Origin of the sequence: Rhodococcus sp. IEGM 1381 (genome assembly GCF_030056795.1) — a bacterium.
Taxonomy (GTDB): Bacteria; Actinomycetota; Actinomycetes; order Mycobacteriales; family Mycobacteriaceae; genus Rhodococcoides.
This window is the reverse complement of record NZ_JASHKQ010000004.1, coordinates 57,672-115,342: the sequence shown is the minus strand read 5'-3', so window position 1 is coordinate 115,342 and position 57,671 is coordinate 57,672. Positions and strand designations below refer to the sequence as shown.

Below are 57,671 nucleotides of genomic sequence, written 5' to 3'. Positions count from 1 at the left end.
CGTCCTGTGGAACCACGTAGTCGCGACCCCGGAGCAGAGCGAGCGCCCGCGACGCCGCGATGATTCCGAGCGTTGCGCGCGGCGAGGCACCGTAAGCAATCCAGCTGGCCACGTCGTCCAGACCGAACTGCTCGGGCGTACGCGTGGCGGCAATGACCCGAACGACGTAGTCGACGAGCGCATGGTGCACGAACACCGAGCTGGCCAGATTCTGCAGCCGAACCAACTCGACCGGGTCGAGGATCTGCTTGGGCTCGGGTGCCTTGATGCCCATGCGATAAACGATCTCGCGTTCTTCCTCGACAGTCGGGTAGTCGACGACGATCTTGAACAGGAATCGGTCGCGCTGAGCCTCGGGAAGGGGGTACACGCCCTCGTTCTCGATGGGGTTCTGCGTTGCCATCACCAGGAACGGATCGGGCATCGGGAAGGTCCTGCCACCGATGGTGACATGACGCTCGGCCATGACCTCGAGCAACGCGGACTGCACCTTCGCCGGCGCGCGGTTGATCTCGTCGGCCAAGACGAAGTTGGCCACGACAGGCCCGAGTTCGGTGTCGAACTCCTCACGGCCCTGACGATAGATCCGAGTGCCGACGAGGTCGGTGGGAACCAGGTCGGGAGTGAACTGAACTCGAGAGAACGAGCCGCCCACCACCCGCGCGAAAGTCTCGACAGCGAGGGTCTTGGCGACGCCCGGAACTCCTTCGAGCAATACATGTCCGCGGGCGAGCAACCCGACCAGGATCCGCTCTACCAGTCGATCCTGACCGACGATCACCCGCTTGACCTCGTACACGGCCTTCTCGAGCAGCTGGACGTCCTCGGCCAGGCCTGGACTGTCGACCCGCGTCGGCTCCCCACCCGGTGGATTCGCAGTCGGAGACTCGACTTGCGTCGACCCCTCGTCACTCGAAATCCGGCCGTCACGTGATGTCACCAAGAATTCACCGCTTTCAGTCGATCATCGTCGGGCTCGTTTCGTACCGCCGCGATCAACTATTCCAGGTGATCGGCGCGCGCGCCGAAAGGCACCCCCGGCACGAGGCCGGAGTGGAGCCTGCGGAACGACTCGAGAGTCCGGAGTGGAGCCTGCGGAACGACTCGAGAGTCCGGAGCGGAGCCTGCGGAACGACTCGAGAGTCCGGAGAGGCACCGGATCGAGCTCAGGACACCATTCGCACTGCGTAGGGAGTCATGCCGCTGTAGCGCACGTCGGAGACCTTGACCACCGAACCGGACTGCGGAGCTTCGAGCATCTTGCCGTCGCCGAGGTACAGCGCGACGTGCTGGCTGGCGTTGGGTCCGTAGAAGATCATGTCGCCGCGCTTCATGTCCGAAGACGGCACCTGCTTACCCGCTGTGTACTGATAGCCGGTGTAGTGCGGCAGCGAAATTCCCAGGCCCGCGAAGGCGTAGATCATCAGACCCGAGCAGTCGAAGCCGACCTTGTTGTAATCGCCGTAGCTGTCTGCGACTCCCCCGTCCCTGATGCCCTTGGTTGGGCCGTTCTCGTCGCCTCCGCCCCATGAGTACGGCACTCCCAGTTGGCTCATCCCACGGTCGATCGCCAACTCGACGGCCGCGCTTCCGGTGACCGACGGCGTCGTGGACGTCTTCGGTTTGGTGGGCGTCTTCGGTGTGGTGGATGTCTTCGGTGTGGTGGATGTCTTCGGTGTGGTGGGCGTGGTTGTGGTCGAGCTGTCCGAGTCGGTCGTCGCGCTCGAATCTTCCTCCACGTCCACGTGCGAACGTTGGCCTTCGGCAATGGCTGCCGCACGCTGTTGGGCGGCAAGATTGGCCGATACCCGGGCAGCTGCCTGAACTGCGGCTTCGCGTGCCGCCGCGGCGGCGGCAGCGACAGCCGCATCCTCGGCTGCCTTCCGTGTTTCCCAGTCGCCGTACGCCGCTCGTTGATCCTGCAGACCAGCAACATTGCTGCGCGCCGAGTCGAGCTCGGTCTGGGCAGCGTCACGCTGCGACTCGATCGCTGCTTTCTGATCGGCCTCGGCCTGCAGAGCAGCTTGCGCCTCGGCGATGGCTTGCTCGGCCTCGGCCTTCTTGGACTCGGCTTCCGACGCCGCAGCATCTGCCTGCTGCTTCGAGTCCCGCGCCGCCGAATCGCGATTCGCCTGTTCGGTCCGGGCCCGCTGGAGCCCGTCGAGCACCGCGTTCTGGCTGTTGGAGAGCACCTTCAAAACCTGGGCACGATCCAACACGTCGTCCGGTCCGCTCGAACCGAGGAACGAGGCCATCGACGCAACACCGGAGCCCTGGGTGTAGCTGGACTTCGCGAATTCGTCGAATTTGCGCTGGGCTGCCTGAATTTGGGTGCCGGCGTCGGCAAGTGCCTGTTGTGCTGCACCGACGACTGCGGCAGCGACGTCCGCGGCGTCGCGCGCATTCTGCAGATCCACCAGGGCCTTGTTGACGCCCTCGCGCTTCGAGGCAACCTCGTCGTCGAGTCGAGCGAGCTGCTGGTTGGCCGACGCGATCGCGTCGATCAGCTGTCCTACCTGCCCGAGACTCGAATCGACGGCGCTGCCCGCGGCGGCGAGGTCACTGTCCGATGGGTTGGGCGGTGGCGGTGGTACCGCGGCGGCAACTCCGGGAAGAGTTGCCATCAACGCGAGAACCAGCCCAGCGCCGACCAGCACGAATCGGGTACGGACGAGCGCACTGCGGTGAATGCCGCGGACTTGACGTCGGCTCACAAATGTCTCCCTCGGGTCCGGCATTCACTCGGGTTCGCGTCGAACCGTCGTGCCGTCGAGGTGCTCTCCGTCCTCCACCCCGATCGCAGGTGACGGTGAGCGCTCTCGCCGGGCGGGAAAGAAACACGCAGCGATACGACAAGTGCGAACCACGTCAGTCACACCCGAAGCAGTGGCCTCCCGAGTTCCCCACGGATGACAACCGCCTTCTGCGACACTCCTTCCCCAGCAGTGCCAATGGCACCGTACGACACTTCGCACCCTAAAGAAACTCCAGTCACAAATGACACATTTGTAATTTCACCAGGCACAACGCCGTGAACTCGGGGTTTACCGGAAACAATTTTTCCGACTTTTTCCTGCGGCGCAGCCGTTGTGATCACGGCCGGATCCAGGGTCTGGGCGTCAGTCACCCGAACGACGCGTCGACGCGTCGACGCGTCGGTTCAATTCTCGCTGGAGTCGAGATTCGCGCTCTCGGGTGCCGTCGCCCGAGCCCGGAATCTGCGGGCCTTGACAACTGCAGTCAGGGTGGCGACAACAGCTACGACGACGACGAGTCCACCGGTGAACAGACCCCACGGCGTCTGATCCTCGACGAGCGTGTTCACGAAATTGTCGGCCGCGACGATGTGGTTGCCGGTGTAGGTGCGGTCTTGACCGGCTTCGAGGGTCACCCGGCTGATGGAGTCGCTGAACGTGCCCACCTGCCCGGGGCTCAGGACCAGTACGGTGCCCCCCTCGCGTGCACCGACTGCGGTGGCAAGGTCGCGTAGCTGCGAGTCGTGGCGCGGTTCGTTCGGCACGATCACAATGCTCAGATCGATGCCGTGGTCTTCTGCGCGAGCCACAGCTGAGGACAACCCGGCTTCCTCGTCGGCGGGCGCACTCACGCCGGACTCGCGGACCGTGGCGACGATGCTGTCGACGTCCAGACCTGCCGGAATATCGGTGGCAAGTGGGGAAACGGCGTGAATCGGTTCAGGCATCTCTCGTCCAGTCGGTAGGAACCAGTCGCGTGAAACCCTACGTCACGGTGCTCTCGATACCGGGGAGGCCTGCGCGTCCGAGGCAGCAACTGAGGCCGCCCTTCATTGCGTCGCACGAAACAGTACGTGAGGATTGTGACGCGGGGCGTTCTGTCGGTATCCACCTCGAAACGGGCCCGCAAGTTTTCACAGGACAAGCGTACTGTTAGACTTCCATCGAGACACTGCCCGAGCGTCCGCAGGCAACACGCACGCCGGATGCCATGCCGAGACACACGGACAGCGCCTCGCTTCAACCGTCGACACAGCCCCGTCGGCGGTGTGCCTCATAGACGAGTGGAGCTGAAGTGACCGCAAGTAATGATTCATTCGGTGCAAAGGGCACCCTCGAAGTCGGAGAGAACTCGTACGAGATCTTCCGACTGTCGGCCTTGCCCGGTGCCGAGAAGTTGCCCTATGCGCTGAAGGTCCTCGCGGAGAACCTCCTTCGCACCGAGGACGGTGCCAACATCACCGCCGACCACATTCGTTCGATTGCCTCGTGGGATCCATCCGCGGAGCCGAGCTTCGAAATCCAGTTCACCCCTGCGCGCGTCATCATGCAGGACTTCACCGGCGTTCCGTGCATCGTCGACCTCGCCACGATGCGGGAAGCCGTCACCACCCTGGGCGGCGACCCCAACAAGGTCAACCCCCTCTCCCCCGCCGACATGGTCATCGACCACTCGGTCATCCTCGACGTCTTCGGCCGCGCCGATGCTCTCGAGCGCAACGTCGACCTCGAGTACGAGCGCAACGGCGAGCGTTACCAGTTCCTGCGTTGGGGGCAGGGCGCGTTCGACGACTTCAAGGTCGTCCCCCCGGGCATGGGCATCGTGCACCAGGTCAACATCGAGTACCTGGCACCGACCATCATGACCCGCAAGGGCCAGGCCTACCCCGACACCTGCGTCGGCACCGACTCGCACACCACGATGGTCAACGGCCTCGGTGTGTTGGGCTGGGGCGTCGGCGGCATCGAAGCCGAGGCGGCGATGCTCGGCCAGCCCGTCTCGATGCTCATCCCCCGCGTCGTCGGCTTCAAACTCTCCGGTGAGATCCAGCCCGGCGTCACCGCCACCGACGTGGTGCTCACTGCGACCGAGATGCTGCGCAAGCACGGCGTCGTCGGCAAGTTCGTCGAGTTCTACGGCGAGGGTGTGGCCGAGGTTCCGCTCGCGAACCGCGCCACCCTGGGCAACATGAGCCCCGAGTTCGGTTCCACCGCAGCAATTTTCCCGATCGACGAAGAGACGATCAACTACCTGCGCCTCACCGGCCGCAGCGACGAGCAGCTCGCGCTCGTCGAGGCGTATGCCAAGGAACAGGGCATGTGGCACGACCCGAAGAACGAGGCCGTGTACTCCGAGTACATCGAGCTCGACCTCAACACGGTCGTTCCCTCCATCGCAGGCCCGAAGCGTCCGCAGGACCGAATCCTGTTGTCCGAGTCCAAGGTTGCGTTTCGCAAGGACATTCACAACTACGTCGAGGAGAACCACCCGAAGCACGAGGGTGACAGCAAGCTCGACGAGGCCCTCGACGAGTCGTTCCCGGCAAGCGACTCCGCTTCGCTGAGCTTCGCCGAAGAAGATTCCGTCGACGTTCGTTCTGCCGCATACGGATCCGAGGGACGTCCGAGCAAGCCGGTCCGCGTCACCACCGACGAGGCAGGCGAATTCGTGCTCGATCACGGTGCCGTCGTGGTTGCGGGAATCACCTCCTGCACCAACACCTCGAACCCGTCGGTCATGCTCGGCGCAGCACTGCTCGCTCGCAACGCCGTGGAGAAGGGCCTGTCCACCAAGCCCTGGGTCAAGACCAACATGGCACCGGGTTCGCAGGTCGTCACCGACTACTACGAGAAGGCCGGCCTGTGGCCGTACCTCGAGAAGCTCGGCTACTACCTCGGCGGTTACGGCTGCACCACGTGCATCGGCAACACCGGTCCGCTGCTCGAGCCGATCTCCAAGGCGATCAACGACAACGACCTCTCGGTCACCGCAGTGCTGTCGGGCAACCGCAACTTCGAGGGCCGCATCTCCCCCGACGTGAAGATGAACTACCTGGCATCACCGCCGCTGGTCATCGCCTACGGCCTCGCAGGCACGATGGACTTCGACTTCGAGACCGACCCGCTCGGCAAGGACCACGAGGGCAACCCGGTGTTTCTCAAGGACATCTGGCCGTCCGCCGAGGAGATCGAATCGACCATCCAGTCCTCGATCAGCCGGGACATGTTCAGCAAGTCCTACGAGACCATCTTCGCCGGTGACAGCCGCTGGCAGAACCTGTCGACCCCCGAGGGCGACACGTTCGAGTGGGATCCCAAGTCCACCTACGTGCGCAAGCCTCCGTACTTCGACGGCATGACGATGGACCCGGCTCCCGTCGAGGACATCACGGGTGCACGAGTGTTGGCTCTGCTCGGCGATTCGGTCACCACCGACCACATCAGCCCGGCAGGCCCCATCAAGGCAGGCACGCCTGCCGCGCAGTACCTGGATTCGCACGGTGTCGAGCGCAAGGACTACAACTCGCTCGGTTCGCGTCGCGGAAACCACGAGGTCATGATTCGTGGAACGTTCGCGAACATTCGCCTGAAGAACCAGCTTCTCGACGACGTTTCGGGCGGCTACACCCGTGACTTCACGCAGGACGGCGGACCGCAGTCCTTCATCTACGACGCGTCGCAGAACTACCAGAAGGCCGGCATCCCGCTGGTCGTGCTGGGCGGCACGGAGTACGGCAGCGGCTCCTCCCGCGACTGGGCGGCCAAGGGCACCTCGCTCCTCGGCGTCAAGGCCGTCATCACCGAGTCGTTCGAGCGCATCCACCGCTCCAATCTCATCGGCATGGGCGTCGTTCCTCTGCAGTTCCCGGCCGGTGAGAGCGCATCGTCGCTCAAGCTGGACGGCACCGAGACCTTCGACATCGTCGGAGTCGCGAAGCTGAACGAGGGCACCACCCCGAAGACGATGACCGTCATCGCCACCAAGGAAGACGGCTCGAAGGTCGAATTCGAGGCCGTGGTTCGCATCGACACCCCGGGTGAAGCGGACTACTACCGCAACGGCGGCATCCTGCAGTACGTGCTGCGCAACATGATCAGAGGCTGAGTGCGCGTCGTCTGACGTATGCCTCGAACGGCGATGGGCCCGGAACCGACAGCGTGTTTCCGGGCCCATCGCCGTATCGGTCGGGGCCCGCATCGAAAGTAGGAAACCCACACGTGCCCAAGGTCAGCGACGACCACTTGGCCGCCCGTCGAAGCGAAATTCTCGACGGCGCGCGTAAGTGCTTCGGCGAGTTCGGTTACGAGGGCGCGACGGTACGGCGTCTCGAAGAGGCCACCGGCCTGTCGCGCGGAGCCATTTTTCATCACTTCAAGGACAAGGACGGCCTCTTCCTGGCGCTGGCGCAGGAGGATGCCCGGCGAATGGCAGAAGTCGCGGCGACGCAGGGCCTGGTTCAGGTGATGCGAGACATGCTGGCCCAGCCGGAGCAGTTCGAGTGGCTCGGAACGCGGCTCGAGATCACCCGACGACTGCGAACGGACGCCGACTTCCGGACCAGCTGGGCCGAACGCTCGGCAGAATTGACCGACGCGACACTCGGACGACTCGAGCGTCAGAAGACCGCAGGAAGACTGCGCGACGACGTACCCAACGACGTCCTCGCCGACTACCTCGATCTCGTCTTGGACGGCCTGGTGGCCCGCATCGCGTCCGGCCACGGGAGGTCCAACCTCGCAGCGATCCTGGATCTGGTCGAGGAATCCGTCCGGCGGCAGGACTGACGCCGAGTCAGGCGAGCTGGATGAGTTCGAGGTATTCCTGCGACCAGTGGTCCTCGGTACCGTCGGGGAGCAGAATCACCCGTTCGGGTGAGAGCGCTTCGGCGGCACCGGGATCGTGGGTCACCAGAACGACGGCACCCTTGTAGCTGCGAAGCGCGTCGAGGACCTGCTCACGGGAGATCGGGTCGAGGTTGTTGGTCGGTTCGTCGAGCAGCAGCACGTTCGCCGCCGAGGACACCAACCCGGCGAGCGCCAGTCGGGTCTTCTCACCGCCGGATAGTGTGCCTGCAGGCTGGTCGAGTTGGGGGCCGGTGAACATGAAGGCACCGAGTAGCGACCGCAGTTCCTGCTCACCGGTATCGGGTGCCGCGTGCCGAATGTTCTCCCAGACCGACGCGTGATCGTCGAGGGTGTCGTGTTCCTGCGCGAAGTATCCGACGCGCATGCCGTGGCCGGGTTCGATCTCTCCGGTGTCGGCCTTTTCGGTGCCTGCGAGGATGCGCAGCAGTGTTGTCTTGCCTGCACCGTTGAGCCCGAGCACCACAACCCGGCTACCTCGGTCGATGGCGAGGTCGACGCCGGCGAAGATCTCCAGCGAGCCGTACATCTTGGTCAGGTTCTTCGCCATCAGAGGTGTCTTGCCGCACGGCGCAGGCTCGGGGAAACGAATGTGGGCGACCTTGTCGGACACGCGTTCGGCATCGAGGTTGGCGAGCAACTTGTCGGCTCGCTTCGCCATGTTCTGTGCCGCAACGGCTTTCGTTGCCTTGGCACCCATCTTGGCAGCCTGCACGCGCAGTGCTCCCGCCTTCTTCTCCGCGTTGGCGCGCTCACGGCGCCGCCTCTGCTCGTCCGTGGCGCGGGCGTCGAGGTACTTCTTCCAGTTCATGTTGTAGATGTCGGCCTCGCCGCGCACGGCGTCGAGGAACCACACCCTGTTCACCACATCACCGAGCAGTTCGACATCGTGACTGATCACGATGAGTCCGCCCTCGTGGCTCTGCAGAAATCCGCGCAACCAGGTGATGGAATCGGCGTCGAGGTGGTTGGTGGGCTCGTCGAGTAGCAATGTGGTGTTCGAGCGTCCGCCACTGCCGTCGGACGCGGCGAACAGAATCCGAGCCAGTTCGACGCGTCGGCGCTGACCACCGGAGAGGGTGCGAAGCGGCTGGCCGAGAATCCGGTCGGCCAAACCGAGGCTGTTGCAGATGCGCGCTGCTTCGCTCTCGGCTTCGTAGCCGCCGAGGGAGGAGAAACGTTCTTCGAGTTCGCCGTACTTGCGGACGGCCTTGTCGAGCAACGCTTCGTCTGCGACCTCGGCCATCAGCGCCTGCTGCTTCTCCATCTTGTGCAGAAGGGTGTCCAGGCCCCGGGCGGAGAGCACCCTATCCCTGGCCAGCACGTCGAGATCGCCTTCCTTGGGATCCTGCGGAAGGTAGCCGAGGTCGCCGGTACGCACGACCTCACCGGCATACGGCTCACCTTCGCCCGCGAGGATGCGCAGAGTGGTGGTCTTGCCCGCACCGTTGCGGCCCACCAATCCGATGCGGTCGCCTGCCTGCACGCGGAGCGCGGGCCCCTCGGTGGACAGAAGGGTCCGCACACCGGCACGAACTTCCAGGTCGGTGGCGGTGATCACGCGTGAGCTCCTAGCGATTGCCGAACAAGATCGTTGCCCGTCGAACGACGAGCGAACACAGGTGTACCGAACGACGGCACAGCAAACCCCCATTTTAGCTCAGCATTCACGTGCCCTCACCCAGGAACGACGGTGACACCGGTAACGTCTGTTCGATGACCGACGCCCCCGAAACAGTCAGCCCACGCAGCGCGCCGTTCCCCGACCTCACCGGGCGCACCGCACTCGTCACCGGTGCCAGTCGGGGCATCGGCAAGGCGATCGCCGCGGAACTGCTCGCCCGCGGCGCGAACGTGGCCATCACCGCACGTAAGCGCGAACCTCTCGTGGCTGCAGCCGCAGAACTGGGTGACTCCGTGCTCGCGATCGACGGTAACGCGGGCGATCCGGAGCATCGACGCAGCGCGGTGGCTAGCACTGTGGAGACCTTCGGTTCGCTGGACATCCTGGTCAACAACACCGGCATCAATCCCGTCTACGGCTCGCTGATGGATGCCGACCTGGCGGGCGTCAGCAAGATCTTCGACACCAACGTCGTCGGTACTCTCGGTTTCGTTCAGCAGGCGTTCCATGCCTGGATGGGAGAGCACGGCGGCGCGATCGTCAACATCGCCAGCGTGGCAGGCATTCGCTCCACCGGCGTGATCGCCGCATACGGCGCATCGAAGGCCGCCCTGATCCGCCTCACCGAGGAACTCGCCTGGCAGCTCGGTCCGACAATCCGCGTCAATGCCGTGGCACCCGGTGTGGTGAAGACCAAGTTCGCAGAGGCTCTCGTCGCCAACGGGGAGGACGCGGCAGCGGCCGGCTACCCGATGAAGCGCCTGGGAAACCCAGAGGACGTCGCGGCTCTGGTCGCCTTCCTGGTGTCGGACGCCTCCTCCTGGATCACCGGTGAGACCGTGCGGGTGGACGGTGGCTTGCTCGCCACCGGCGGAATGTGAACGATCTCTCGGCCGACGTCGCGGTCGTCGGACTCGGACCCTCGGGACGAGCCGTCGCCCATCGATGCGCCGAGGCCGGACTCGACGTCGTTGCGATCGATCCTCACCCGGGTCGGACGTGGACACCGACATACTCTGCCTGGGCCGATGAGCTGCCGTCGTGGTTGCCCCAGGCCGCAGTGGCGTCGACTGCTCAGAAGCCTGCGGTGTGGACCGATCACCATCGGATCATCGACCGAACGTATTGCGTTCTCGACACTCCCGCACTCCAGGCGACCTTGTCTCTCGACCGCCTCCGAGTGCTGGCCGGGACAGCCGTCGATGTCACCGGATCTCGCGTGACGACGGCCGACGGGACCATCGTCGACGCGCGTCACGTCGTCGATGCCCGAGGGACACTCGATTCGCGAGACCTCGCGCAGCAAACTGCATTCGGCATCGTCATCGAACGTGACCGCGCCGAACCGATCCTCGAGGGCTCCGACGCATGGTTCATGGACTGGCGCACCGACAACGGCGCTCGGCCGGGTGAGGTACCGAGCTTTCTGTACGCCGTCGCGCTCGACGACGATCGAATGCTGCTCGAGGAGACGTGCTTGGTCGGCCGACCAGCCCTCGACCTCGCGGTCCTTCGTACTCGCCTGCACCACCGTCTGGTCAACCGCAATCTCGAACCCACCGGCACGGAGGATGTCGAGCGAGTGCGCTTCTCGGTCGAACCGCCACCACGGTCGCAGTTGCACACCGGGCGAGGCGGTCCGGTGCTGTTCGGATCTCGCTCGAACCTGATGCATCCCGCCACGGGCTACAGCGTGGCGGCGTCGCTGGCATCGGCGGACGTCCTGGTCGACCGGTTCCGTGACGGCGGCCGACCCCTGCGCAGCCGCGCACTTCACATCTGGACCGTTCAGAAACTCCGCAATCTGGGGCTACGCACCGCCCTGAGTCTCGAACCGGAAATGGTCCCCCAGTTCTTCTCGAGCTTTTTCTCCCTGCCGGTCGAATTGCAGCGCTCGTATCTCTCCGGTCATGACGACGCAATCGGCACGATGACCGCAATGCTGAAAATGTTTCCGACGCTCCCCGCGTCGGCCAGGGTCGCGATCGCGCGCACCGTAGTGCGCACGCCGGGCCGCAGCTGACTTTCTTCGCCAACGGTCGACACGCGGGCACCCGGTCCGCGATCATTGACACATGCGCAGCATTTGGAAGGGCTCGATCGCCTTCGGACTGGTCAACGTTCCGGTGAAGGTCTACTCGGCTACCGAGCAGCACGACATTCGGTTCCATCAAGTGCACGCGAAGGACGGCGGACGAATCAAGTACGACCGCATCTGCCAGGAATGCGGCAAGTCGGTGCAGTTCGCCGACATCGACAAGGCCTACGACTCACCCGACGGCGAACGCGTGATCCTCACCGACGACGACTTCGACAAGCTCCCGGCGGCGGAGAAGCACGAGATTCCGGTTCTCGAATTCGTGCCGACCGAGCAGATCGATCCGATTCTGTACGACAAGAGCTACTTCCTCGAGCCGGACTCCGCGTCACCGAAGGCGTACGTGCTGCTGCGAGAGACGTTGGAAGAAACCGAACGCACTGCGCTCGTCCATTTCACGCTGCGGCAGAAGACCCGGCTGGCTGCACTGCGCGTGCGCGACGACGTGTTGGTGATCCAAACGCTGCTGTGGCCGGACGAGGTCAGGGCCGCCGAGTTTCCCTCCCTCGAAGACGCGCCGTCCGCGCGTCCGCAGGAGGTGAAGATGGCCACGTCCCTGGTGGAAAGCATGTCCTCGGAGTTCGACCCCACCGAGTACACCGACGACTACCAGATCGAACTGCGCAAGCTGATCGACGAGACCCTTGCCAACGGGGGCGAGAAAGTGGTCCACACCGAGGCCGACAAGGACGACGACGGCGAGGATGCCGAGGTCGTCGATCTGGTGGCCGCGCTTCAGCGGAGCGTCGAGGCGGCAGGTAAGAACGCGAAGTCGGGGTCCGCCGCGTCAGCGCCTGCCAAGAAAGCGCCCGCGAAGAAGAGCGCTGAGAAGAAGGCACCGGCCAAGAAAACTGCAGCGAAAAAGTCGGCACCCGCGAAGGCAGATACCAAGGACGCCGAAGCCAAAGGTGCCTGAAGGAGCCGACCAGTTCTACGTCAGACGGTGAAGCCGAGGGCCCTGAGCTGCTCGCGGCCGTCGTCGGTGATTTTGTCCGGTCCCCACGGCGGCATCCACACCCAATTGATCTTCAGGTCGGCGGCCAGTCCGCTGCGCACGAGAGCGCCGCGGGCCTGATCCTCGATGACATCGGTCAGCGGGCACGCCGCCGAGGTGAGCGTCATGTCGACCGTGACGATGTCGTCGGCGTCGATCTTGATGTCGTACACCAGACCCAGATCGACGACGTTGATTCCGAGCTCGGGATCGACGACGTCGCGCATCGCCTCTTCGAGGTCCTCGAGCACCTTGATCTCGTCGGCGGTCAGTTCCACCGGAGTCGTGGTCACGGCTGGAGTCGTTTCTGTTGCTTCGGTCATGATTGCTGTCCTCCGGAAAGTGCCGACTGGGCGGTCCCGCCCGTCGTAGCTGTCGAATCTGCGTCCACTACTTGAACAACCGCATCCTTGAAAGCCATCCAACCCAGCAACGCGCATTTCACGCGAGCCGGGTACTTGGCCACACCGACGAACGCAATGCCGTCGCCGATGACGTCCTCGTCACCCTCGACGGTACCTCTGCTGCCGACCATGTCGCTGAACGCGTCGACCGTCTTCAGCGCATCGACCACGCTCAGGCCGACGACCTGATCGGTGAGAACCGACGTCGCGGCCTGACTGATCGAGCAGCCCTGGCCGTCGTACGAGACGTCCGCAACGGTGCCGTTGTCCACGTGAACCCGCAGAGTGACCTCGTCGCCACACGTGGGGTTGACGTGGTGTACCTCTGCACCGAACGGCTCGCGCAGTCCGCGACCGTGCGGGTGCTTGTAGTGATCGAGGATCACTTCCTGATACATCTGTTCCATCCGCATCTAGAGTTCCCCTCCCCCGCCCTGGTCGGTGGTTCCGAAGAACAATTGCGCTCGGCGGATTGCCTGTGCGAGAACCTGTACTTCCTCGACCGTGTTGTACAACGCGAACGAGGCGCGCGCTGTCGCAGCCACACCGAACCGTCGGTGCAGCGGCCACGCGCAGTGATGCCCGACGCGAATGGCGACGCCCTCGTCGTCCAAGATCTGTCCGAGGTCGTGGGCGTGGATACCGTCGACGACGAACGACACTGCCGAACCGCGGTCGACATTCTCTGCCGGGCCGATCACGCGAACCCCGTCGATCTTCGCGAACTCTGCGAGAGTTGCTGCAACCAAAGTCTTTTCGTGAGCGGCGACGGAATCGATACCGATTTTCTCCAGATACCGCACAGCCGCGCCGAGTCCGACGACCTGCGAGGTCATCGGAACGCCGGCCTCGAATCGTTGTGGGGGCGCGGCGAACGTCGTCTTCTCCATGGTGACGGTCTCGATCATCGAACCGCCGGTGATGAACGGAGGCATCGCCTCGAGGAGTGCAGCCTTGCCGTACAGCACACCCACTCCCGAAGGACCGAGCATCTTGTGACCGGAGAACGCGGCGTAGTCGACATCGAGCGCGTGGAAATCGACCTTCATGTGCGGCACCGACTGGCACGCGTCGAGAACGACGAGCGCGCCGACAGCCCTGGCCCGCCGCACCAATTCCTCGACCGGAGCCACCGCACCGGTCACGTTGGACTGGTGCGTGAACGCGAGAACCTTGACGGCAGAGGACAATTCGAGCGAATCGAGATCGATGCGGCCGTCGTCGGTCACGCCGTACCACCGCAGGGTTGCGCCAGTTCGGGCTGCAAGCTCCTGCCACGGAACGAGGTTGGCGTGATGTTCGAGTTCGGTGACGACGATTTCGTCCTCGGGGCCGAGATGGCGATCGAAGCGTTGATCGGCCAAGACGTAGGTCACAAGGTTGAGCGACTCGGTCGCGTTCTTGGTGAACACGATCTCGTCGACATCGGCCCCGACGAACGACGCGATGGCCGCGCGCGCACCCTCGTAGGCGTCGGTGGCCTCCTCGGCCAGCTGGTGCGCCCCGCGGTGCACTGCGGCATTACACGTGGTGAGGAACTCGCGCTCGGCGTCGAGTACCTGCACCGGCCGCTGCGACGTGGCACCGGAATCGAGGTACACCAACGGCTTTCCGTCACGGACGGTGCGCGAGAGGATGGGGAAATCTCGGCGAACCGTGGCGACATCGAACGATGCCGCCACCGCCGCAGCCATACTCATGCTCCGGTGGTTGCGGCCTGCGTGTAGCCGACGTAACCGTTGGCTTCGAGCTCGTCGGCCAGCTCCGCACCGCCGGACTTGACGATCTCACCGTTGACGAAGACGTGCACGAAATCGGGCTTGATGTAGCGCAGAATGCGGGTGTAGTGCGTGATCAGCAGCACTCCGCCGTCCTGACGCTCCTTGTACTTGTTGACGCCCTCGGACACCACTCGCAGAGCATCGACATCGAGGCCGGAGTCGGTCTCGTCGAGGATTGCGATTTTGGGCTTGAGCAGTCCCAGCTGCAGGATCTCGTGACGCTTCTTCTCGCCACCGGAGAAGCCTTCGTTGACGTTGCGCTCGAGGAAGTTGGCCTCGATCTCCAGTTCGCTCATGGCGGTCTTGGCTTCCTTGACCCAGTGCCGCAGCTTGGGAGCTTCGCCGCGCACTGCGGTGGCGGCGGTGCGCAGGAAGTTCGACATCGAAACTCCTGGCACCTCCACCGGGTACTGCATCGCCAGGAACAGGCCGGCGCGGGCGCGCTCGTCGACGCTCATTGCGAGCACGTCTTCACCATCGAGGGTGATGGTGCCGGAGGTGACGGTGTATTTCGGATGGCCTGCAATGGCGTACGACAAGGTGGACTTGCCGGAACCGTTGGGCCCCATGATCGCGTGCGTCTCGCCGGACTTCACAGTCAGATCGACACCCTTGAGGATGTTGATCGGCTCGGCGGACGAGTCGGTGTTGGCGACGCTGACGTGCAGGTCGCGGATTTCGAGTGTGGACATCAAAGTTCCTTTGTGCAGTCGAGAAAGGTTCGGGTGGACCTACGCGCCGACGACGGCGAGTTCGGTCTCGATGGCGGCGTCGAGACGCTCGCGTACGGCGGGGACCGGAATCTTGTCGATGATTTCGTGGAAGAAGCCGCGGACGACGAGTCGACGAGCGACTTCCTCCGAGATGCCACGAGCGCGCAGGTAGAACAGCTGCTCGTCGTCGAAACGGCCGGTGGCGCTGGCATGGCCTGCTCCGACGATTTCGCCCGTCTCGATCTCGAGGTTGGGTACCGAGTCGGCCCGGGCACCATCGGTGAGCACCAGGTTGCGGTTGAGCTCGTACGTCTCGGTGCCCTCGGCCTCGGCTCGAATCAGAACATCTCCGATCCATACGGTGTGCGCGTCGACGGTGCCGGGTCCGGTTTCGCCCTGCAGCGCACCCTTGTACATCACATTGGACTTGCAATGCGGTGCCGAGTGGTCGACGAGCAGTCGCTGCTCGAGGTGCTGGCCTGCGTCGGCGAAGTACACACCGAGCAGGTTCGCGTCGCCGCCGGGCGCGCTGTAGCGCACGGTCGGGCTGATGCGAACCAGATCGCCGCCGAGACTGACGTTGTAGTGCCGCAGCACGGAATCGCGCCCGAGCAACGCATGATGCGCAGCCACGTGCACGGCGTCGGGCTGCCAATCCTGGATCAGGACGACGTGCAGTTGCGAGCTGTCACCCAGAACGAACTCGATGTTCTCGGCGTACGTTCCGCTTCCGCGCTGATCGATCACGACGGTCGCACGCGCGAACGTGCCGAGTCGAACCTGCACATGTCCGTAGGCGATGTGGTCGACACCGGGGCCGTCGATGGTGATCTCGATGGGATCGGTCACCTCGACCTCGTTCGGCACGGTGACGACCGTGGCCTCCGAGAAGGCCGAAAATGCCTGAGCTGCAATACGATCGGCCGGTACTCCGCCCTTGCCGAGGCGCTCGTCATCGCGTCCGACGGTCTCCACGACCACCGAGTCCGGCGCTCCGACAGTGACCTGGGCGGCCCCGTCGGCGACGGCGGAACCGTCGTGCAGGCCACGAAGACGACGCAGCGGCGTGAAGCGCCACAGCTCGTCGCGGCCCGACGGGACCTCGAACGCGTTCACATCGTACGACGTGAACTGAGCGCCCTTGTTCGCGACGAGCTTCGACTTGTCTTCCTTGGCGGAATCGGGGTTCTCGGATGCAACGGCACCCATGACTCCGGTGAGGGGGTTGTTCACTTATCCGACCGACCCTTCCATCTGCAACTCGATGAGCCGGTTGAGCTCGAGCGCGTATTCCATCGGCAGTTCGCGAGCGATCGGCTCGACGAATCCGCGGACGACCATCGCCATCGCCTCGTCCTCGGTCATGCCGCGGCTCATCAGGTAGAACAGCTGATCGTCGCTCACCTTCGAGACGGTTGCCTCGTGACCCATCGACACGTCGTCTTCACGGATGTCGACGTACGGGTAGGTGTCGGACCGACTGATCGTGTCGACGAGCAACGCATCGCATTTGACGGTCGAGCGAGAGCCGTACGCGCCCTTGTTGATCTGGATCAAACCGCGGTAGGACGTCCGTCCACCGCCGCGGGCAACGGACTTACTGACGATGTTCGACGACGTGTGCGGCGCGAGGTGCAGCATCTTCGAGCCGGTGTCCTGATGCTGGTCCGGGCCGGCGAACGCGACCGAGAGAACCTCGCCCTTGGCGTATTCGCCGGTCATCCACACAGCGGGGTACTTCATGGTGACCTTGGAGCCGATGTTGCCGTCGACCCACTCCATCGTCGCGCCTGCTTCTGCCTTGGCACGCTTGGTGACCAGGTTGTAGACGTTGTTCGACCAGTTCTGAATGGTCGTGTAACGGCAACGGCCACCCTTTTTGACGATGATCTCGACTACAGCGGAGTGCAGCGAATCCGACTTGTAGATCGGGGCGGTGCAGCCCTCGACGTAATGCACGTATGCACCCTCGTCGACGATGATCAGTGTTCGCTCGAACTGACCCATGTTCTCGGTGTTGATCCGGAAGTAGGCCTGCAGCGGAATGTCCACGTGGACGCCCGGCGGGATGTAGATGAACGATCCACCGGACCACACCGCGGTGTTCAGTGCGGAGAACTTGTTGTCGCCTGCGGGAATGACGGTGCCGAAGTACTCGCGGAACAGCTCCGGCTGCTCCTTGAGTGCGGTATCGGTGTCGAGGAACAACACGCCCTGCGCCTCGAGATCCTCACGGATCGAGTGGTAGACGACCTCGGACTCGTACTGAGCGGCGACACCGGAGACCAGGCGCTGCTTCTCGGCTTCGGGGATGCCGAGCTTGTCGTACGTGTTCTTGATGTCCTCGGGCAGGTCTTCCCACGTCGCAGCCTGCTTCTCGCTGGAGCGCACGAAGTACTTGATGTTGTCGAAGTCGATGCCGTCGAGATTCGAACCCCAGTTGGGCATCGGCTTGCGCTCGAACGTCTTGAGAGCCTTCAGGCGTGCCTCGAGCATCCATTCGGGCTCGCTCTTTTTCTGCGAGATGTCCCGAACGACGGCCTCGGAGAGACCTCTCTTGGCGCTTTCACCGGCTACGTCCGAGTCGGCCCAGCCGTATCCGTACGTGCCGAGCGAGGCGATGGTCTCGTCCTGAGTCAGCGGCGCGGTGGGTGTCACCTGGTCTGGTGTGACGGTCATGCGGGCTCCTTCCGGAGGCTTGGGCGTTCTCCGACACGGGGCTGCGCGCCGGAAGTCTTCTTGTCGGAACTATCGGTGTTCGAGTACCGCGTCGGTGACAGCGGTACGTGCGTCGTGCAGGCGCAATTGCCGTTGGCGATGGTCGCCAAACGTTGCACGTGTGTGCCGAGAATCTCTGCGAACGCGGACTGTTCCGCTTCGCACAGCTCCGGAAACTCCGAGGCGACGTGCGATACCGGGCAGTGGTGCTGGCAGATCTGCACGCCGTTGCCTACCTGACGCGTAGTGGCAGAGAACCCGGCCGCGCTGAAGGCGTCGGCGATTCGCTCCGCCGCATCCTCCACGGAGTGCGAATCGGGCCCCGATGCCGGTTCGACATCGGCCACGATGGTGTTCACGCGTTGCCGGGCGAACGTCTCGATGGCCGCGTCTCCGCCGATCTTGCGGAGTTGCCGCATTGCGGCACTGGCGAGATCGTCATAGGTGTGGCCGAGGCGGTTACGCCCGGCGGCCGTGAGCTGAAAGTGCTTTGCCGGTCGACCGCGGCCACGCTGACGCACCCCTGCCGGGGTGGTGATTCGAGCCTCGCCGGCATCGATGAGCGCATCGAGATGACGTCGGACACCTGCCGCACTCAATCCCAGCCGCGTGCCGATGTCGGAGGCCGTGATGGGGCCCTCTTCCAGCAGTAGAGTGACCACCGCACCCCTGGTCTGTCCTTCGGGGAGCGAGGGCTGTCGAACCGACGGCGCGCCTGCGCCGGCGGTCGAGGAATCGACACTCCCCGGACGCGCGAACGTGCTTTCGGTTGTTTTCACAACACCAGTGTGACGGAATTGTTTTGCCTGGTCCACCAAGGGCGCCCTATGCCGGTCGCGATCCGCGTTCCATCGCGCTCGGGAGGACGGTGCGGGCGTCGGACACGAGCACAGCTACGCTCCCATTGTGTCATCGACCGACAGTGAGCAGAGTTCCGAACGCTCACGATTCACGGGCAGAGCACGTCGGCAGATCGGTACCGACGACTCGAGATCGGCGCTCGGACAGAGTCTCCATCGATACGTCGTGGCCCCCGCACGCCGAGTCATCGGACTCGAACCCACTCCACCGGGTGGCGTGGTGGCCACTCTGCACGGAGACGAGCCAGAAGCGCCGGGGCTGGATCCGGCAGAGACGGTTCAGCTCCGCAACATTCGCCGCTTCGGAGCGGCAGGGGCACTGCTGATGACGATCGGTGCCCTCGGTGCCGGAGCGCAGCCTGTGCTGCAGAACCCCGTCGCCGGAGTTCGATTCCTGAGCCTGCCGTCCCGCATGGCCAGCTCCGCCCTGACGGTCACGATGACCGGCACCGTCGTTGTGGTGATCGCATGGTTGCTGCTGGGCAGGTTCGCCCTGGGTCGGACGCGATCCGGAAGCATTCCGCGGCGACTCACCAGATCGCAGATGGACCGCACGCTGCTGTTGTGGATTCTGCCGCTGTGTGTTGCGCCACCGATGTTCTCCCGTGACGTGTACTCGTATCTGGCGCAGAGCGAGATCACCGCGCGTGGTCTCGATCCGTACGAGGTCGGCCCCCAGACTGCACTCGGTGCGGACAACGTGTTGACCCGTACCGTTCCCAACATCTGGCGCGAAACTCCGGCGCCCTACGGTCCGCTGTTTCTGTGGATGGGCCGCGGAATCACCTACCTGACCGGTGAGAACATCGTCGCCGGCATCTTTCTGCATCGCCTCCTCGCGCTGGCGGGCGTCGCGCTGATCGTCTGGGCTCTGCCGCGGCTGGCCCGGCGCTGTGGGGTGGCCTCGGTGAGTGCGCTCTGGCTCGGTGCCGCAAATCCACTGCTGCTGTTCCATCTGGTTGCCGGAATTCACAACGAGGCCCTGATGATCGGGCTCATGCTCGCGGGCACCGAGCTCGCGCTGCGGGCCGTCGAACGCTCAGGAGCGATGCGGAGGACCGACGTCGCCTTCCTCGTCGGCGGAGCGGCACTGATCGCGCTGTCGTCGACGATCAAGATCCCGTCTCTGATCGCGCTCGGCTTCGTCGGAATGGCGCTGTCGAGGCGGTGGGGCGGGACCCTCCGATCCGTGGTGTACGTGGCAGTCCTGTTCGGCACGATCGCCGTCGCGGTGCAAGTCGCCGTCAGCCTGGTTAGCGGACTCGGATTCGGTTGGATCGACACGCTGGGCACGGCAGGGGTCGTACGCAGCTGGATGTCCATCCCTACGATCCTCGGCTTGGGCACCGGATTCGTAGGAGTACTGCTCGGCCTCGGCGACCACACCACCGCCGTGTTGGGCCTCACTCGTCCGATTGCGGCCGTCGTTGCCGGCGTCATCGTCGTCCGCATGCTGATCGCAGTTCTGCGTGGGCGACTGCATCCGGTCGGCGCACTCGGCGTGGCTCTGGGCGCAGTAGTGCTGCTGTTTCCTGTGGTGCAACCCTGGTACCTGCTGTGGGCGGTCATTCCGTTGGCCGCCTGGGCCACGACGCCGTCGTTCCGTCGACCTGCGATCGCGTTCTCGTCTCTGGTCAGCGTCATCCTGATGCCGAACGGCAGTGAGTACCTGCCCTTTCAGATCGTGCAGGCCGCGGTGATGACGATCCTGACCATCGCGGTGTTGTACCTGCTGACACGAAACCGTATGCCGTGGCCCACACGCACCGGACCACCGGCACGCGACCGCGGTGCCGACGAATACGCTGAGTCCTCGTGAACTCCGGGACGTCGAAAGCAGCGCCACCTGTCGTGCAGCTCAGCGACGTGCGCAAGTCGTACGACGGCGTCGCCGCCGTCGACGGCCTCAGCCTCGATATCGGCCCCGGCGAGGTCCTTGCGCTCCTCGGACCGAACGGTGCCGGCAAGACCACCACCGTCGAGATGTGCGAAGGCTTCGTCGTCCCAGACAGCGGGTCGGTCCGCGTCCTCGGACTCGACCCCATCGCAGAGTCGGCGCAACTGAGGCCGCGTATCGGCGTGATGCTCCAGGGCGGCGGCGCGTATCCCGGTTCCAAAGCCGGTGAGATGCTCGAGCTCGTTGCGTCGTACTCGGCCGACCCGCACGATCCGGCGTGGCTGCTCGACTGTCTCGGTCTGACCTCGGCTGTTCGCACCCCGTATCGGCGCCTCTCCGGCGGACAGCAGCAGCGGCTCGCGCTGGCCTGCGCCATAGTCGGGCGTCCCGAACTGGTGTTTCTCGACGAACCGACTGCTGGTCTCGACGCACAGGCCCGGCTGCTGGTGTGGGAGCTGATCGACGCATTGCGGCGCGACGGTGTGGGTGTGCTGCTCACGACGCATCTCATGGACGAGGCCGAGCAGCTGGCGGATCGGCTGACGATCATCGACAACGGCCGCGTCGTGGCTTCGGGTTCGCCTTCGGAACTGACCAAACAGGGTGCCGAGGGCCAACTGCGCTTCACCGCTCCCCCTGGTCTCGAACTCTCGATGCTCGACGCTGCGCTCCCCACGGGGTACGTACCGTCGGAACCGACGCCCGGGTCCTACGTGGTGTCGGGTGTGATCGAGCCGCAGATACTGGTGATCGTCACGTCCTGGTGCGCCCGGCAGGACGTCTTGGCCACCGAGATCCAGGTCGACCAGCGCCGCCTCGAGGACGTGTTCCTCGAACTGACCGGTAGAGAATTGAGGAAGTGACGGTGCGCAGAGAAGCCCGGCTCGCCGACAACCGATTCGAGACGGGTCTGTTCGCGCCTCGTCCACAACCGGCCTCGGCGTCGCGAATGCTGTTCGCGCAGACCCGCCTCGAACTGAAGTTGCTGCTTCGCAACGGCGAACAGTTGCTGCTGACGATGTTCATCCCGATCACGTTGCTGATCGGTCTCACTCTGCTGCCGTTCGGTGCACTGGGCGACGACCGAGTCGCCCAGGTGGTGCCTGCGGTGATGATGGTGGCCATCATGTCGACGGCGTTCACCGGCCAAGCCATCGCGGTCGGTTTCGACCGCCGCTACGGCGCGCTCAAACGGCTCGGTGCAACACCGCTTCCGCGCTGGGGAATCATCGGCGGCAAATCCGCTGCTGTAGTGATCGTCGTGATCTTGCAGTCGATTCTGCTCGGCTCCATCGGCGTCGCTCTCGGTTGGCGTCCGACCGCCACGGGCCTGTTGCTCGGTGCCGTGATCATCGCCCTCGGGACCGTCACCTTCGCGTCCATGGGATTGCTACTCGGTGGCACGTTGCGGGCGGAGATCGTGTTGGCACTGGCGAACATCGCCTGGTTCGTGATGCTCGGCATCGGCAGCGCGGTCTTCGTGGACGATCAGATTCCCCAGGGCGTGCAGAACGTTGCTCGCATCGTTCCGTCCGGAGCGCTCGGTGAGGCACTGAGCCGCGGCGTCTCGTCGTCCTTCGACGTGTTCGGCGTGGTCGTGCTGCTGGTGTGGGCAGCGGTGTGCAGCACTCTCGCGGTCCGCACATTCAAGTTCACCTGACGCCGGCTCACCACCCAACGACGCTGTGTAGTTGATCGGCGTTTACCATCGTGGTGTGCTGTACAGAGCGTTCTTGCGCGTCGTCGATCTCTTTCCTCTGCCGTCGTTTCGGGTGCAGCTAATCCTGGCGTTCGTCGCGATAGTGACCCAGGGCGGCATCGCCGTCACCGGTGCAGTCGTGCGAGTGACCGGTTCCGGCCTTGGGTGCCCCACCTGGCCGCAGTGCTTTCCCGGCAGCTTCACTCCGGTCGGTGTGTCCGAGGTCCCCGTGCTGCATCAGGCCGTGGAGTTCGGAAATAGACTGCTCACATTCGTGGTGGTGCTCGCGGCCGCCGCCATCGTCGTCGCGGTCACACGTGCACGGCGTCGTCGCGAGGTGCTGTTCTTTGCGTGGTTGATGCCGCTCGGCACCGTCGTACAGGCCGTGATCGGCGGATTCACAGTGTTGACCGGGCTGCTGTGGTGGACGGTCGCCGTTCACCTCGTCGTCTCGATGGCCATGGTCTGGTTGGCCACGCTGCTGTACGCCAAGGTGGGCGAGAGCGACGCAGCATCCGAATCGACCCCCACTGTCCCGGCTGCGCTGCGCGCCCTCGTCGGACTGTCCGGTGTGGCCCTGACCGGTGTGCTGATCGCGGGCACGATGGTGACCGGGGCCGGTCCTCACGCCGGCGACAAGAGCATCGAAGAGCCGGTGCCACGTCTCGGCATCGAGATCGTGACGCTCGTTCACGCTCATTCCCAGTTTCTGGTCGGCTACCTGGCCCTGTTGGTCGGGCTGGGATTCGCGCTGTACGCGGTACGTGCGCCGAGTGCGGTCAAGCGTCGCCTGCACGTTCTGATCTCGTTGGTGCTGGCTCAATCTCTGATCGGATTGGTGCAGTACTTCACCGGCGTCCCGGCAGTGCTCGTCGCCTTTCACGTCGCCGGAGCGGCTGCGTGCACTGCTGCGACCGCGGCCGTCTGGGCTGCCTGCCGTGCCCGCGGCCCAGTGGACAGCGCACGAACCCCGGACGTCGAGGGCATCGCTGTCGGCTCGTGAACTCGCGTCCGGCTTCGAACAGGGTGGAGGGGTAGCCGACCTCCCCCTCAGATGGCCGACTGCCCCTCCAATGACTTCGACGCACCGAATACCGAGATGGTTCCCGCCGGATCGAAGAAGTTTCGAAACGTCTTTCGCTCAGACGATCGCTTGGTTGCGCGCCTTGGGGAACTTCTTCTGATGCGCGACCCAGCCGGCCATCTTCTCGTAATGGCCCGGAGCCGGGTTGACGGAGCTGACCAGTTCTCGGTCCCATTCGGCCTCGGTCAGTTCGTCGAACTCGTCCACGACGGCACGGGCGATGGCAGGAGTGTCAACCACCTGGTCGCCGAGCACTCCGTCGGCAGCGACCATGGTGAACCGGGTTCCGGCGCGGCCGATGGGCTGAATCACGACCTGAGCAGAATTGCCGTGATCGGCGAGAAAACTCTTCACTGCCGCCCGCGTTCCCTTGGGGACGTCGTTCGAAGTGTTCTTCTCGATGCCCGCACTGTCGATTTCGGTAGCCATGCGGACACGATACCGAGCTGGTCCACCGTCCCCACATCGACCCACCCACTCGTTACTGATCGGTAACTTCGGCCGATCCCGCTCACCACACACATCCGGGTGCCGTGGTGCAGAACGCCCGTGTAGAACGGTGTTCATGCGAGCCATTCGAATAGACAACACCGGTGGGCCCGAGGTCTTGACGGTCGTCGATCTCCCGGTGCCGACACCTGGAGCCGGCCAAATCCTGGTCCGGACCGATGCCATCGGAATCAACTACATCGACACCTACTTCCGTCGCGGCCTGTACCCACGCGCGTTGCCGTACGTTCCCGGCGACGAAGGGTCAGGGGTGATCGATCAGGTCGGCTCGGACGTCACCGACTTCGCTCCAGGACAGCGCGTTGCGTGGGCTGCGGCACCCGGTAGCTACGCCGAGTACGTGCTGGTCGACGCGTCGTCGGCCATCGCGGTTCCCGACGGCGTTCCTGCAGATCAGGCCGCGTCGGCGCTACTGCAGGGCATGACGGCGCACTATCTTATCGAGTCCACGTACCCCGCTCAGCGGGGTGACACCGTGCTTGTCCACGCCGGAGCGGGCGGCGTCGGGATGATCTTGACCCAGCTGGCGGTGGCCAAAGGCGTGAACGTGATCACGACGGTATCGACGGACGCGAAGGCCGAAGTCTCGAAACGCACCGGTGCAGCGCACGTGCTCCGGTACGACGACGACATCGCCCTACGCGTTCGCGACATCACCGACGGCGAAGGAGTGCACGCGGTGTACGACGGCGTCGGCGCGGACACGTTCGAGGCCAGCATGGCATCGCTTCGGATCAGGGGCACGCTGGCCCTGTTCGGTGCCGCCAGCGGTCCGGTGCCGCCCTTGGATCCGCAGCGTCTCAACGGCGCAGGTTCGCTGTTCCTCACCAGGCCTACGCTCGCGCATCACATACGGGACCGAGCCGAACTCGAGTGGCGGGCCGGTGACGTGTTCGCAGCGATGGCGAGTGGAGCGCTCACGGTCCAGGTGGGTGCGCACTATGCACTCGAGGACGCGGCGCAGGCCCATATCGATCTCGAGTCACGCAAGACGACTGGGTCCATCGTTCTGGTCCCCTGATCCGGCTCTCGGCGGACGCTCGCTCAGGAGAAGATCTGGGCGAGCGTTTGCCAGCCGAGCACCGAGTCCACGGCAAGGCCGCAGAACACCAGGGCCAGGTACTCGTTGGAAAGGATGAACAACTTCAGCGGTTTGACCGGAGTTCCGGCTCGAACTCCCGCGTACAGGCGATGAGCGACGACGAGGAACCATGCTCCCGAGGCCACGGCGACGACGGCATAGATGACGCCCGAGCCCGGTGCCAGGGCCAGGGTGGCAGCAACGGTCGCCCACGCGTAGAGCACGATGTGCTTGGTGACCTTGGTTTCCGAGGCGACAGCCGGCAGCATCGGCACGTTCGCGGCCTGGTAGTCCTCCTTGTAGCGCAACATCAGCGCCCAAGTGTGCGGCGGTGTCCACAGGAAGATGACCAGGAACATCACCAGCGCCTGCCAGCCGATCGTTCCGGTCACGGCGGACCAGCCGATCATCACGGGCATGCATCCGGCCGCGCCGCCCCACACCACGTTCTGTGAGGTGCGCCGCTTGAGGATCAGCGTGTAGACGAAGATGTAGAAGCAGATCGTCACGATCGCGAGAACGCCGCTGAGAAGGTTCGTGGTGGCCCACAACCAGAAGAACGAGAACACACCGAGAACGAGCCCGAAGACGAGCGCGTGCGACACCGGCATGGCACCACGGGCGAGCGGGCGCTTCTCGGTGCGCTTCATCACCTTGTCGATATCGGCGTCGACCACCATGTTCAGGGTGTTCGCACTGGCTGCAGCGAGCATGCCACCGAAGAGCGTTGTGAGGATCAGCCATGGATCGACGTGACCGCGGTCGGCCAACAGCATCGCAGGGATGGTTGTCACCAGAAGGAGTTCGATGACGCGCGGCTTCGTCAGCGCGACATACGCGAGGAGGAGAGCAAACGCTCGACGCGGGGCAGACGTCACCGGTGCGGCCTCCGCGGCCTCACCCTGATCGTCGGCTCCGAATCCGGGGCCGCCGGCGAATCCGTGTCCGCCCGGCTGCTGCCCAATTCGCACTGCGTCTCCTTGCACGACTGTCATTCTCTGGCGCTGGGCCACTTGCTCACGCGCCACCGGCACGCGGGTTCACTCTGCACGACGACCATGGACGCCGGCGCGCACGTCCGGTTGCCACGACCCGAAAGCTGGCACCGGATCCGACGCACGTGCCTCTACTACACACGATGGTAGACGGCAGGGTTTGTACCTCCAATTCGCAGGGCACCCAAAGTGAGCAATATGTCGTCTACGAGTAACCCGCGCGCAACCGGCCGGGGGAAGGCACGACAGTAGGGTCGGACAGAACTAGGCTGGTGGAGGACGTCCTTCGGTACCGACCGTGTACGTGCTCCACTCAGGCGCACGGCAGTCGCAGCCGAGCGACGAATTCCACAGAGCCACAACTCGAACGAATGTCAGGAGATTTCTGCTCGTGTCGATCACAAACGATATTGACGTCCTCACCACGGCGCACCACCCGAGCGACTGGACGGACCTGGACACCCGAGCGGTCGACACCGTTCGAGTTCTGGCAGCGGACGCAGTGCAGAAGGTCGGCAACGGCCACCCCGGAACCGCGATGAGCCTGGCCCCCCTCGCGTACACCCTCTTTCAGCGAACCATGCGCCACGACCCCACCGACACGCACTGGATCGGCCGCGACCGATTCGTTCTCTCGTGCGGCCACTCGAGCCTGACCCTCTACCTGCAGCTGTACTTGGGCGGTTTCGGACTCGAACTGACAGACATCGGGGCGCTGCGCACCTACAAGTCGAAGACCCCCGGGCACCCGGAATTCCGCCACACCGACGGCGTCGAGATCACCACCGGACCGCTCGGTCAGGGACTTGCCTCCGCCGTCGGCATGGCGATGGCGGCACGCCGCGAGCGTGGACTGTTCGATCCCGAGCCCGCTCTCGGTGACAGCCCGTTCGATCACTTCATCTACGTGATCGCCTCCGACGGCGACATCGAAGAAGGAATCACGTCCGAGGCGTCGTCCCTCGCAGGGACCCAGCAGCTCGGCAACCTGATCCTGTTCTACGACGACAACAAGATCTCGATCGAGCACTCCACCGACATCGCACTCTCCGAGAACACGGCTGCGCGTTACGAGGCCTACGGCTGGCACGTTCAGGTTGTCGAGGGCGGCGAGAACGTCACCGCGATCGAAGAGGCTGTCGAGGCGGCCAAGGCCGTCACCGACAAGCCGTCGATCATCGTGCTGCGCACCATCATCGGCTTCCCGGCTCCCACCATGATGAACACCGGTGCCGTCCACGGTGCTGCGCTCGGCGACGAAGAAATCGCCAAGGTCAAGCAGGCACTCGATTTCGACCCCGCCAAGACCTTCGAGGTCACCGACGAGGTGATCGGGCACACCCGCAAGCTGCAGGAACGTGGCCGCGCGGCCCACGCCGAGTGGACCACCCAGTTCGACGCCTGGGCTGCACGCGAGCCCGAGCGCAAGAAGCTGCTGGACCGCCTCACCCAGGGCACGTTGCCCGAGAACTGGACCGACGTACTTCCCACGTGGGAGGCCGGCGGCAAGGCCGTCGCCACGCGTGCGGCGTCGGGCGAGGTCCTCAACGCGGTCGGGCCGGTTCTGCCCGAACTGTGGGGCGGCTCCGCCGACCTCGCAGGCAGCAACAACACCACCATCAAGGGTGCCAAGTCCTTCGGCCCCACGTCGATCTCCACCGACGACTGGGACGCCGAGCCGTACGGGCGCACGCTGCACTTCGGCATTCGTGAGCACGCGATGGGTGCCATCCTGTCGGGCATCGTCATGCACGGTCCGACCCGTGCCTACGGTGGCACGTTCATGCAGTTCAGTGATTACATGCGGCCGGCCGTTCGGCTCGCTTCGCTGATGGACATCGATCCCATCTATGTGTGGACCCACGATTCCATCGGCCTCGGCGAGGACGGCCCGACGCATCAGCCGGTCGAGCACCTCGCGGCACTGCGGGCGATTCCCAACCTGTCGGTCGTGCGTCCCGGTGACGCCAACGAAACCGCTTTTGCATGGCAGGCAGTGCTGGCCAAATCCAGCAGCAGCGGACCGGTCGGTCTCGCGCTGACGCGTCAGGGCATCCCGATCCTCGACGGCACCAGCTTCGAGGGCGTCTCGAAGGGTGGATACATCCTCGTCGAGTCCTCCAAGGCGACACCGGACGTCGTGTTGATCGGTACCGGCTCGGAGCTGCAATATGCAGTCGAAGCGCAAAAGCAGCTCGAGGCCCAGGGCATTGCTGCCCGCGTGGTGTCGATGCCGTGCGTCGAGTGGTTCGAGAGCCAGGACCAGAACTACCGCGACCAGGTCATCCCGCCGACGGTCAAAGCACGCGTGTCGATCGAAGCAGGCATTGCCATGCCGTGGTGGAAGATCGTCGGCGGTTTCGGCGAAATCATCTCGCTCGAGCACTTCGGCGAATCTGCAGATGCTGCAACACTTTTCCGTGAGTTCGGCTTCACCGCCGAGGCCGTCACCGCAGCCGCTCAGCGCTCCATCACCAATGTGAAGGGATAATTCATGACCCAGAACAAGAATCTTGCAGAACTGTCCGCCGCCGGAATCTCGGTGTGGCTGGACGACCTGTCCCGTGATCGCATTCGCTCGGGCAACCTGAAGGATCTCATCGACACCAAGAGCGTCGTCGGCGTCACGACCAACCCGTCGATCTTCCAGGCCGCCCTGAGCAAGGGCGACGCCTACGACGAGCAGGTCACCAAGCTGGCCGGCGAAGGTGCCGACGTGGAGACCACGATCCGCACCGTTACGACGGACGACGTCCGTGAGGCGTGCGACATCCTGATGCCCCAGTACGAGGCCAGTTCAGGCGTCGACGGCCGCGTGTCCATCGAGGTCGATCCCCGCATGGCACACGACGCGGACAAGACATACGAGCAGGCCGTCGAACTCTGGAAAATCGTCGACCGCCCGAATCTGTTGATCAAGATTCCGGCGACCGAAGAAGGCATTCCCGCCATCGCCAAGGTGGTCGGTGAGGGCATCAGCGTCAACGTGACGCTGATCTTCTCCGTCGAGCGCTACGAACTGGTGATGAACGCGTACCTCGAGGGTCTCGAGGCCGCGCGCGCTGCCGGTCACGACCTCGACAAGATCCACTCGGTCGCCTCGTTCTTCGTCTCCCGAGTCGACAGCGAGATCGATTCCCGTCTCGATGCGATCGGCACCCCCGACGCAGAGGCACTCAAGGGCAAGGCCGCTCTGGCCAATGCGCGTCTCGCCTACGTGGCGTACCAGCAGATCTTCGAGGTCGCTCCGCGTTTCCGCGAGCTCGTCGGTAGCGGCGCGCGTCCGCAGCGTCCGCTGTGGGCGTCGACAGGCGTGAAGTCCGACGCCTACCCCGACACCATGTACGTCACCGAGCTCGTCTCACCGAACACGGTGAACACGATGCCGGAGAAGACCATGGACGCGGTTGCCGATCACGGTGAGGTCGTCGGCGACACCGTCTCGGGCAAGGGACCGGAATCGCAGGAGATCTTCGATCGCATCTCTGCTCTCGGGATCGACATCACCGATGTCTTCCTGACGTTGGAGAACGAAGGCGTCCAGAAGTTCGAGTCGGCCTGGAACGAGTTGCTCGAGGCCACCGGCGAGCAGCTTCGCCGAGCAGGCCAGAAGAGCTGACCGACTGTGCCCACCGCAGAAACCGAACCTCTCCAATCAGCGGACTGGCTCAACCCACTCCGCGACGCGCGAGACAAGCGGCTGCCCCGCATTGCGGGCCCGTGCAGCATGGTCATCTTCGGAGTGACCGGCGATCTCGCTCGTAAGAAGCTCATGCCTGCGGTGTACGACCTGGCGAACCGGGGGCTACTACCCCCCGGTTTCGCCCTGGTCGGGTTCGCCCGACGGGAATGGCAGAACCAGGATTTCGCACAGATCGTGCACGATTCCGTCCGTGATCACGCGCGAACTCCGTTCAGCGAAGAAGTGTGGAACACCCTCGCCGAGGGGTTCCGATTCGTTCAAGGTTCGTTCGACGACGACGCCGCTTTCGACGAGCTGTCGCGAACTCTGACCGAGCTGGACGAAACCCGCGGCACCGGGGGCAACCACGCCTTCTACCTGTCCATCCCGCCCAGTGCATTTCCCGTTGTGCTCGAACAACTTTCGCGGTCCGGTCTGGCTCAGAGCCAGGACGGGAACTGGCGACGTGTCGTCATCGAGAAGCCGTTCGGCCACGACCTGCAGAGTGCGAAAGAACTCAATGCGATCGTGAATCGAGTTTTTCCCGAGGACACCGTGTTCCGCATCGATCATTACTTGGGCAAGGAGACAGTGCAGAACATTCTGGCACTGCGCTTCGCGAACCAGTTGTTCGATCCGATCTGGAATGCGCACTACGTCGACCACGTTCAGATCACGATGGCCGAGGACATCGGATTGGGCGGTCGCGCGGGGTATTACGACGGCATCGGTGCAGCCCGTGACGTCATCCAGAATCACCTCCTCCAGCTACTCGCCATTACCGCGATGGAGGAGCCGGTCAGCTTCAATCCCAAGGAGCTGCAGTCCGAGAAGATCAAGGTGCTCTCGGCAACGAAACTCGCCGAGCCGCTCGATCGGACGTCCGCCCGTGGTCAGTACTCCGCGGGGTGGCAGGGCAGCCAGAAGGTGAAGGGGCTCAAGGAAGAAGAGGGTTTCGACTCCGAGTCCAACACCGAAACCTACGCGGCCATCACCTTGGAGGTGGACACTCGACGTTGGGGTGGAGTGCCGTTCTATCTCCGCACCGGCAAGGCACTCGGGCGTCGAGTCACCGAGATCGCCATGGTGTTCAAGCGCGCACCTCACCTGCCCTTCGACGCCACGATGACCGAGGAGCTCGGCCAGAACGCGTTGGTCATTCGAGTTCAGCCGGACGAGGGTGTGACCATGCGGTTCGGCTCCAAGGTTCCCGGATCGGGCATGCAGGTGCGCGACGTCAGCATGGACTTCAGCTACGGGCAAGCATTCACGGAATCCTCGCCGGAAGCCTACGAGCGTCTCATTCTCGACGTGTTGCTCGGTGAGCCGTCGCTTTTCCCCGTCAACGAAGAAGTAGAACTGTCGTGGAAGATTCTCGATCCGATTCTCGATTTCTGGGCCTCGGGCGGTACCGCGGAACCGTACGAGGCCGGCACCTGGGGTCCTTCCTCGGGTGACGAGATGATGCAGCGCACCGGACGCGAATGGAGAATGCCGTGATTGTCGACATCCCCGCCACCACGACGGCCGAGGTCGGCAAGAAGTTGGTGGAGGTTCGCGAGGCAGGCGGCGCAGTGACCATCGGCCGCGTGTTGACCTTGATCGTCGCCAGTCGCGATCCGGCCAAGGCCGAACGGGCGATCGACGCAGCGAACGAAGCGAGCCGCGAGCATCCGTGCCGCGTCATCGTGCTCATCCACGGCGACCGATCGGCCGAGTCGAGCCTCGACGCACAGATCCGCGTCGGGGGTGACGCCGGTGCGTCGGAAGTCGTAGTACTGCGTCTCAATGGTGAACTCGCCGATCACGAGCACAGTGTGGTCATTCCGTTCCTGCTGCCCGACACTCCGATCGTGGCGTGGTGGCCGGACGAAGCACCGGCCGTTCCAGCAAAGGACCCGTTGGGACGCTTGGCAATTCGACGGATCACCGATGCCACGAACTCGCCCGACACCACCGCTGCGATCAAGGGACGGCTGAGCAGCTACACCGAGGGCGACACCGATCTCTCCTGGAGTCGCATCACGTACTGGCGCGGTCTGTTGGCCACGGCCCTGGACCAGGCTCCGTTCGAGGCCGTCGTCTCGGCAACGGTGTCGGGACTGGCAGAGGAGCCGGCACTCGACATCTTGGCCGGTTGGCTTGCCGCGAAACTCGACGTACCGGTGTATCGCCGAGCGGGTGAACTGAAAGTGGAGCTGATCAGAGAGACCAGCAGCATCTCGCTGACGCGTCCGCAAACCGGGAAGACCGCAACGTTGCGGCGCACCGGCCAGCCCGACGCCGAAGTCGCACTGGCACGGCGCAACACTCGAGAGTGCCTTGCCGAGGAACTGCGCCGACTCGACACCGACGAGATCTACGAGCTTGCCCTGCACGGACTGTCGAAAGTGAGCTATGAGTAAGATATCGATCCTTCAGTACCTGGACGCGCAGGCATTGGTCGATGCCGCGCGGTCTCGATTCGTCGAGGTCGTCACCGCCGCGCAGGCCGAGCGAGGCGCGGCTTCGGTGGTGCTCACCGGCGGTGGCACGGGAATTGCGTTGTTGGAGGCGCTGCGCGACGATTCCGGATCGATCGACTGGGGCAAGGTCGACATCTACTTCGGCGACGAGCGCTTCCTGCCCTCGGGTGACCCAGAGCGCAACGAGGTACAGGCCTCGCAGGCTCTGCTCGACCACGTCGACGTTCATCCTGATCGAGTCTTCCGGATGGCTGCGTCCGACGGACCACACGGAAGCGATCCCGAGGTGGCCGCAGCGACGTATGCGCAGATCCTCCACTCTCGCTCCGAGGGAGAGCCGACACCTGCATTCGACATCCACCTGTTGGGTATGGGAGGCGAGGGTCATATCAATTCGCTGTTCCCCCATACCGATGCCGTACGTGAAGAGCATCGCTACGTCGTCGCGGTCGAGGACTCCCCCAAGCCTCCACCGGTTCGCATCACGCTGACGCTGCCCGCGGTTCGCCGCGCACAGCACGTGTGGCTGCTCGTATCAGGAGCGAACAAAGCCGACGCTGTCGCAGCTGCGGTAGGTGGGGCCGATTCGGCTGAGGTCCCATCGGCCGGCGCACTGGGTACCGAGGCAACCGTGTGGTTCCTCGACTCGGGCGCAGCCTCCAAGTTGGACGCTGTCTGATCCCTCACGACTAGTCGGTTTCGGCTGCGTCGGGGTCACGTCCCTGCCGCTCGCCGTCGTAGTAGCCGACGTCCCAGGCACGTCCTGGTTTCGACCGACGGATCCGCCTACCGTTCGTGCGGTAGGCGGATCCGTCGCGCCAGGCATCGGTGTCGTTGCTGCACTGCCTCATACCTCGTTGGACGCGACCCGCCGCCGACGGGTTCCGCGAATTGCCAGACCGCTACGCACGTCAGAACATCCACGCGAACAGCGACCCGAGCGGAATGACCGTCCATACCATCGCGTATGCCAGGCCGAACGCGTGCGCGATTCCCGCCGCCACCACGACGGTCGTCCACGCCCACACGGTGCCCCGTGCAGACTCGGTGCGGTCGCGTTCGTCCGCCACCGTCCGTTTGGCAAGCAGCCAGAACCCTATCCACAGCACCCACGCCGCAACGGCAACCAGCTGCGTCCCGAACAGGTGCAGCAGGGACAACACTCTGCTCGACGACATCGACGCGGCGCGCGAGTAGAACTACTCGATCGAGGTGGGCCGACTACTCCCCGCTAGCCACTGTTACGCAGTGCCGTCGCGAGGCCGTTCATCGTCAGCAGGATCCCACGCTTGACGCGTTCGTCGTCGTCACCGTTGCGATAGCGGCGGAGCATCTCGACCTGCATCTGATTCAGCGGTTCCAGGTACGGGAATCGGTTGTGCACCGAGCGCTCGAGCGACGGGTTGTCTTCCAACAGACGACTGTGACCGGTGATCTTCAGGTACATCCGCACCGTTCTGGCGTGTTCGACCTCGATCATGCCGAAGATCCTCGCGCGCAGGTCCGCGTCGGGAACCAGTTCGGCGTACCGCGCAGCAATGCCCAGATCCGACTTGGCCATGACCTGGGCCAGGTTCGACAGGACGGTCTGGAAGAACGGCCACTTTCGATACAGGTCGGTCAGCACCTCGAGCTTGGCATCGTCGTCGCCGACCCACTCCTCGAACGCAGAACCGGTGCCGTACCAGCCGGGCAGCATGACGCGGCACTGACTCCACGACATCACCCACGGGATTGCACGGAGGTCGTACACCGAGTTCGTGGGCTTCCGTGACGCGGGCCGGGAGCCGATGTTCAGCTCACCGACCTCGGCGACCGGCGTCGAGGTGCGGAAGTACTCGACGAACCCGGGCTCCTCGTGCACCAGACGGCCGTATGCCGCCCGGGCCTTCGCGGCAAGATCGTCCAGGATGTCGTAGGCAGCCTCCGCACCGTCACCCAGGCCCTCGACGTCGAGGAGAGTCGATTCCAGGGTTCCCGCGACGAGGGATTCGAGGTTGCGACGCGCCATGGACGGTTCGGCGTACTTGGCCGCGATGATCTCGCCCTGCTCGGTGAGTCGGAGCGACCCCTGCACCACGCCGGGCGGCTGCGCCAGAATGGCGTCGTAGCTGGGACCGCCACCGCGGCCGACCGTCCCGCCGCGGCCGTGGAAGAGCCGCAATCGGATTCCCGTCTTCCGCGAGGCTTCGAGCAGATCCAGCTCGGCGCGATACAAGGCCCAGTTGGCTGCGAGATAGCCGCCGTCCTTGTTCGAGTCCGAATACCCGAGCATGACTTCCTGATTCATTCCGCGCCCGGCCACCAGGGCGCGGTAGATGGGCACGTCGAGCGTGGCGAGCAAAGTCGCTGCACCCTGCTGGAGATCCTCGATGGTCTCGAACAGCGGAACCACACCCACCGTGGACGTAGGCGACGCCCCGTCGGTGCCGGGGTCGAAGATGCCGGCTTCTTTGAGCAGCAAGGCAGCCTCGAGCATGTCACTGACCGACTGGCACATGCTGATGATGTAGTTCTGGATCGTGTCGGGTCCCAGGTGGTCGATTGCTTCCTTGGCGGCCCTGACGATGCCCAGTTCCTTGGTTGCGAGTTCACTGAGCTGCGCATTGGGGCCGATCAGCGGGCGCCGAGTGGCGAGTTCCTGCGACAGGACGGAGACCCGTTCGTCCTCGCCGAGAGACGAATAGTCAGGATGCACCCCGGCCCAGGCCAGCAGCTCGGCGACCACTTCCTCGTGTGTCTCGGAGTTCTGCCGCATGTCCAGAGCCTGCAGATGAAATCCGAACGTCTCGACCGATTGCCTGAGCCGGAGCAAGCGATCGTCGGCGATCAATCCGTCCCCGTCGGCCCGCAGGGCGCGATCGATGACGTCGAGGTCGTCGAGTATGTCCTGTGGACCGTCGTATTTCTCCGCCCCGAGGTCGATGCCGGACACCGGGACCGCGTCGAGCACAGCATGAGCAGTGGCAGTGAGTCTGGCCCGGATGCCGACGACGGCTACCCGGTACGGCTCGTCCGCCCGTCGATCGTCCGGTTCCGCCGATGCACCGGCCAGAGCCATCAGCTCCTCGGTCACGTCCACCAGACGCGCAGACATGGAAAGTTCCTTCTCCAGCGCGACCAGTTCGTTCAGATAGTGCTCGAAGGCGACGTAGCCCGCCTGGTGCGTCGCGGTGTGCACCACTTCTCCGGTGACATTCGGGTTGCCGTCTCGATCGCCACCGATCCACGATCCCGGGCGAAGGATGGGGCGGGGCAGCAGGTCGTCCTCGGGCCACCGTGCCCGCAGTGCTGCGCGTACATCCGCGTTGAGCGCTGGCATGACGTCGAAGAGGGAGGACTCGAAATAGCGAAGGCCTACTTCGATTTCGTCCTGAATTCGCAAGCGCGACAACCGAATCAGAGCCGTCTCCCACAGGGTCAGCACTTGTCTGCGAATCTGCACGTCGATGACGGCCAATTCCTTCGTCGCGCTCGCAGCCTTGCCCTCGAGAGCTGCGGTGGCCACATCGCGCCGGCGCATCAGCTCGGTGATCTTCGACTGCACGTCGAAGACGGTCCGTCGGCGTGTTTCGGTGGGGTGGGCGGTGATCACCGGAGCCACCAACGCATCGGTCAACGCCGCGGCAACCTGCTCGCGCGTCGGGGCCGCAGCATCGATCTTCAGCCACGTGGCGTCGAGACTGCTGTCCTGTGGCGGATCCTCGCGATCGAGGTGGATCGCACGACGGCGCTCGCGGTGCAGGTCCTCGGCGAGGTTGGCCAGGAGTGAGAAATGGCTGAAGGCTCGGATGAGCGGAACCGCTTGCGCCACTTCCACATCGGTGTACCGACCGACCGAGTCGTCACGTTCGATCTCGGACCGTCTGACCGCGAACGACTCGACGCGTGCAGACTCGATGAGATCGAAGACGTCCTCGCCTTCGTGTTCACGAACGATCTCACCCAGGATGCCACCGAGGTAGCGGATGTCCTCGCGGAGAGGCTCGGTCAACTCGCGGCCCTGAGCTGTCGGCGGAACGAACGCTGGGGAACCGACTGACTCGTAAGAGGATTCGCTCATCCACCCAGTATCGTCGCTTCGTCACCAACTCGCACTCGGAGCCGAAGTGGATCAGGTGTACTTGATCTCCAGGCCGATTCCGAGGATCGCGATGAGCCAGATCAGGCCGGTGAACACTGTCAGACGATCCAAGTTCTTCTCGACGACCGTGGAACCGGACAGGCTGGACTGCACTCCGCCACCGAAGAGACTGGACAATCCGCCACCCTTGCCGCGATGCAGCAGGATCAGCAAGATCAGCGCCAGACTGGTGATGACCAGCAGAATATCCAGAAACAGATCCATGTCCACCTCAAACTCGATTCGATGCCTCCAGCAGCCTACCTGGCCCCACGAACGACTTCGGACACCCCGCCGAAGCGAGGTGCCCGAAAATCGTTCGGTCGGCGTTGCCGATGACTGATCAGGGCAGGGGTCCACCTGCGGCGATAGCCGACAGCGTGGCGAACTCGTCCGCCTTGAGCGAGGCTCCCCCGACCAGGGCACCGTCGACATCGGGCTGGCCGACGATCTCGCCGACATTCTTGGCGTTGACCGAGCCGCCGTACAGTACCCGTACGCCCGCCGCGACCTCGTCCGAGGACAGCGCCTTCAATTCCTCACGAATCGCCCCGCACACTTCCTGGGCGTCCGATGCCGACGCGACCCGACCGGTGCCGATCGCCCACACCGGCTCGTAGGCGATGACGACCTTGGAGATGTCGTCGGCCGACAGGCCGCTGAGCGAACCACGCAACTGGGCCACGTTGTATGCCACGTGCTCGCCGGCCTCGCGGATGTTCAGCCCCTCGCCGATGCAGACGATCGGAGTGAGGCCGTTCTTCAGCGCCGCCTTCGTCTTGGCCAGCACGACGGCGTCGTCCTCGCTGTGCAGCGTGCGTCGTTCGGAGTGACCCACCACGACGAAGGTGCATCCCAGTTTGGCCAGCATCGAACCGCTGATCTCGCCGGTGAACGCTCCCTTGTCCTCGGACGACACGTCTTGCGCACCGTAGGTGAGCAGCAGTTTGTCGCCCTCGACCAGCGTCTGCACGCTACGAATGTCGGTGAACGGCGGGATCACCGTCACGTCGACCTTGTCGAAGTACTTCTCGGGCAACGAGAAAGCGATCTTCTGCACCAGCGAAATGGCTTCGAGGTGGTTGAGGTTCATCTTCCAGTTGCCCGCGATGAGCGGCTTACGTGCCATGCGTCATGCCTCCAGGACCGATAGACCGGGGAGCTGCTTGCCTTCGAGGTATTCGAGGGATGCACCGCCTCCGGTGGAGATGTGCGAGAAGCCGTCGTCGGGCAATCCGAGGGTGCGCACGGCCGCCGCGGAGTCGCCACCGCCGACCACGCTGAACGCGCCCTTCTCGGTGGCTCCGACGATCGCTTCCGCAATGCCCTTGGTGCCGGCCGAGAACTTGTCGAACTCGAACACGCCGGCCGGTCCGTTCCAGAAGACGGTCTTGGCGTTCGAGAGTACGACCGCAAAACGACTCACCGAGTCCGGACCGATGTCCAGACCCATCCAGCCGTCCGGAATCTCGGAGGCCTTCACGGTCTTCGCCTCGGCATCCGCCGCGAACTTGTCTCCCACGACGATGTCGACAGGAAGGTGGATCACGTCGCCGAAGCGCTCGAGCAGATCCTTGCAGACTCCGATCTGATCCTCCTGAAGAAGCGAGTTTCCGACCGAATAACCTTGTGCCGCAAGGAAAGTGAAGGCCATTCCGCCGCCGATCACCAGGGTGTCGACCTTGGGAGCCAATGCCTCTATGACGCCGAGCTTGTCCGAGACCTTGGAGCCGCCGAGCACCACCGCGTACGGACGTGCCGCATCCTCGGTGAGCTTGGCCAACACCTCGACCTCGGCCGCAACCAGGGTGCCGGCGTAGTGGGGCAACAACTGCGCCACGTCGTACACCGATGCCTGTTTGCGGTGAACGACGCCGAATCCGTCGGAGACGAATGCCGCATCGTCGCCGGCCAGCGCGACGAGCTCACGAGCCAGAGCGGCTCGCTCGGACTCGTCCTTGCTGGTCTCGCGCGGATCGAAGCGAATGTTCTCGAGCAGCAGCACGTCTCCGTCGGTCAGACCCTCGGCCCGAGCCTCGGCGTCCTGACCCACGACGTCGCCCGCGAGCTGGACGTGGCGTCCGAGCAGTTCACCGAGCTTGGCCGCGACCGGAGCCAGACTGTACTTCGCGTCGGGCTTGCCGTCCGGACGACCGAGGTGGGCGGTGACGATGACCTTGGCACCGGCCTCGACCAACGCTCGAAGCGTAGGGATCGACGCCTGAATACGGCCCGGATCGGTAATCGTGCCGTCCTCGAGCGGGACGTTGAAGTCCGACCGCACGAGGACGCCACGGCCTTCGACACCGGCATCGAGCAGATCCTGCAGTGTCTTGACAGCCATCGGTGTCAGAGGGACTTGCCGACGAGACCGATGAGGTCGGCGAGGCGGTTCGAGTAGCCCCACTCGTTGTCGTACCAGGAGACGATCTTGACCTGGTCGTCGATGACCTTCGTCAGCGGCGCGTCGAAGATCGACGAGTGCGGGTCGGTGACGATGTCCGAGGACACGATCGGATCGGTGTTGTACTTCAGGATGCCCTTCAGCGGGCCTTCGGCAGCTGCCTTCATCGCGGCGTTGATGTCGTCCGCGCTGGCCTTCTTCTTCAGCAGGGCGGTCAGGTCGGTGACCGAGCCGGTGGGGATCGGAACCCGGAGTGCGTAGCCGTCGAGCTTGCCGAGCAGCTGCGGGAGAACCAGGCCGATGGCCTTGGCTGCACCGGTACCGGTGGGGACGACGTTCAGAGCTGCAGCGCGGGCGCGACGCAGGTCGCTGTGCGGGCCGTCCTGCAGGTTCTGATCCTGCGTGTACGCGTGGATCGTGGTCATCAGGCCCGAGACGATGCCGAACTCGTCGTCGAGAACCTTGGCGATGGGGCCGAGGCAGTTGGTGGTGCACGACGCGTTGGAGATGATGTTCTGGCTGCCGTCGTACTTGTCGTCGTTGACGCCCATCACGATGGTGATGTCCTCACCCTTGGCGGGCGCGGAGATGATGACCTTCTTGGCACCGGCGTCGATGTGACCCTGGGCCTTGGCAGCGTCGGTGAAGATGCCGGTGGACTCGACGACGACGTCGACGCCCAGGTCACCCCACGGGAGTGCGGACGGGCCTTCGCGCAGCGACAGCGCCTTGATCTTCTGGCCGCCGACGACGATGGTGTCCTCGCCCTCGAGCGAGACATCGTGCGACAAGCGGCCCAGGATCGAGTCGTACTTGAGCAGGTGTGCGAGCGATGCGTTGTCGGTCAGGTCGTTGACAGCAACGATTTCGATGTCGGTGGTACCGAGCGCCTTCTGCGCGTCGACTGCCCTGAAGAAGTTACGCCCGATGCGGCCGAAGCCGTTGACGCCTACCCGGATCGTCACTGTTCGCTCCTAAAAGTTGTGAAAACAAATGTCTGATCGTGCCTGCATGCGGGGTGCCACACGCGGTTCCTACCCTAGTGTGCGCACAGGCAGAGCGCGCGCATCACTCGATCGCGGCGCTCACGCCTCGTCGAGCAACTCCGCGGTGACCGCAGACTCGGTGTCCGGAATTCCGGTTTCCTTCGCCTTGCGGTCGGCCATGGACAGCAGGCGTCGGATTCGGCCCGCCACCGCGTCCTTCGTCATCGGCGGATCGGCCAGCTGTCCGAGTTCTTCCAGGGAAGCCTGGCGATGCTGGACTCGGAGCGAACCCGCCGCAGCGAGATGATCCGGCACGTCCTCGCCGAGGATGTTGAGGGCTCGTTCGACCCGTGCTGCGGCGGCGACGGCCGCCCGCGCCGAGCGACGGAGGTTGGCGTCGTCGAAATTGGCGAGTCGGTTGGCCGTGGCTCTCACCTCGCGCCGCATTCGACGTTCTTCCCAGACGAGCCGCGTGTCCTGTGCACCCATACGAGTGAGAAGCGCTCCGATTGCCTCGCCGTCGCGCACGACCACTCGATCGGTTCCGCGCACCTCGCGGGCCTTCGCGGCGACTCCGAGTCGGCGAGCTGCACCGACGAGCGCCAGAGCTGCTTCCGGTCCTGGGCAGCTGATCTCGAGCGCCGATGACCGGCCCGGCTCGGTGAGCGAGCCGTGTGCGAGGAACGCACCGCGCCACGCTGCTTCGGAGTCCCCCACCGTGCCGCCGACCACCTGCGCGGGCAGTCCACGAACCGGGCGCCCGCGCAGATCCAGCAGCCCGGTCTGGCGAGCCAGGGCCTCCCCGTCCTTGGCCACCCGGACGACGTAACGCGAGGTCTTGCGCAGCCCGCCGGCACCGAGCATGTGCACGTCCGAGGAGTAGCCGTACAGCTCGAAGATCTCACGACGCAGCCGCCTCGCGATGGACCCGAGATCCACCTCCGCCTCGACCACCACCCGACCGGCCACGATGTGCAATCCACCGGCGAATCGCAGGAGCGCGGACACCTCGGCCTTACGGCAACTGACCTGACTGACGGTGAGCCTGCTCAGCTCGTCCTTGACCTCCGCTGTCATGGCCACGAAGTGATCCCCTCTCTGCCTGCAGCAGTCGGTGCAGTGGCGCCGGTGGGCGTCACGATGGAGCCGAGAGCTGCAGCAAGCTTTCCGTAATGATGTGCGTGAGTGCCGTTTTCGGCAACATCGACGTAAACGACCTCGGCACCGAGCCGGGCCGCTGCGCGCGCTACGTGTTCGCGGTTGCTGCCCTCCGGGACCGAGGCGGAATCGACCAACACGTAGTCGATTCCCAAATCAGGTGCGTGTTGGGAGAGTACGTGGACATGGCGCTCGGCGGAGAATCCGGTGGTCTCCCCCAGCTCCGGCGCCAGGTTCAGCACGAGCACTTTCGGCGCGGAAGTACGTGCCAGGGCGGCGAGTTGTTCCGGAACGAGGACGTGCGGAATGACACTCGAGAACCACGAGCCCGGGCCGAGCACCACCAGGTCGGCTTCGTCGATCGCCGCGAGTGCGTCTGCCGAGGCAGGCGGGTCGGGTGGCAGCAACCGCACGCGCCGAACCTTGCCGGGGGTCGTCGCCACTGCTACCTGCCCACGAATGACGCGGCTCACGCGGGGATCGTCCTCGAGGCCGGAGACGTCCGCTTCGATGTCGAGTGCGATGGGCGACATCGGCAACACTCGCCCGTCGATTCCGAGCATCCTCACCATCTCGTCGAGTGCGGCGATAGGGTCTCCCAGCACCTCGGTGAGTCCGGCGAGGATGAGGTTGCCCACCGAGTGTCCGGCGAGTGCACCCGTGCCCCCGAACCGATGCTGCAGCACATCGGTCCACAGCTGCGTTCGTTCGTCGGAGCGTGCCAGCGCAGCCAGCGCCATACGTAGGTCTCCGGGCGGAATGACGCCGAGCTCGGCCCGCAGGCGCCCCGACGATCCGCCGTCGTCGGCGACCGTGACGATGGCGGTGACGTCGTGGCCGAGCAGCCTGGCCGCGGACAGGGTGGCGTACAGACCGTGACCGCCGCCGAGGGCGACGATCTTCGGGCCCGGTCCTTCCGTTTCGGTGCCGACCTCGCTCATTCGCGTCCCAGATCGCGATGCAGCACGCGCACGGACACATCACCCTGTTCGGCGAGAATTCCAGCCAATGCCTCGGTCATCGCAACACTTCGATGCTTACCACCGGTGCAGCCCACGGCTACCGTCATGTACCTCTTGCCTTCCCGCACGTATCCTTCGATCGTCAGATTCAACAGGTGCGTGTACGTCTGCAGATAGTCGCGGGCTCCGTCCTGACCCAGGACGTAATCGCGTACGTCTGCGTCCTGTCCCGTGTGCTCGCGGAGCTCGGGCACCCAGTGTGGATTGGGCAGAAAGCGGACGTCGCAGACCAGATCGGCGTCCATCGGCAGGCCGTACTTGAAGCCGAACGACTGCACGGTGACGCCGACTCCGCTGGTGTCAGCATCACCGAACACCGTCTCGATCTTGCGCCGAAGCTGGTGCACCGACAGCGACGTGGTGTCGACCGTCAGATCGGCCGCAGCCTTGACCTGTGCGAGCCGCAACCGTTCCGCAGTGATGCCCTCGGTCAGCGTTCCGTCCTGACCGTCGTTCTGTAACGGATGGCTGCGCCGATTGGACTCGAATCTGCGAATGAGCACGGCGTCGGACGCGTCCAGAAACAGCACTCGGTTGCGCACACCCTTGGAGTCGAGCTCTTTGACAACCCAGCCCAGATCCCCTGTGAACAGCCGGCTTCGGACATCCATCACCAGCGCGAGCCGCTCGATGCGGGGCTGGGACTCGAGTCCGAGGTCGACCATCTTCGAGATGAGCTCGGGGGGCAGGTTGTCGGCTACGTACCAGCCGAGGTCCTCGAGGATCTTGGCTGCGGTGCGCAGCCCTGCGCCGGAGACGCCGGTGACCAACGCCACCTCTATCCCGTCGTGCCGCGACTCCGCCTCGGAAGGCGGCTCGAGATGCTCGTCGGATGGCGGATGTCTCTGTATCTGGTGTTCGCTCACTACGAAGCCTGTCCCGCCGATTCCACGCGCGGCGCGATCGCATGTTCCGTCGTGTTCTCGCCCGATGTCGTTGCAGTTGCGTTGTCATCATCGCCTACATCGGCGTCGTCCGTGTCCGAACCGAGCGCCGCCAGCACCGACTTCGCGGTCGTCTCACCGATTCCCGGCACTTCGACGATCTCCGCGACAGTCGCGCGCTTGAGGTTGGCGACCGAACCGAAGTGCGCGACCAGGGCCGTACGCCGCGATTCACCGAGTCCACGGACCGAATCGAGTGCCGAGGCCGTCATCCGACGAGACCGCTTGCTGCGGTGGAACGTGATCGCGAATCGGTGTGCCTCGTCGCGAACTCGCTGCAGCAGATAGAGGGACTCGCTTGTTCGCGGCAGGATGACCGGATCCTCCTCGCCCGGCACCCACACCTCTTCGAGTCGCTTGGCGAGACCGACCACCGCCACATCCGTCACGCCCAGTTCTTCCAGCACAGCCGCGGCTGCGGCCACCTGAGGGGCACCGCCGTCCACGACGAACAGGTTCGGTGGATAGGCGAATTTTCGAGGCCTGCCGGTCTGGGGATCGAGCGCGGCTTCCGGAGCCAGATCGCCTCCGCTCGCTGCGGTCGACCCATCGGCGGAGTGTCGGAGGAATCGACGCCGAGTCACCTCGGCAATGCTGGCGACGTCATCGGAATGCCCGTCGCCGGCCGCTTCCTTGATCGCGTAGTGGCGGTAGTCGCTCTTGCGAGGCAGCCCGTCCTCGAAAACGACGAGAGATGCCACCACGTCGGTTCCCTGTACGTGGGAGATGTCGATGCACTCGATGCGTAACGGTGCCGAATCCAGATCGAGAGCTTCCTGAATCCCCTGCAGCGCAGCAGATCTCGACGTGAAATCTCCCGCTCGCTTCAGCTTGTGTTGCTGTAGGGCCTCCTTGGCGTTGCGCTCGACGGTCTCGGCCAACGCCTTCTTGTCGCCGCGCTGAGGAACGCGCAGGGTCACGTTGGACCCCCGAAGCTCGCTGAGCCACGTCTGGACCTCGTCGGCATTCTCCGGCAGAACCGGAACCAGCACTTCACGCGGAACTGCATTGGAACCACCGTCGTCGCCGCCCGGTGCCTGCGCAGTCAGCGCGGCCTGCTCGCCGTAGAACTGAGTGAGAAACTGCTCGACCAGTGCGGGCAGATCGGCCTCGTCCTGTCGCTCGATCACTTCGCCTGCCTTCTCCACCACCCAGCCACGTTGTCCGCGAACCCGGCCACCGCGAACGTGGAACACCTGGACGGCAGCTTCGAGGGCATCGGTGGCGAACGCGACGAGGTCGGCGTCGGTACCGTCGCCCAGCACCACCGCCTGCTTCTCCAATGCTCGACGCAGTGCGCCGACGTCGTCGCGCAAGCGCGCCGCGGTTTCGAAGTCCAAGTCCTCGGAGGCCGCCTGCATGTTCTTCTCGAGCTGTCGCACGAGCTTGTCGGTCTTACCCGCGAGAAAGTCGCAGAAGTCCTCGACGGTGCGGCGGTGCTCGTCCGCGCTGACCCGGCCCACGCACGGTGCCGAACACTTGTCGATGTACCCCAGCAAGCAGGGTCTGCCGATCTGATTGTGCCGCTTGAACACTCCGGTCGAGCACGTGCGCGCGGGGAACACCCGAAGCAACAGATCCAGCGTCTCGCGAATGGCCCACGCATGCGCGTACGGGCCGAAGTAGCGCACGCCCTTGCGGCGGGGTCCGCGGTACACGAACAGACGTGGGTATTCCTCGTTCATCGTCACCGCGAGCATCGGATAGCTCTTGTCGTCGCGGTAGCGGACGTTGAATCGCGGATCGAATTCCTTGATCCAGTTGTACTCGAGCTGCAGTGCCTCCACCTCGGTGGTGACGACCGTCCATTCGACCGACGCCGCGGTGGTGACCATCTGGCGCGTGCGTGGATGCAGCGAGGCGACGTCGGCGAAGTAGGAATTGAGCCGGCTGCGGAGGCTTTTGGCCTTCCCTACGTAGATGACGCGACCGTGGGGATCTCGAAATTTGTACACACCCGGTTCCACCGGGATGGTTCCGGTTGCCGGGCGGTAGGTAGCGGGGTCGGACACGGCATCCACGTTAGCCGTCGGGTCCGACGTTCTTCTCATCCGCAGCTCAGGTGTGGTGCGTGCCCTGCTACGTCAGTCCTGATCGACCGCGTCGGTCGGAACAGATGCGGCGGGTGCGTATTTGCGTTCGAGTGTCCGGAACTTCCGCACTGCGGCGACCGCGTGCTCACGATCGTTCGACTGGATGGCCATCACGTTGATGAACTCGTCGTCGGGGATGTCGACACGGGCCCACATCGCCCCGTCGGGAAAGGACAGTCCGCGCACCAGATCCCACTCGATCAGGCGCTCCGAGAGCAAATTTCGTACCGCAACACCTGCGGGTCCGACGCGGATCCGTGGTCGAGTCAGCACCAGCGCCAAGCCGCCGAGCAACACTCCGATTCCTGCCATCGCGAGTTGGTCGGCGGTCCGGAAGTAAACCCCGGTAGGTGACACCCGAAGCAGGACGGCGACGGTCGAATGCGCCACGACGAGCAACACTGCCGCCGCGATGGCGTAGCGCGCAGACTTGCGCGATTTCACCTGCATGTCCCACTGCGGGGTCGGTTCGCCGCCGGTCACGTGAACTCCTGGTTCGTCCAAGGTTGGCGCAGATGCTTCAGAGTCAATGCCGTGTCGATTGCGGCCGCAGTGGCCTGTGCGCCCTTGTCCTCGAACGAGCCGGGCAGGCCGGCACGATCGAGCGCCTGCTGCTCGTCGTTGGTGGTGAGCACCCCGTTGGTGACCGGAGTGCCCTCGTCCAGCGATACTCGCGTCAAGCCGGCCGTGACGGCGTCGCACACGTACTCGAAATGCGGTGTACCACCGCGGATGACAACGCCGAGCGCCACGACGGCATCATGGTTGCGGGCGAGCGCCTGCGCGACGACGGGCAGCTCGATGGCACCGGCGACGCGGATGACCGTGACGTCCCGCACTCCCGCCGACTCGGCTTTGCGCAGCGCACCCTCGAGCAGCGCCTCGGAAATCGTTCGATGCCACTGGCCGGCCACGATCGCCAGCTTCAGGTCGCTCGCACCGGCGAGTTGGAGGGTGGGTTCGCCGTCGCCACTCACGAGGTCACTCCGTTCTCGAAATCGTCGAGACCGGTGAGGTCGTGGCCCATGCGGTCGCGTTTGGTGCGCAAGTACGTGAGGTTCTCCGCGTTGGCGCGCAACGGCATCGGCACTCGCTCGGTGACGTGCAGACCGTATCCGTCGAGTCCGACTCGCTTGGCCGGATTGTTGGTGAGCAGACGCATCGACGAAACACCGAGGTCGACGAGGATCTGGGCACCGATTCCGTAGTCGCGTGAGTCGGCGGGTAGGCCGAGTTGCAGGTTGGCGTCGACCGTGTCGGAGCCGGCGTCCTGGAGCTGATAGGCCTGCAACTTGTGCAGCAGTCCGATTCCGCGGCCCTCGTGTCCGCGCATGTACAGGACGATTCCACGGTCCTCGGCGGCGACCATCTCGAGGGCGGCGTCCAGTTGCGGTCCGCAGTCGCAGCGCAGGGAACCGAAGACGTCACCGGTGAGGCATTCGGAGTGCACGCGAACGAGGACGTCGTTGCCGTCACCGTCGGGCCCGGCGATGTCGCCGCGCACGAGCGCAACGTGTTCGACCTCGTCGTAGATGCTCTGATAACCGACGGCCCGGAAGGTGCCGTGGCTGGTGGGGATTCGGGCGTCGGCGACGCGCAGGACGTGCTTCTCGTGCTTGCGTCGCCATGCGATCAGGTCTGCGATCGAGATGAGCGCGAGATCGTGCTCGTCGGCGAACACGCGTAGTTCGTCGGTCTGGGCCATCGCGCCTTCGTCCTTCTGGCTGACGATTTCGCAGATGACTCCTGCCGGCCTCAGGTCGGCCATGCGGGCCAGATCGACGGCGGCCTCGGTGTGGCCGGGGCGACGCAACACTCCGCCTTCCTTTGCGCGCAGCGGTACGACGTGGCCGGGGCGGGTGAAATCGCCGGCTCCGGTGTCGGGGTCCGCGAGCAGTCGCATCGTGGCTGCACGGTCGGAGGCCGAGATCCCGGTTCCGATTCCCTCGCGGGCATCGACGGTCACCGTGTACGCGGTTCCGTGCTTGTCCTGGTTGGTGGCGAACATCGGCGGCAGGCCGAGTCGGTCGCAATCCTCACCGGACAGCGGAACACAGAGATAGCCGGAGGTGTAGCGAACCATGAAGGCAACCAGCTCCGGGGTGGCCTTCTCGGCGGCGAAGATCAGATCGCCTTCGTTTTCGCGGTCCTCGTCGTCGACGACCACCACGGCTTTGCCCGCAGCGATGTCCGCAACTGCGCGCTCGATACTGTCGAACCTGGTCACGAAAGTGCGCTCCATAGGTCTCGGGTCTGGCCCAGCACCCTTCGAATGTCTCCGATGCACCGTTACCTGCGTGCACTTCAACAGTACTTACTGTGCGTCGATCGACTGCAGCCGCTCCACGTACTTGGCGATGACGTCGACTTCGAGGTTGACCGGTGATCCGACCTCGGCCGTGCCGAGCGTGGTCAGATCGAGGGTGGTGGGTATCAGCGAGATCTCGAACCAGTGCGAACCGTCGTCGACACCCAATCCGGACACGGTCAGCGATACTCCGTCGACGGTGATCGAGCCTTTCTCTACGACGTAGCGCGCGACCGAGGTAGGCATGGCGATGCGCACGACGGTCCAGTTCTCGGACGGCGAGCGGCCCGCCACGGTTCCGGTTCCGTCGACGTGGCCCTGGACGAGGTGGCCACCGAGCCTGCTGCCGAGTGCCGCGGCGCGTTCGAGGTTGACGCGGCTGCCGACGTCGAGTGCACCCAGGCTCGATCGGTTCAGCGTCTCCTGCATGACATCGGCGGTGAAGCCGCCGTCCGGCAGTACCTCGACGACGGTCAGACACACCCCGTTGACCGCGATGGAGTCCCCGTGGCCCGCATCGGAGGTCACCACCGGCCCGCGGACGGTGAAGCGAGCAGCGTCGGGCAGTTCATCCTTGGCCACGATCTCGCCCAGCTCTTCGACGATTCCGGTGAACATCTAATTCGCTCCTTCGGGCACGACGCCGATCAGTATGTCGTTGCCGATCATGGTGACTGTTTCCGTGCGGAACCGAATTGCGTCGGCAATTGTTCCGATGCCCGCATTCTCCACCGCCGCGGGTCCGCTGCCCAACACGGCCGGGGCGACATATGCCACGACGCGGTCGATCAACCCGGCAGCGAGGAATGCTCCGGCCAGCGTCGGACCGCCTTCGATCTGGACATCGGTGTGTTCGCCGAGGGTCTCGATCACCGCCGCCGGATCGTGTGTGTCGAGAAACACCGTGGGTGCCTCCGACCCGCGAATCGCCGCGGTCGCCGGTATCTGCCGCGATCCGACGACGACGCGGACGGGTTGATGCGGCGCGAGGGTCCCGTCGGGACGTCGGGCGGTCAGCCGCGGGTCGTCGGTCAGCACGGTTCCGGTTCCCACGACGATGGCGTCGAGCTTGGCCCGCTCGGCGTGCACGTGCGCTCGCGCCTCGGGACCGGTGATCCACTGACTCGTACCATCCGCGGCGGCGCTGCGTCCGTCGAGAGTCGCGGCATATTTCCAGGTCACGTGCGGCCGACCGGTGCGTTGCTTGTGCAGCCATGCCCGCAGCGGACCCTGCCGTACCTCGCGTTCTCCGATCCCCTGCTCGACGCGAATGCCCGCGCCGCGCAGGGTGTCGGCTCCACCGGATGCGAGCGGGTTCGGATCGGCGACGGCGTACGCGACCGTCGCGATACCGGCCTCGATCAGTGCCTGCGAACACGGACCGGTACGGCCGGTGTGGTTACAGGGCTCGAGGGTCACCACCGCTGTGCCGCCGCGAGCTCGATCCCCGGCCTCGGCCAGGGCGACGATCTCGGCATGCGGTCCGCCGGGTGGACGCGTGGACCCGACACCCACGACGATTCCGCGGGCATCGAGGATCACGGCACCGACCGCAGGGTTCGGAGCACTGATACCCCGGGCGGACTCGGAGGCCTCGATGGCGAGGGTCATGGCGTCGGTGATAGACACCGCCCTGCCGTCGACGCTCATGCGACTGCGCCCGGGTTGCCCATCAGGACAGGTGGTGCGATGCGTGGGCGGCCCGGGCGCGAAGGTCACGCACGGCGGCGGCGGGATCGGCGGTGTCGTAGACGGCCGATCCGGCGACGAAGCAGTCGATTCCGGCTTCGGCGGCTTGCTCGATCGTGTCGGAATTGATTCCGCCGTCGATCTCGACCACCAGTCGAAGGTCACCTGAATTGACCAGTGTCCGAACAGCTTTCGCTTTCGAGAGCACCTCGGACATGAACGACTGCCCGCCGAAGCCGGGCTCCACGCTCATCACCAGCAGGGTGTCGAAGTCACGCAGGATCTCGAGGTACGGCTCGATCGGCGTGCCGGGCTTGACCGACAGCCCGGCTTTCGCGCCCGCTGCGCGGATGTCACGCGCAACTGCTGACGGGTCGTCGGTCGCCTCGGCGTGAAAGGTGACGTTGTACGCCCCGGCCTCGGCGTAGGGCGGGGCCCAACGCGCCGGATCCTCGATCATCAGGTGGCAGTCGAGGGGGATGTTCGTCGCTTTCAGCAGACTCTTCACCACCGGAAGCCCGAGGGTGAGGTTGGGAACGAAGTGCGCGTCCATGACGTCGACGTGCAGCCAATCAGCTCCGGACACCGCCTCGGCTTCGGCAGCGAGCCGTGCGAAATCGGCGGACAGAATGGAGGGGGCAATCATCGGGGAAACCACGATTGACGAGCCTAGCCGAGCGGTATGGTGCGCCCATGTCCACCATCGACTCCGCGACGGCGATGATTGCCGAACTGCCCGGGGTCACCGTGGGCGTCAGGTACGGGCATTCGGCCTGGGCGGCCGGCAAGGACGTGTTCGCGTGGATTCGCCCGTTCAGCAAGGCAGATCTCAAACGGTTCGGCGACGAGATTCCGCCCAGCGGGCCGATCCTCGCCATTCGCACCGCGGACCTGCACGAGAAGGAGGCCATCCTCGCCGCACATCCGCGGGCGTGCTTCACCATCTCGCACTTCGACGGGTTCGCCGCGGTGCTGGTGGACCTCGACAACACCGACGACGACGAGCTACGCGAACTTCTGGTCGACGGGTGGCTCGTCTACGCCCCGAAGAACGTCGCCGAGACGTTCCTGGCGGGCGGCTGATTCTGCCGCCTTCGAAGTCACATCGGTTTGCGTAGCGCCGCCATGAACATCGCATCGGTGCCGTGTCGGTGTGGCCACAGTTGCACGGACGTACCGTCGCCCAGCTGCGGCACTCCCGGCACGAGTTCGCGTGTATCGAGCGGCTCGACACCGAATCGGCGGACCGCGTCGGCGACGACAGCCGTGGTTTCGGACAGGTGCGGCGAGCACGTCGAATACAGCACCACTCCACCGGGTCGAACCAGGCCGATCGCTGCTGCCAGCAACTCTTTCTGCAGCGTCACCAGGCCTGCGACGTCGGACGGCAGTCGTCGCCAGCGCGCCTCGGGCCGACGGCGTAGAGCTCCGAGCCCGGTGCACGGCGCGTCCACGAGTACGCGGTCGTAGCCGCCGTCGAGTCCGGACTGCCTGCCGTCGACGGTGTGCACCGTCACCGGAAGGTCCTTGGTCGTCTTGGACACCAGATCTGCGCGGTGCGGCGTCGGCTCGACGGCATCGACTGTGGCACCGTCGATCTGGGCGATGGCACCGAGCAGCGCAGCTTTACCTCCCGGGCCGGCGCACAGGTCCAGCCATCGACCACCGTCCACACCGACCAGCGGCGCGAGGGTGAGCGCCCGTCCGACGAGTTGACTGCCCTCGTCCTGAACTCCGGCCAGCCCGTCACGTACGGCGTCGAGCTTGCCTGGATCGCCGCCGTCGAGGTGCACGGCGTACGGGGAATAAGGTCCTTCCTCTCCCCCGGTGATCAACGCCAGTTCTTCGGCCGAGATCTCGCCGGGCCGAGCGACCAGGTGAACCGAGGGCCGTGCGTCGTCGGCTTCGAGCACGGCAGCGAGTTCACCGGCTTCGGCGCCGAGTGCGTCGGCGAAGGCCTGCGCGATCCACTTGGGATGTGCGTACTCGAAGGCGAGGTGGCCGACCGGATCGGACGCTGCGGGGGGCGCCAGTTCGTCGACCCACTGCACCGCCGTGCGTTCGGACACGCGCCGCAGCACTGCGTTGACGAAACCAGCCTTGCCGGTACCGAATTCGGACCGGGCCAGATCCACCGACGTGGCGACGGCCGCGTGCGGTGCCACCCGGGTCCGCAGCAGCTGGTAGGAGCCGAGCCGCAGAATGTCGAGCAGAGGCCCGTCTATTTCCGCGGCAGGCCGCCCCGCCGCATGGGCGATCACCGCGTCGAGCACTCCCCGCGCGCGGGACGCGCCGTACGCGAGTTCCGTCGCCAACGCTGCGTCACGCGTGTCCAATTTCCGCTCTCGCAGCAAGCCGGGCAGCACCAGGTTGGCGTAGGCATCACGCTCGCGGACCGCCTTGAGTACGTCCCTGGCCGCGCGGCGTGCCGGATCTATCGCATCGATTGCACGGGGCCCCGCGCCCTGCGGAGGCCGGTTTCCTTTGGGACCGCGGGCTCCCGGCGACTTCTTCACGAACTTTCGTGGCTGACCGGACTCGCGCTTACGGGGCCTGTCGGGTTCTGTCATCGCGCTACCGCCGTATCGTCCAGCCGAGCGCCGCGCGCCCAGTCGAGTGCTCTCATGACCTTTTTGCCCTGGGGTTGGATATCTCCGAGAACGAGTGCGGTAGTGCCTGTTCCGATGTGCACACCGGATTTGCGTACCTCGATCGCGCCGGGAGGCAACGTGTCGGGCACCAGCTGTACCGGGGCGATCTTGACGCGAAGTTCACCGATCGTCGTCCACGCGCCCGGTGCCGGGGTGACCGACCTGATGTGCCGATAGATGTAGGCGGCGGATCGGTTCCAGTCGATGCGCGCCGCGTCGACGGTGACCTTGCTCGCGTACGAAACACCGTCGTCGGGTTGCGGATGGGCGCTTGCGGTTCCGTCTCCTATCGCGTCGAGGGTTGCGGTCAGCAGCTCGGCTCCGCTCGATGCGAGTCGGGCGAGCAGGTCACCCGTGGTGTCGGTTGTGCGAATTCTCTCGGTGACGACGCCGAGCACCGGGCCGGTATCCATCCCCGCGTCGAGCAGGAATGTGGAAGCACCGGTGATCTCGTCGCCTGCGGCGATGGCGGCCTGTACGGGCGCGGCACCGCGCCATGCGGGCAGCAGCGAGAAGTGCAGGTTGATCCAGCCGAAACGAGGAATGTCGAGCACCGGCTGAGGCAGCAGCGCGCCGTATGCCACAACCGGGCAGACATCGGGTGCGAGGTCGATCAGCTGCGACACGAAATCCGGGTCCGACGGCTTCGCGGGCGTGAACACCGGAATGCCGTGCTCGTCGGCCAGCAGACCGACCGGGGAGCGAACGGTCTTTCGCCCTCGACCGGATGCGGCGTCGGGCCGGGTCACCACGGCGATCACCTCGTGGCGTTCGGACTCCAGCAATCTCCGCAGCGATGGAACTGCGGGGTCTGGTGTTCCGGCAAAGACGACGCGCACTGTAGGCAACTCCCTGGGATGGACGAAACGATCTCGGGTGTCCATCCTAGGGAGTGCTCAGAGCTGCGGACGATTCCGCACCCAGCGGTCATGTCGCGTCGGGAGCGTCGACCGTCTCGTCGTGCTCGGCGTCGTTCGGGCCGTCCTCCGCGAGGATGCGGTACATGGACTTCCGCGCCTCGACCAGGATGTCGGCAGCTTGTTCGACCTGTCGGGACGTGCCGACTCCGGCCACCTGGCCGGCCGCACCCATCAACGCTCCGATGAGCGCGCGCAGATCCCGTGCGTCGAAACCGACCGAATCGGCGACGTCGTCCCACGGACTGCCCAGGTCCTCGCGGTGCTGCTCGATGTGCGATCGCCCCTCATCGGTCAGAGCTGCCGTCTTGCGTCCGGCCACCTTGTCGATGAGAACCAGGCCCTCGTCCTCGAGCTGAGACAGAGCCGGATAGATCGAGCCGGGGCTCGGCTTCCAGGTGCCGTTGCTCTTGTCGGCGATCTGCTGGATGAGCTCGTATCCGTGCATCGGACGCTCCTCGAGCAGCAGCAGGATTGCCGCACGCACATCTCCGCGTCGACCTCGCCCTCCTCTGCCCCGACCTCGGCCGAAATCTGCATTCGGTCCGAAACCACCTGCCCCGAAACCGGGCCGCATGCCCTCGCGGCCGAGTCCGAACCCACCTCCTGCACCGCGCCTGCCGCGTTCACCGTGTCCTCTCTTTCCGCGTCCTCGCTCTCGATGACCGCCCTCGTCCACCGGGACGTCATCGTCGGCCTGGGCAACCCACATCTGAAACGGTGCGCCGCGCATGTGCGCGCGTCCGCCTCCACTGCCTGCGAACGGCCCCATCCGGGGGCCCCCGCGGCGTCCGAATTCGTGTGCGAATCCTTCGAATGCGTAGTTCATGTCGTTCTCCTCTGTCTTGATTGACATTTCGACGATATATCGGCAATACATTTTCCGCAAGATCCCGAGTCCGATTCCTTCGTTTCGACTCCGATGAGCCCATGGACAACAGCCACCTCTCGGTACGATGAATCGGCCGGTCCGAGCCACCGATCACAGCGACCGGCGGGGCGGCGCTCGCTCACGAACGAGGGGGGCCGCATGGCCGGATCAGCGGGGCGACGGGTTGTCGTCGTGCTCGGCTGCGTTCTCGCCGTCGTCCTCCTGGTCGGATCCGGCGTTCTCGGCCACCGCATCTCGGTGCTGATCGACGACGTCGCACAGCTCGCAGGAGGTATCGCCGCAACGGTCGTCTGCGGCCGGACCGCCACGAGACGGACGGGTTCCGAACGCCAGTGGCGCGTACTGATGGCCGCGGGAATGGCGTGCTGGAGCGCAGGCATGGCGGTCTGGGCCTTCTACCGATCCGTGCTCGACATGCCGCTGCCGACCGCATCGGTCGCAGACCTCGGGTTCTTCCTCTTCCCCGTCTTCGCGGTACCCGCTTTGTTCGCCTTCGCGGGAGTGTCGCCTCGACGAGCGGCCGCAGGTGCCCGCCACGTCTGGCTGATGTCGCTACTGGACGGTGCCGTCGTCGTGGGATCACTCTTCGTTCTGTCCTGGGCAACCGTGCTCGGTGCGGTTGTGCACTCGTCGGAGTCCGAACCCATCGAGTTCCTCGTGGCCGTCATGTACCCCATCACCGACCTGGTTCTCGTCGCCATGATCGTGCTGCTCATCGTGATTCCGACCATCGCAGCTCGGTACAGGTCACAGCTCACCCTGCTCGGTGCAGGGATCCTGATGCTGGCGATCTCGGACAGCATCTACGCGTACCTGGTCGCAATCGGGGCAGAGTTCATGCCCGTCCTGACGGACGGCGGATTCATTGCCGGCACCGCGCTCATCGCGCTCGCGGCCGCCACACCGAGAACCGTCGACGACGGCCCCTCGGGGTACAGCCCCTCGACGTACAGGCCCTCGACGTACGACCAGGAACCCGCTCCGTTTGCCTACACGAACAGCATCGCCGGTGAACGAACGCAGATGCTGCTGCCCTACGCGCTCATGGGTGCCATCGGCATCGTGCTGGCGGTTCTGCATGTGCTGACCGGTGCCCTCGACTCGACGGTCGTCGTCCTCGGGGTTGGGGTGGTGCTGCTCTCGGTCGTCCGACAGGTGATCACGTTGATACAGAACGACAACCTGCTCCGTAGCTTGACTCTGGCTCGAGACGAGCTGACCTACCGCGCGCATCACGACGGACTGACCGGACTGCTCAATCGATCGTCGTTCGACGAACACCTGCGCGCGGCGGTGAACGACGCCCGAGCGGGGCGGAAGAGCGCAGTCCTACTGCTGATCGACCTCGACAACTTCAAGAGCGTCAACGACCGATTCGGGCACGGCGGCGGCGACGAACTGTTGGTCGAACTCGCACGCCGACTCGACGGATGCGTCGCCGACGGTGTGGCGGCGCGTTTCGGCGGCGACGAGTTCACCGCCCTGGTGCACGCTGACCTCGACTCCGGGCGCGCCACAGCTGTGCGCATCGCCGATGCGATGCGCACTCCCCATGAAATCGACGGGCATCCGGTCTCGGTCGGCGCTTGTGTCGGTGTCGTGCAGATAGGCCGGACACACGAGGCCAACCCCGACAACACCGCATCACGAACCACCGGTGTCGACCAGGACGAGCTGATGCGGCTCGCCGATCGCGCCATGTATCGGGCCAAACGCGAGGGCAAGGCCGGGGTCTACGCCTACGACGCCGTGGGCACGCTCAGCCGAGTACCGATCGACATGGATCAGGAAAACCTGGGGACCAGACCGAAAATGGTTGCAGGAGAGCCAGATCCGGCGCGATTGATGGGGCCGCCGACAAGAACGTAGGCACCTGTGGCCGGGATGGACTCCAAATTGGTCAGGTTCTCCAAGCTGATCCGACGCCGATCGTAAAGCTTGACCGACACCGGATAGGTCTCGTCGTTGCCCAGATCGGGCCCGAATGTATCGGTGCCGAGCGCGCCGCGATCTGCGAGCTTGCCCGTGTCGATCAACCACTGCGCCGCCTCCGCAGAGAAACCGGGTTGGTGTGTCACACCGTCCGCGTCCGCGTTGGCGTATGCGTCACTGCCCCAACGCGACGACCATCCGGTCCACGCAATAACCGCCGCCCCCAGAGGAATTGCTCCATGCACGGCTTCCCAGTTCTGCAGATCTGCGACCGTGACGGCGTAATCTGCGTCGGCCGCCGCCTGCTCCCGGATATCGATCTTCACCGCGGGCAGAAACAGATCTTTCGGATCGAGCTGGTCGGCGGTCAGTCCACCCTCCTGAAAATGCGCGGGCGCTCCCCAATGCGTACCGGTGTGCTCGCCTTCCGTGACGTACTGGAGGTAGAACCCGTCCTCGGCGACAGTGAACGCCGTCTCGAGGGTGAAAGCCGGATCGCCGGGAAAAATCGGAGTGAAAGCCGGATCGTTGACATGGGACAGAGACACGATCCCGAGCAAGCGATCCAACGGAACGGCAGGCCCGGCAGGCTGCGCCGAGCCGGTACCGGGCAGGGCGTCGGCGGTGGCGGGTGCAGCGAGCCTAGCCCCCACCAGTACTGCCAAACCTGTTGTCACTCGGCGAAAGAGCTGCCTTCTCTTCATCTCCCGACCCCACCTCTCGTCAGCGCCCCGTGCGCCTCCCCGACGCAACCTTAAGCCTTGTCGAACCCCGATGGCGGCGTCAGCCGATCCGAATCGGATCTATCTGAACCCGCACTCCCGCACCGAGTTTCTTGGCACTGCGAGATGCCTGCGCAGCGGACAACGCCCGAGCCAGCGCCGCCCCGGTACTGCGGGGTACGCGTATCAGCAGCCGCTGGACGTCACCGGAAAGCCCGTCCTCTCCGCTACCAGCCGGAGGGCGTTGACCGTCCGGCAGATCGACCGGTCCGAGCACTTCCACTGCCTCGGGCAGGTCTGCACTCTCGACCAGCGCCGTGATCGCGTCGGTGGTGCCGTCTATCGCCGCAACGTGCACGGCCGGCGGAAAGCGCACCTCGACACGCTCGTCCAGTTGACTCCTCGCGTGCCACAACGGATCCCAGCGAACCAGAGCCTGGACGGTAGGTATCTCGGATTCAGCGACGACGACCACACGACCACCGTCCGAACCCGGCCGCACCATCGCTGCGGCCGTCATCCACCGACGCAACGTCTCCTCTGCGGCGCGTAGATCTGCGCGGCCGAGCAGTGCCCAGCCGTCGAGCAGCAGGGCCGCGCCGTAGCCACCCTCGACCGTCGGTTCGGCACCCACCGTGGACACCACGAGGGCGGCCCCGGGCCGGACCGAGTCGAGCACTGTCGCGCCGCCCGAATTGTGCACCGGAACACCAGGAAAAGCACGCCCCAGTTCCTCGGCAGTTCGACCCGCTCCGATCACGACCGCACGTAGGTTGCGCGATCCGCAGACCGTGCACCGATGCGCAGCATCGGCGATTCCGCACCACGAACACGTCGGGCTGCTCGCACCGTCTCTGCCCGCGGCCGAGGGCAGCGCCAGCGGGCCGTTGCATCGACGACACCGCGCCGGATTCCGGCACTTCGCGCATGCGAGTGACGGCACATAACCGGCACGCGGAACCTGCACCAGCACAGGTGCGTCGGCCTTCAACGCCGCTCGAGCAGCCTCGAAGGCAATCGCCGGTAGTCGTGCCACGCGCGCCGCCGGATCCCGCGCCAGAGCATGGTCCGAATCCGCCAGCGCGACCACGTGAGGTTGACGCTCTCGGACCAGCTCACGCGGAGCCACCAGGTCGTGGGCCCAGCCCGAGTCGACGAGCGCTTCGGCCTCCGCCGTACGCGAGTGTCCACCGATCACCACCGCCGCCCCGGACACGTGAGCACGGAGCAATGCCACCTCGCGCGCGTGCGGATACGGGGACCGAGGCTCGGCGAAACTGTCGTCACCGTCGTCCCAGATCGCGATCATGCCGAGTGTCGACACCGGAGCGAAGACGGCACTGCGCGTGCCCACCACGACGACCGGTCCCGATCGCAGACACCGTAGCCACTGCCGATACCGCTTGGCCGGGCCCAGCCCGGCCGACAACGCCACCACATGCTCGGCCCCGAGCAATGCCGTGCACGCCGCCTCCAGGCGATCGAGGTCGCGCTGATCGGGTACTACGACCACGGCAGACCGACCGCCTGCCACCGTCACCGCGGCCGACTCAGCCAGACGAATCGACCATTGTTCGCCGGGCAGCGCCTGCCACACGGCGCGCGG

Annotated in this window: 52 protein-coding genes (2 of these 52 cut by a window edge); 17 read left to right on the top strand and 35 right to left on the bottom strand. The window is 65.0% G+C overall.

The annotated features are described in order from the left end of the window. The 3 genes from QM797_RS13910 to QM797_RS13900 form a co-directional block, all read right to left on the bottom strand. On the bottom strand, positions 1–832 hold the 5' portion of the coding sequence (locus QM797_RS13910; protein WP_283276310.1) for an AAA family ATPase. It extends 413 nt beyond the left edge of the window; only the first 832 of its 1,245 coding nucleotides appear in the window; it begins with the start codon at positions 830–832; its stop codon lies beyond the left edge, outside the window. A gap of 334 nt (positions 833–1,166) precedes the next feature. Beyond that, the gene (locus QM797_RS13905) at positions 1,167–2,738 is read right to left on the bottom strand and encodes an NlpC/P60 family protein (protein ID WP_442978153.1); all 1,572 of its coding nucleotides are present in this window, start codon (positions 2,736–2,738) and stop codon (positions 1,167–1,169) included. Between the two features lie 422 nt (positions 2,739–3,160). Then, positions 3,161–3,703 carry an Rv1476 family membrane protein gene (locus QM797_RS13900; RefSeq protein ID WP_283276212.1) on the bottom strand — a complete coding sequence of 181 codons (543 nt, stop codon included), beginning with the start codon at positions 3,701–3,703 and terminating at the stop codon, positions 3,161–3,163. A gap of 347 nt (positions 3,704–4,050) precedes the next feature. Between QM797_RS13900 and QM797_RS13895 the strand changes: the two genes are divergently transcribed. Then, positions 4,051–6,861 carry an aconitate hydratase gene (locus QM797_RS13895; protein WP_283276211.1) on the top strand — a complete coding sequence of 937 codons (2,811 nt, stop codon included), beginning with the start codon at positions 4,051–4,053 and terminating at the stop codon, positions 6,859–6,861. 113 nt (positions 6,862–6,974) lie between these two features. Further along, positions 6,975–7,541, top strand: coding sequence for a TetR/AcrR family transcriptional regulator (locus QM797_RS13890; protein ID WP_283276210.1), 567 nt, complete (start codon positions 6,975–6,977; stop codon positions 7,539–7,541). A 7-nt stretch (positions 7,542–7,548) separates the two neighbouring features. Here QM797_RS13890 and QM797_RS13885 read toward each other — a convergent pair whose 3' ends face one another. Further along, complete coding sequence (locus QM797_RS13885; RefSeq protein ID WP_283276209.1) at positions 7,549–9,180, bottom strand: ABC-F family ATP-binding cassette domain-containing protein; 1,632 nt, start codon at positions 9,178–9,180, stop codon at positions 7,549–7,551. A 155-nt stretch (positions 9,181–9,335) separates the two neighbouring features. Here QM797_RS13885 and QM797_RS13880 point away from each other — a divergent pair, with 155 nt between their 5' ends. The 3 genes from QM797_RS13880 to ku are packed head-to-tail and all read left to right on the top strand — an operon-like array spanning position 9,336 to position 12,257. Continuing rightward, complete coding sequence (locus tag QM797_RS13880) at positions 9,336–10,124, top strand: SDR family oxidoreductase (protein WP_283276208.1); 789 nt, start codon at positions 9,336–9,338, stop codon at positions 10,122–10,124. Further along, positions 10,121–11,266 carry a lycopene cyclase family protein gene (locus tag QM797_RS13875; RefSeq protein WP_283276207.1) on the top strand — a complete coding sequence of 382 codons (1,146 nt, stop codon included), beginning with the start codon at positions 10,121–10,123 and terminating at the stop codon, positions 11,264–11,266. The genes QM797_RS13880 and QM797_RS13875 overlap by 4 nt, the downstream gene beginning before the upstream one ends. Before the next feature lie 52 nt (positions 11,267–11,318). Then, the gene (gene ku, locus QM797_RS13870; protein ID WP_283276206.1) at positions 11,319–12,257 is read left to right on the top strand and encodes a non-homologous end joining protein Ku; all 939 of its coding nucleotides are present in this window, start codon (positions 11,319–11,321) and stop codon (positions 12,255–12,257) included. 20 nt (positions 12,258–12,277) lie between these two features. Here ku and QM797_RS13865 read toward each other — a convergent pair whose 3' ends face one another. From QM797_RS13865 to QM797_RS13835, 7 genes are read right to left on the bottom strand one after another with little or no spacing between them, the layout of a single operon-like run. Further along, complete coding sequence (locus QM797_RS13865) at positions 12,278–12,658, bottom strand: metal-sulfur cluster assembly factor (RefSeq protein WP_008716491.1); 381 nt, start codon at positions 12,656–12,658, stop codon at positions 12,278–12,280. Next, on the bottom strand, positions 12,655–13,152 hold the full coding sequence (gene sufU / locus QM797_RS13860) for a Fe-S cluster assembly sulfur transfer protein SufU (RefSeq protein WP_283276205.1): 498 nt from the start codon (positions 13,150–13,152) through the stop codon (positions 12,655–12,657). Before sufU ends, QM797_RS13865 begins: the two co-directional genes overlap by 4 nt. Next, positions 13,153–14,433 carry a cysteine desulfurase gene (locus tag QM797_RS13855; protein ID WP_283276308.1) on the bottom strand — a complete coding sequence of 427 codons (1,281 nt, stop codon included), beginning with the start codon at positions 14,431–14,433 and terminating at the stop codon, positions 13,153–13,155. It lies immediately after the preceding gene. A gap of 2 nt (positions 14,434–14,435) precedes the next feature. Further along, the gene (gene sufC, locus QM797_RS13850) at positions 14,436–15,212 is read right to left on the bottom strand and encodes a Fe-S cluster assembly ATPase SufC (protein WP_283276204.1); all 777 of its coding nucleotides are present in this window, start codon (positions 15,210–15,212) and stop codon (positions 14,436–14,438) included. Between the two features lie 39 nt (positions 15,213–15,251). Beyond that, on the bottom strand, positions 15,252–16,442 hold the full coding sequence (gene sufD / locus QM797_RS13845) for a Fe-S cluster assembly protein SufD (RefSeq protein ID WP_283276307.1): 1,191 nt from the start codon (positions 16,440–16,442) through the stop codon (positions 15,252–15,254). Positions 16,443–16,466: 24 nt separating this feature from the next. After that, the gene (gene sufB / locus QM797_RS13840) at positions 16,467–17,912 is read right to left on the bottom strand and encodes a Fe-S cluster assembly protein SufB (protein ID WP_283276203.1); all 1,446 of its coding nucleotides are present in this window, start codon (positions 17,910–17,912) and stop codon (positions 16,467–16,469) included. After that, positions 17,909–18,613: a helix-turn-helix transcriptional regulator gene (locus QM797_RS13835; RefSeq protein WP_502942344.1), complete on the bottom strand. Its 705-nt coding sequence runs from the start codon at positions 18,611–18,613 to the stop codon at positions 17,909–17,911. The genes sufB and QM797_RS13835 overlap by 4 nt, the downstream gene beginning before the upstream one ends. Before the next feature lie 364 nt (positions 18,614–18,977). On the opposite strand from QM797_RS13835, the gene mptB reads away from it, so the two are divergent. The 4 genes from mptB to QM797_RS13815 are packed head-to-tail and all read left to right on the top strand — an operon-like array spanning position 18,978 to position 23,410. Beyond that, positions 18,978–20,630, top strand: coding sequence for a polyprenol phosphomannose-dependent alpha 1,6 mannosyltransferase MptB (gene mptB / locus QM797_RS13830; RefSeq protein WP_283276305.1), 1,653 nt, complete (start codon positions 18,978–18,980; stop codon positions 20,628–20,630). Beyond that, entirely contained in the window at positions 20,627–21,571 is a 945-nt protein-coding gene (locus tag QM797_RS13825) for an ABC transporter ATP-binding protein (protein ID WP_283276201.1), read from the top strand. Before mptB ends, QM797_RS13825 begins: the two co-directional genes overlap by 4 nt. Then, positions 21,568–22,368, top strand: coding sequence for an ABC transporter permease (locus tag QM797_RS13820; RefSeq protein ID WP_283276200.1), 801 nt, complete (start codon positions 21,568–21,570; stop codon positions 22,366–22,368). The genes QM797_RS13825 and QM797_RS13820 overlap by 4 nt, the downstream gene beginning before the upstream one ends. 55 nt (positions 22,369–22,423) lie before the next feature. Next, complete coding sequence (locus QM797_RS13815; protein WP_283276199.1) at positions 22,424–23,410, top strand: COX15/CtaA family protein; 987 nt, start codon at positions 22,424–22,426, stop codon at positions 23,408–23,410. Positions 23,411–23,548: 138 nt separating this feature from the next. Here the strand turns inward: QM797_RS13815 and QM797_RS13810 are convergent, their stop codons facing one another. Continuing rightward, positions 23,549–23,920: a hypothetical protein gene (locus tag QM797_RS13810; RefSeq protein WP_283276198.1), complete on the bottom strand. Its 372-nt coding sequence runs from the start codon at positions 23,918–23,920 to the stop codon at positions 23,549–23,551. Between the two features lie 136 nt (positions 23,921–24,056). On the opposite strand from QM797_RS13810, the gene QM797_RS13805 reads away from it, so the two are divergent. Beyond that, a complete protein-coding gene (locus QM797_RS13805; protein ID WP_283276197.1) occupies positions 24,057–25,022 on the top strand; it encodes a quinone oxidoreductase family protein in 966 nt (321 codons plus the stop codon). A gap of 23 nt (positions 25,023–25,045) precedes the next feature. Here the strand turns inward: QM797_RS13805 and QM797_RS13800 are convergent, their stop codons facing one another. Beyond that, a complete protein-coding gene (locus QM797_RS13800; protein WP_283276196.1) occupies positions 25,046–26,053 on the bottom strand; it encodes a heme o synthase in 1,008 nt (335 codons plus the stop codon). A gap of 415 nt (positions 26,054–26,468) precedes the next feature. Here QM797_RS13800 and tkt point away from each other — a divergent pair, with 415 nt between their 5' ends. The 5 genes from tkt to pgl are packed head-to-tail and all read left to right on the top strand — an operon-like array spanning position 26,469 to position 32,903. Next, the gene (gene tkt, locus QM797_RS13795) at positions 26,469–28,568 is read left to right on the top strand and encodes a transketolase (RefSeq protein ID WP_283276195.1); all 2,100 of its coding nucleotides are present in this window, start codon (positions 26,469–26,471) and stop codon (positions 28,566–28,568) included. A gap of 3 nt (positions 28,569–28,571) precedes the next feature. Then, positions 28,572–29,696: a transaldolase gene (gene tal, locus QM797_RS13790; protein WP_283276194.1), complete on the top strand. Its 1,125-nt coding sequence runs from the start codon at positions 28,572–28,574 to the stop codon at positions 29,694–29,696. A 6-nt stretch (positions 29,697–29,702) separates the two neighbouring features. After that, positions 29,703–31,259 carry a glucose-6-phosphate dehydrogenase gene (gene zwf, locus QM797_RS13785; protein ID WP_283276193.1) on the top strand — a complete coding sequence of 519 codons (1,557 nt, stop codon included), beginning with the start codon at positions 29,703–29,705 and terminating at the stop codon, positions 31,257–31,259. Next, on the top strand, positions 31,256–32,164 hold the full coding sequence (gene opcA / locus QM797_RS13780; protein ID WP_317564187.1) for a glucose-6-phosphate dehydrogenase assembly protein OpcA: 909 nt from the start codon (positions 31,256–31,258) through the stop codon (positions 32,162–32,164). The genes zwf and opcA overlap by 4 nt, the downstream gene beginning before the upstream one ends. After that, positions 32,157–32,903, top strand: coding sequence for a 6-phosphogluconolactonase (gene pgl / locus QM797_RS13775; RefSeq protein WP_283276191.1), 747 nt, complete (start codon positions 32,157–32,159; stop codon positions 32,901–32,903). Before opcA ends, pgl begins: the two co-directional genes overlap by 8 nt. Before the next feature lie 10 nt (positions 32,904–32,913). Here pgl and QM797_RS13770 read toward each other — a convergent pair whose 3' ends face one another. The 17 genes from QM797_RS13770 to rpe form a co-directional block, all read right to left on the bottom strand. Next, positions 32,914–33,075, bottom strand: a complete 162-nt coding sequence (locus tag QM797_RS13770; RefSeq protein WP_283276190.1) for a hypothetical protein — start codon at positions 33,073–33,075, stop codon at positions 32,914–32,916. A gap of 60 nt (positions 33,076–33,135) precedes the next feature. Then, a complete protein-coding gene (locus QM797_RS13765) occupies positions 33,136–33,402 on the bottom strand; it encodes a hypothetical protein (RefSeq protein WP_283276189.1) in 267 nt (88 codons plus the stop codon). Between the two features lie 53 nt (positions 33,403–33,455). Continuing rightward, entirely contained in the window at positions 33,456–36,287 is a 2,832-nt protein-coding gene (gene ppc / locus QM797_RS13760; RefSeq protein WP_283276188.1) for a phosphoenolpyruvate carboxylase, read from the bottom strand. Positions 36,288–36,338: 51 nt separating this feature from the next. Further along, a complete protein-coding gene (secG, locus tag QM797_RS13755; RefSeq protein ID WP_027497008.1) occupies positions 36,339–36,572 on the bottom strand; it encodes a preprotein translocase subunit SecG in 234 nt (77 codons plus the stop codon). 118 nt (positions 36,573–36,690) lie between these two features. After that, complete coding sequence (gene tpiA / locus QM797_RS13750) at positions 36,691–37,476, bottom strand: triose-phosphate isomerase (RefSeq protein ID WP_032403368.1); 786 nt, start codon at positions 37,474–37,476, stop codon at positions 36,691–36,693. 3 nt (positions 37,477–37,479) lie between these two features. Further along, a complete protein-coding gene (locus QM797_RS13745) occupies positions 37,480–38,691 on the bottom strand; it encodes a phosphoglycerate kinase (protein WP_283276187.1) in 1,212 nt (403 codons plus the stop codon). A 5-nt stretch (positions 38,692–38,696) separates the two neighbouring features. Continuing rightward, positions 38,697–39,716: a type I glyceraldehyde-3-phosphate dehydrogenase gene (gene gap, locus QM797_RS13740; protein ID WP_283276186.1), complete on the bottom strand. Its 1,020-nt coding sequence runs from the start codon at positions 39,714–39,716 to the stop codon at positions 38,697–38,699. 120 nt (positions 39,717–39,836) lie between these two features. Continuing rightward, a complete protein-coding gene (gene whiA / locus QM797_RS13735) occupies positions 39,837–40,820 on the bottom strand; it encodes a DNA-binding protein WhiA (protein WP_032377822.1) in 984 nt (327 codons plus the stop codon). Further along, positions 40,811–41,836: a gluconeogenesis factor YvcK family protein gene (locus QM797_RS13730; protein ID WP_283276185.1), complete on the bottom strand. Its 1,026-nt coding sequence runs from the start codon at positions 41,834–41,836 to the stop codon at positions 40,811–40,813. The genes whiA and QM797_RS13730 overlap by 10 nt, the downstream gene beginning before the upstream one ends. Then, the gene (rapZ, locus tag QM797_RS13725; RefSeq protein WP_283276304.1) at positions 41,833–42,699 is read right to left on the bottom strand and encodes an RNase adapter RapZ; all 867 of its coding nucleotides are present in this window, start codon (positions 42,697–42,699) and stop codon (positions 41,833–41,835) included. The genes QM797_RS13730 and rapZ overlap by 4 nt, the downstream gene beginning before the upstream one ends. Positions 42,700–42,782: 83 nt before the next feature. Next, positions 42,783–44,873: an excinuclease ABC subunit UvrC gene (gene uvrC, locus QM797_RS13720; protein ID WP_283276184.1), complete on the bottom strand. Its 2,091-nt coding sequence runs from the start codon at positions 44,871–44,873 to the stop codon at positions 42,783–42,785. Positions 44,874–44,945: 72 nt separating this feature from the next. Continuing rightward, complete coding sequence (locus tag QM797_RS13715) at positions 44,946–45,404, bottom strand: PH domain-containing protein (RefSeq protein ID WP_032403661.1); 459 nt, start codon at positions 45,402–45,404, stop codon at positions 44,946–44,948. Positions 45,405–45,433: 29 nt separating this feature from the next. Then, positions 45,434–45,931 carry a 6,7-dimethyl-8-ribityllumazine synthase gene (gene ribH / locus QM797_RS13710; RefSeq protein WP_269606386.1) on the bottom strand — a complete coding sequence of 166 codons (498 nt, stop codon included), beginning with the start codon at positions 45,929–45,931 and terminating at the stop codon, positions 45,434–45,436. Next, positions 45,928–47,181, bottom strand: a complete 1,254-nt coding sequence (locus tag QM797_RS13705) for a bifunctional 3,4-dihydroxy-2-butanone-4-phosphate synthase/GTP cyclohydrolase II (protein ID WP_283276183.1) — start codon at positions 47,179–47,181, stop codon at positions 45,928–45,930. The genes ribH and QM797_RS13705 overlap by 4 nt, the downstream gene beginning before the upstream one ends. A gap of 87 nt (positions 47,182–47,268) precedes the next feature. After that, positions 47,269–47,880 carry a riboflavin synthase gene (locus QM797_RS13700; RefSeq protein ID WP_283276182.1) on the bottom strand — a complete coding sequence of 204 codons (612 nt, stop codon included), beginning with the start codon at positions 47,878–47,880 and terminating at the stop codon, positions 47,269–47,271. Next, positions 47,881–48,912: a bifunctional diaminohydroxyphosphoribosylaminopyrimidine deaminase/5-amino-6-(5-phosphoribosylamino)uracil reductase RibD gene (gene ribD / locus QM797_RS13695; RefSeq protein ID WP_283276181.1), complete on the bottom strand. Its 1,032-nt coding sequence runs from the start codon at positions 48,910–48,912 to the stop codon at positions 47,881–47,883. It abuts the gene before it with no gap. Positions 48,913–48,934: 22 nt separating this feature from the next. Then, positions 48,935–49,609 (bottom strand): ribulose-phosphate 3-epimerase, encoded by a 675-nt coding sequence (rpe, locus tag QM797_RS13690; protein ID WP_283276180.1) that lies wholly within the window; start codon positions 49,607–49,609, stop codon positions 48,935–48,937. A gap of 35 nt (positions 49,610–49,644) precedes the next feature. On the opposite strand from rpe, the gene QM797_RS13685 reads away from it, so the two are divergent. Continuing rightward, entirely contained in the window at positions 49,645–50,034 is a 390-nt protein-coding gene (locus QM797_RS13685) for an MmcQ/YjbR family DNA-binding protein (RefSeq protein ID WP_283276178.1), read from the top strand. A 17-nt stretch (positions 50,035–50,051) separates the two neighbouring features. On the opposite strand, the gene QM797_RS13680 is transcribed toward QM797_RS13685, so the two are convergent. The 3 genes from QM797_RS13680 to QM797_RS13670 form a co-directional block, all read right to left on the bottom strand. Then, a complete protein-coding gene (locus tag QM797_RS13680; protein WP_283276177.1) occupies positions 50,052–51,521 on the bottom strand; it encodes an RsmB/NOP family class I SAM-dependent RNA methyltransferase in 1,470 nt (489 codons plus the stop codon). Further along, on the bottom strand, positions 51,518–52,441 hold the full coding sequence (gene fmt / locus QM797_RS13675; protein ID WP_283276176.1) for a methionyl-tRNA formyltransferase: 924 nt from the start codon (positions 52,439–52,441) through the stop codon (positions 51,518–51,520). The genes QM797_RS13680 and fmt overlap by 4 nt, the downstream gene beginning before the upstream one ends. A gap of 88 nt (positions 52,442–52,529) precedes the next feature. Further along, a complete protein-coding gene (locus QM797_RS13670) occupies positions 52,530–53,252 on the bottom strand; it encodes a PadR family transcriptional regulator (RefSeq protein ID WP_502942343.1) in 723 nt (240 codons plus the stop codon). A 297-nt stretch (positions 53,253–53,549) separates the two neighbouring features. Here QM797_RS13670 and QM797_RS13665 point away from each other — a divergent pair, with 297 nt between their 5' ends. Then, complete coding sequence (locus tag QM797_RS13665; protein WP_283276174.1) at positions 53,550–55,280, top strand: GGDEF domain-containing protein; 1,731 nt, start codon at positions 53,550–53,552, stop codon at positions 55,278–55,280. Here the strand turns inward: QM797_RS13665 and QM797_RS13660 are convergent. Both QM797_RS13660 and QM797_RS13655 read right to left on the bottom strand, forming a co-directional pair. Next, positions 55,196–56,047 carry a cyclase family protein gene (locus QM797_RS13660; protein ID WP_283276173.1) on the bottom strand — a complete coding sequence of 284 codons (852 nt, stop codon included), beginning with the start codon at positions 56,045–56,047 and terminating at the stop codon, positions 55,196–55,198. The two genes, QM797_RS13665 and QM797_RS13660, sit on opposite strands and share 85 nt — an antisense overlap. 79 nt (positions 56,048–56,126) lie before the next feature. Next, positions 56,127–57,671, bottom strand: partial view of a primosomal protein N' gene (locus tag QM797_RS13655; protein WP_283276303.1) — the 3' portion only. 423 nt of this gene lie beyond the right edge of the window; 1,545 of the gene's 1,968 nt are visible here — the last part of the coding sequence; its start codon lies off the right edge, out of view — the gene reads right to left on this strand; the stop codon is at positions 56,127–56,129.

Excerpts from the sequence above, each read along its gene's own strand:
- QM797_RS13905 (WP_442978153.1), bottom strand. The coding sequence starts at position 2,738 with ATGCCGGACCCGAGGGAGACATTTGTGAGCCGACGTCAAGTCCGCGGC.
- QM797_RS13900 (WP_283276212.1), bottom strand. The coding sequence starts at position 3,703 with ATGCCTGAACCGATTCACGCCGTTTCCCCACTTGCCACCGATATTCCG.
- QM797_RS13880 (WP_283276208.1), top strand. The coding sequence starts at position 9,336 with ATGACCGACGCCCCCGAAACAGTCAGCCCACGCAGCGCGCCGTTCCCC.
- ku (WP_283276206.1), top strand. The coding sequence starts at position 11,319 with ATGCGCAGCATTTGGAAGGGCTCGATCGCCTTCGGACTGGTCAACGTT.
- QM797_RS13865 (WP_008716491.1), bottom strand. The coding sequence starts at position 12,658 with ATGACCGAAGCAACAGAAACGACTCCAGCCGTGACCACGACTCCGGTG.
- sufU (WP_283276205.1), bottom strand. The coding sequence starts at position 13,152 with ATGCGGATGGAACAGATGTATCAGGAAGTGATCCTCGATCACTACAAG.
- QM797_RS13855 (WP_283276308.1), bottom strand. The coding sequence starts at position 14,433 with ATGGCTGCGGCGGTGGCGGCATCGTTCGATGTCGCCACGGTTCGCCGA.
- sufC (WP_283276204.1), bottom strand. The coding sequence starts at position 15,212 with ATGTCCACACTCGAAATCCGCGACCTGCACGTCAGCGTCGCCAACACC.
- sufD (WP_283276307.1), bottom strand. The coding sequence starts at position 16,442 with ATGGGTGCCGTTGCATCCGAGAACCCCGATTCCGCCAAGGAAGACAAG.
- sufB (WP_283276203.1), bottom strand. The coding sequence starts at position 17,912 with ATGACCGTCACACCAGACCAGGTGACACCCACCGCGCCGCTGACTCAG.
- QM797_RS13810 (WP_283276198.1), bottom strand. The coding sequence starts at position 23,920 with ATGGCTACCGAAATCGACAGTGCGGGCATCGAGAAGAACACTTCGAAC.
- QM797_RS13805 (WP_283276197.1), top strand. The coding sequence starts at position 24,057 with ATGCGAGCCATTCGAATAGACAACACCGGTGGGCCCGAGGTCTTGACG.
- tal (WP_283276194.1), top strand. The coding sequence starts at position 28,572 with ATGACCCAGAACAAGAATCTTGCAGAACTGTCCGCCGCCGGAATCTCG.
- pgl (WP_283276191.1), top strand. The coding sequence starts at position 32,157 with ATGAGTAAGATATCGATCCTTCAGTACCTGGACGCGCAGGCATTGGTC.
- QM797_RS13770 (WP_283276190.1), bottom strand. The coding sequence starts at position 33,075 with ATGAGGCAGTGCAGCAACGACACCGATGCCTGGCGCGACGGATCCGCC.
- QM797_RS13765 (WP_283276189.1), bottom strand. The coding sequence starts at position 33,402 with ATGTCGTCGAGCAGAGTGTTGTCCCTGCTGCACCTGTTCGGGACGCAG.
- ppc (WP_283276188.1), bottom strand. The coding sequence starts at position 36,287 with ATGAGCGAATCCTCTTACGAGTCAGTCGGTTCCCCAGCGTTCGTTCCG.
- secG (WP_027497008.1), bottom strand. The coding sequence starts at position 36,572 with ATGGATCTGTTTCTGGATATTCTGCTGGTCATCACCAGTCTGGCGCTG.
- tpiA (WP_032403368.1), bottom strand. The coding sequence starts at position 37,476 with ATGGCACGTAAGCCGCTCATCGCGGGCAACTGGAAGATGAACCTCAAC.
- QM797_RS13745 (WP_283276187.1), bottom strand. The coding sequence starts at position 38,691 with ATGGCTGTCAAGACACTGCAGGATCTGCTCGATGCCGGTGTCGAAGGC.
- QM797_RS13730 (WP_283276185.1), bottom strand. The coding sequence starts at position 41,836 with ATGAGCGAGGTCGGCACCGAAACGGAAGGACCGGGCCCGAAGATCGTC.
- QM797_RS13715 (WP_032403661.1), bottom strand. The coding sequence starts at position 45,404 with ATGCAGGTGAAATCGCGCAAGTCTGCGCGCTACGCCATCGCGGCGGCA.
- QM797_RS13700 (WP_283276182.1), bottom strand. The coding sequence starts at position 47,880 with ATGTTCACCGGAATCGTCGAAGAGCTGGGCGAGATCGTGGCCAAGGAT.
- ribD (WP_283276181.1), bottom strand. The coding sequence starts at position 48,912 with ATGAGCGTCGACGGCAGGGCGGTGTCTATCACCGACGCCATGACCCTC.
- QM797_RS13685 (WP_283276178.1), top strand. The coding sequence starts at position 49,645 with ATGTCCACCATCGACTCCGCGACGGCGATGATTGCCGAACTGCCCGGG.
- QM797_RS13680 (WP_283276177.1), bottom strand. The coding sequence starts at position 51,521 with ATGACAGAACCCGACAGGCCCCGTAAGCGCGAGTCCGGTCAGCCACGA.
- QM797_RS13670 (WP_502942343.1), bottom strand. The coding sequence starts at position 53,252 with ATGCGCGGCGCACCGTTTCAGATGTGGGTTGCCCAGGCCGACGATGAC.
- QM797_RS13665 (WP_283276174.1), top strand. The coding sequence starts at position 53,550 with ATGGCCGGATCAGCGGGGCGACGGGTTGTCGTCGTGCTCGGCTGCGTT.
- QM797_RS13660 (WP_283276173.1), bottom strand. The coding sequence starts at position 56,047 with ATGAAGAGAAGGCAGCTCTTTCGCCGAGTGACAACAGGTTTGGCAGTA.